The sequence below is a fragment of the Natronoarchaeum sp. GCM10025703 genome (assembly GCF_042661985.1).
Classification (GTDB): domain Archaea; phylum Halobacteriota; class Halobacteria; order Halobacteriales; family Natronoarchaeaceae; genus Natranaeroarchaeum.
In genome coordinates, this window is the sequence record NZ_JBHSZF010000001.1 from 1977046 (window position 1) to 2034332 (window position 57287).

Here is a 57287-nt window from a genome sequence, read left to right on the forward strand (position 1 = left end):
TGGTTCGTGACTTTCACCCGCTGGTGTTTCTCTACGGCATCGGCGCAGTGGCGTCTTTCGTCGGGGTTCTCAGAGCCGTCCGGAACAGGGTCAGCGCAGTAGTGGGAAAGAGCGACGACCACAAGAGTTCGCTTTCGGTCCTCCTCATTGGCACGCTGATGCTGATCCTGGCGATGATCTTCGATATGGAGGAAAACGAAGAGCTCGAAGTTCGCGAGTTCGACTGATCCGTCTCGGCCAGTAGAGTAACCTTACCTACGGTAAAATGGGAATAACAATAGCTACCTACGCCGTTCATTCGGGCGGGGGTTGGTTGGTCCCCTCCGATCCGGCATTATTTTTTGAACGGTCTCCGGGTAAAACGTCCGATGGAGAGCCCAGATCAGGTACGTGATTCCGCGATGAGGGCAGCAATCCCCTCGTCGAGCGGAACCGTCGGTTCGTAGTCGAGGTCCTCACGAGCACGTGCGAGCGCCGCCTCGCTACGCCGGACGTCCCCGGGTCGGGCGTCCGTGTGGACGACCTCCGACTCCGATCCGACAGTGCGACGGATCAGTTCGGCGAGTTCACGGATCGACGTGCTCGTCCCCGTACCGATGTTGTACGCACGGCCGGTGTGATCGGTCGTCGCCGCCGCGAGGTTGGCGTCGACGACGTCCGAGACGTGAACGAAATCTCGGGTCTGTTCGCCGTCGCCATGGACCGTGATCGGTTCGCCGGCCCCGGCCTGTTCGATGAAGGCGCTGATGACCCCGCTGTACTCGCCGGCAGTCTGGCCCGGTCCGTAGACGTTGAAGTATCGGAGCGGGACGGCATCGAGGTCGTACAGATCCGCGAACGCTCGGGTGTACTGGTCGAGTGCAGCTTGTCGATGGCGTACGGTGATTTCGGCCTCTTCGCCGCGTCTTCCGGTACCGGGGTCCGCTCCGGGTCGCCGTAGATCGCACAGCCAGAGGCGACGACGATTCTGCGTCCTCCCTGCGTGCCCGTTCGAGCAACTCGACCGTCGCGGTCGCGTTCGTTCGGTGGCTTCGTACCGGATCGTCGACCGAACGATCGACGCTCACGAGCCCTGCCTGATGGAAGATCACGTCGACGTCCGCGGTCGCCCAATCCAGTGCCGACTCGTCGCGCAGGTCGCCCTGGACGAGTTCGGCATCCTCCGGGACCTGTTCGCGTCGTCCCGACGAGAGATCATCTAGCACGCGAAGGTCGTTGTCCGCCACCAGCGCCTCTGCGATGTGGCTGCCGATGAACCCCGCCCCGCCGGTAACGAGGACCGTTTTGTCGGTGATCGGTGGACTATCGGTGTTGCTCCCTGTCATCAGGCGGGCACCCCTCCCGGTGTCGTCGCACTATTCATACGACACAGCACACAGTAGTTGCGGTTTGTTATGGTGCCGCTACGCGCCCTGCCGGATACGAGCGATGGGTCGACGCGCCGCTGACGGCGCTATCATCTACAGGAAAAACGGCAGAATCGATGGCGCTCGGCGACGCTCGATCCTCACTCGTCGGGATCGATCAGGTACAACCGGAACTCACCATTGGACTGGACACGATCGATCTCGGTGCTCTGTTCTAGCTGCTGGAACCCCTGCTCCGTGTACCGTAGTTCGTCGAAGAGTCTGACCTCTCGGTCGTAGTCCGCAGTCGTAGCAGGCACGTAGATGCGTCTGTCGTAAGCCGCAGCCAGATCGCCATTAAAGTCCTCTTCGCTGATCTCCGCACGACTGCCGGGGAACTCGTTGGAAGCTTCCGATCCGGTGCCGTAGTAGGCATTGACGTACCGCCGCGGGCCGGAGCGGATCCCGGCAAACACGATCTCCTCGTCGCGGTCCTCGAACGCCGTCTCGTATCCGCTCATCTGTTGTTCGGTGATCTGATTGCTCGGCTGATACATATACGGAGACGGGTGAAAGGCGAGCAACTGCATGACGAGGAAGATCACGAACAACAACCCGATAGCTGACGATACCACCGGTTTCGCGCCGAGATCGTCGATGCGGTCGATTCCGACTGTGACCGCGGCAGCCCCCAGGATCGTGACGATCACCATCGCAAATCCGAAGTACCGGAAGTACTGATCGGAGGCCGCAGCGACGAAAAATACGGCGAAAAAGAATCCTGCAACGATCAACGTAGCGATCATGTACTGAACGAATCCCCGACCGTCCGGGCCGATCCGGTCTGTGGCCCCGAGAAGCAGAGCGAGGACGAGGATGCCCGCGAAGATCAGGTAGACGAGACTGATGCCGAACAGTTTCACGAACACTTCCTGGAGAGTGCCGCCGAGGACGGCCAGCGAGACGCTCCGGCCAGCGACTCCCGATCCCACTGACCCGCCAGAGAGCAGGCTGGTCACGATGTCGACGATTGCGATGCGGATCCGTTCGAGTCGTGGGACCCACAACAGGTACACCAGCGTGAAAAGTGCCGTCTGGTCGTACAGTCTACGATGCCCGTTGATCGGGTGGTCCGTGTCGCGAAACGTCATGTAGCCGTACTGAAGTAGCGTAATGAGCAGGAACGCCCCGAGCAAAACCAGTGCCTGTTGTGGGTGCAACAGTATGGTCGCTATTGTCGACATGCCAAGCAGGAGTCCAACCGCGGATACCGAGCCGATCGGATATCGGTCACCGCTATCACGGAGATATCCAAACAGCAAGTAGAGGACGACCGGGAGGAACAAGATCGTCTGCGTAGTCGGGTGCGCAGTGGTGTGCGTTCCGAGGTTGTTGATCGGCAACAACAGCAGTCCCGAAAGCAGACCGACGAGCATGGCTGGCCCGGAGTTGGTGATAGAACCCACACAGAGGGGGACGAACAGCAAGAACAGGCCGAAGAACACGACGACTGTCAGCATCACCGCGTGGGTATCCGCAAGCGCACCGCCTTCGGCGAGTATCGTCGCGACTGAGTGGACCCCGGGATACCGCATACTCGCAGGATGCAGATTGCCGGCCTCGAACATCCGGACCCAGCCCAGATGACTCAACGAGTCGCCCGGTCCGTAGAAGTGAAAGCTCCGGAGTATGGGAAGTCCGATCACCGAGAGCACCGCCGATGCGGTCAGCAGCATCGAGCCCTGGCGGATCCGTCGCTCCCCCGCCGAATTGAAGCCGACCCCGATTCCGAGCACGCCTGCGAGACCGAGGCCCACCCAGGTCAGTAGCGGTGTCCCCTGATAGAAGGAAACCTCGTAGCCGTTGGCAGGGTTGGTCCGCGCCACCAGCACGCCCGCTGTCAGGGCGAGAAAACCGACCAATAGCAGTAGCTTTCGAGCGCGTCTTCCCGCCTGGTCAGTCTGTGTCGATGTGGTAGACATTGGTGCTTACTCGTCGAGGACCTCTCGATACACGCGTAGCAGTCGTTCGGCCATTCGCTCGATACGTATCTCGGCGACGACCGCTCTGCCGTTGGATTCGCGGTCGGCGTCGAGGACGGAGACCAGACAGTCGACGAGTTCGGCGTCGTCCTGCGCGACGAAGGAGTGGTGGACTCCGCGCAGGCGCTCGCGAACGTCACCGACGTCCGTCGAGACCACCGGCAGATTGCAGGCCATCGCCTCCTTGACCGAGTTGGGCGACCCCTCGCGATCCGAGGTCAACAAAAGCGCGTCGGCGGCGTTCATGTACACCGACATCCGCCTGTGAGGGACACCGGTCACGAAGTGGAGTTCGACCGGCCCGTCGAGTCGGTCCCGGGCCGCCTCGACGACGCGCTCGGCCAGCGGAGCGTTCTTGACTGACTTCCTCTCGCGTACGGGAAGAGGACGTGGTTGCGACCGTTGTCCCAGCCAAGGTCCGCCTGGGCCTCGCGCTGATCAGTCGGCTGGAACCGATCGAGATCGATCCCATGCGGGATCACGTGGGCCTCGGTTCCCAGTTCCGCGGCCATCCCGTCGGACATGACGACGACATCGTCGGCAAGCCGGGCACAGAGTTTGCTCACCGGGCCGTACCTGCCGAACAGATCCGACCCCCAGAGCGAGACGACGACAGGAAGGTTCGGTTGCAGGACTGCCGCCGGCGCAGTGAGTCCGTAGTTGGCGTGGACCAGATCGTAGTCGCCGAACGACGCTCCGATGGCCCGGGGCAGGAACTCCAGATACTGCACGATCGACCGACCGCGGATGTCGCCGTCGACGACCCGGTCTTCGGGCACCGAGACTGTAGTACAGGAGATGCCGAACTCCTCGAGTATCGAAACCTGCTGTTTGAAAAACCGCGCTTCGTCGTTCGTCACTAGATTTAAAACCGATATGTCGACGTCGGTCTGCGGACTGGCGTCCGGTCCCGTCTCAGGAGCAGTGACCGTACCTCCCTCATCGACTGCCTGCCGACTCATCGTGCCACCATCTGATAGGCCCGTTTCGCGACTTCCATCCCCGGACCCGAGGACTCGGTGACGTAGTACGGTACCAACTCCGCGGCAAACTTGCTTTTGTACTGACAGAGTCGCTCGGTGTTCGCCCCCATCAGGTCGTAGCCCGTCACCGACTCTATCGGTGGATCCTCGATAATGTCCCGGATCACGTGCCAGTGGAGGAGGCTATTGATGCTGACGTTCTCGTGGGTCGCACGAGTCCCGCCCTGCCAGAAGTAGCCCGCGTCGTTCGAGTAGAGTACGGTGATCCCGCTGAGAAACCGCCCCTCGGGCGTTCGGGCGACGTACACGCGCGAGCGATCGTCGAGCCTCGTTACGAGGTCACGGACGTACGGCCAGGTAAGCGGAAACGTCCGATCCTGCTCCTCGTACCGGCGTTTCGTCGCGTCGTACACGGTACGTGCTCCCTGGACGCCCTCGCGTTCGATCCGGATATCTAGCTCTTCACCATCGCCGATCTCCCGGCGGAGACTCTTGCTGAACGACTTCAGTACGTCGTCGGGCGACCGGTCGTCGAGGTCGAGCAGGTAGGTGAACTTCGTCTCGACGTCCATGTCGGCCCACCGGTAGGGGCGCGGGTCGGTGTAGGCGGCGGTACAGATGGATCGGAACAGCGTCAGGGAGTCGTCGACTCCGATTTCGTCGAGCACGGCTTCGGTGAACTTCCGGTTGACGCGCTCGCGCTTGCGCTGTTTCGGGCTTGTCGGCATGACGATCGGTCCGAGACGGGGATCCCCATCCCTGGCGGTGGCGAGAAGACGGCGGTGCCGACCGACCGGTTCTGGACGATAACTGGAAACAGTCCGACCGGCTGTTCGCCCTTGAACCCGGCGTAGAGTCGTAGTTCGCCGGGGGCGTGATCGTCGAGCACGGACAGCGCACTCGGCGTGTGAAATACTTCGATCCCTCGATCAGGCAGGGCACGACTCCAGTCGTCGAGAGCAATATCCTCGATTCTCATGCTGGTCGTTCTGTGTATGATGGTCTTCTACCGCCCTTTGTTATCGCGTTCCTACCGGGCCATGCGGCCGCTTGCATGCTGGTCGGTACGCACCGCCTACGTCGACTCGTAGCTGTGACCGACGGCGTTGATCCCTTGCTCCGACCGAGTCCCTGATCCGTTCGCGTCCGGATGTTCCAGCCGTTCGTACAGGTCGCCAGGCGCGCCGACCCAGGCCCCTCGTTCGAGAGCCTCCTCGATGATCCGTCGGTAGAGCGCTGCGAACCCGGGGAAATCGCATCGACTGAAGTAGCGCGGATGCCAGAGTATCGTCATCACAGCACCGCGTTCTTCCGCCTCCGCGAGCACTGCCTTGCACTCCTCCCAGGCGTACTCGAACTGCTCTGCCGGATCCGGAAGCGCGACCTCCATAATCGTCAGCGGGAAGACGACGAACTCGTCATCGAACGGGCGCTGTACCGAATCGCCGTACTGGAACCCGTAGGTGCTGCTGGAACCGAGGCTGGTGTCGTACTGGAGGCCGATCGCTCGGTGATGTCGCCAGGTTTCAGGAAGTTCGAGGTTCAGGTAATGCTGTCGCCCGCCGACTATCTCCTGTCCGAGCACTGATTCGATGTGGGCTTTCTCCTCTCGGAGTCGTTCCCGGTCGTCGTAGGACTTGTAGGAGCCGTGAAGGCCGACCTCCCACCCCCTGCGTCGAGGTCGTGTATCACGTCTGCGATTTCGGGGTCGTCGAGCGAGTACCGACCCATATACCGATTCCAGTTTTCGGGATCGAACCAGTCACGGATAGGGCGATCACGTAGCAGGTGCTGCTCGTCGAGGAAATAAAAGGCCGACCGGACGCCCAGTGAGTCCTCGATAGCCATGATACGCTTGAACTGCCAGTAAGGGTTCTTCCCCGGGAGCGCGCTTTTCAGGTGGCTGATATCTCGCTCGGTAATAGCGTAGTACGCCGACTGATAGGTCTTGTACGGCCGGTCGACGTCGTGAGTCAGACAGAGTGCGAAGGGGTGGTCATCGATCATTGTGGCCGACCCGTACCGATGGCGTACCGCCGATGCTCAGTCTCTGCGAGGTCCAGCGATGCATGGCCGTCAATGACGACCAGCGGGCGGTCGAAGTCAGTCCAGTCGACTGCGTCGAACTCCTCGTGGGGAGTCGCGAGGACGACCGCGTCGAGGTCGTGGTCGTACAGTGTCTCCAGCGGGATCTGCCCGCCGCCGAACTCGCTCGTGTCGTCGAGCATCGGATCGATGGTCAGGACGTCCGCACCGAGGTCGTCGAGTCTGTGGGTGATCGGAATCGCCGGACTCGCACGGATCTCCTCGACGCCAGGTCGGTAGGTCAATCCGAGGACTGCGACGCGGGCGTCCGCGACGTTCTTCCCGACGCTCGCCAGCTCCTCGGCAAGCTTTCTGATGGTAAAAGCGGGCATCTCGTCGTTGATCTCTCGTGCCGTCTTCAGCAGGCGATTGTCGGTCTCCAGCCCCTCGATGAGGAAGTACGGGTAGTACGGTATGCAGTGACCGCCGACGCCGGGGCTCGGATCGTGGATGTCACAATAGGGCTGGGTGTTGGCGACGCTGATCGCCTCGCGGACGTCGATCCCCAGTTCGTCAGTCATCTGGGCGAGTTCGTTCGCCAGCGCGATGTTGACGTCCCGGTAGACGCCCTCGAACACTTTGACCGCCTCCGCCGTCGTCGTATCCGAGACGGGAATCGTCCCCTTCGCGTTGATCTCCTCGTAGATGAGTTGGGCAACGCGGGTGCTCTCGGCGTCGATACCGCCGACGACCTTGGGGTACGCTCCCTGGATATCTTCGAGCGCCCGCCCGCTTGCGGTGCGTTCCGGGCAAAAGGCGAGACCGAACTCGCCGACGTCTACCCCGCTTTCTCGCGTGAGACGCGGGTGAACGACCTCGGAGCAGGTCCGTGGCGGGACAGTCGATTCGACGATAACGAGGTCGCCGGCCGAGAGGCCGCTCGCCACGTCGTCGACCACACTCTGTAGGATCGACAGGTCGGGGACGTGCTCGTCGGTCAACAGCGTCGGGACGATAATGACGTGGACGGTCGCCGCTCGGGCCGCTTCGGCCGGGTCGTCGACTGCACGGAGGGCATCTTCCGCGACGAGTTCGGACACGAGTTCGGCGAGACCGGGTTCGCGTTTGATATGACTCTCGCCGCGGTTGATACTCTCGACGACGTCCTCGTCGATGTCCGCCCCGATAACGTTGCTGCAGGTTTCTCCGTACACGCCCGCGAGCGGGAGACCCATCTTTCCGAGACCGTAGACGGCGACCGGAATCTCGCCGGCGCGAAACGCCCGGCGCTGTTCCTCGGTGGCACTGTCGCCAACGGCGGGATCGTACAGGGTTGGAGTCGTCGTTCGGCTCATCCAATGAGGTTCCTCCCGTCGAGCGGTTCGGGAAGCGGTTCATGTGTGGCCGGCGCGCCCACCGCGAGCGTCTCCGGCGGAACGTCTTCGGTGACGACAGCACCAGCGGCGACGAACGAGCCCTCACCGACCGTGACGCCGGGAAGGATGACCGCGTTCGCGCCGACGGAGACGTGATCCGACAGCGTCGGGCCGACCAGGCCCTCGTCGCGTCGGACAGGATACGGATCGTTCGTACAGACCGCGTGCGGGCCGAGAAACACCTGGTCGCCGATATCGGTGTACGGCGGGACGTAGACCCCCGTCTGGAGGCTAACCGAGGATCCGATGGTCGTCGTCCCGTCGATGACGGTGTTCGTCCCCACGACGACGTCGTCGCCGATAGCCGTCTGTTCCCTGACGACGGCGTTATGACCGGTCTGGAACCGGTCTCCGATTTCCACGTCGGAGTAGATGATCGTCCCCGACCGGATGGTCGCGTCGGACCCGATCGATGGAGGGTCGCCGTCTTCGCCCGGTGTGCCGATAGTGACGTTCGGCTGGACGTTGACGTCGGGGCCGTACTGGGCCCCAGTCATCGAGACCCTCCGCCGTGTCCTGTCTTCGGGTGCTGCACTGTACATTGCCGATCGGTGCTCGTCATTAGAGTACTGAGTGAATCCATTCGCGGTCACACGCCCGCCGAGGCGTTATCGGTAGGTAACGTGTGATTCTCTTTGTTATACTCGTATTTCGAGAAGTAGGACAGTTATACCTGACTGCGGGCCGGGACACGGAACCGTTAGCGGTTCTGGATGACGTCGACGACGTCCGACTCGTCGGCGACGATGAACGCGTCCGACCGGAGGGCGTCCTCGTCAGCGGGGAGGAACAGGAGTTGCTCGCGACCTGCGGTGTCGGTGGATACGACGTCCCATTCCAGCGGATCGTAGCCCAGGTCGGCCTCCGGGTCCGGATCCATCGGGACGGTCTCCCACTCGTTCGATACCATTGCTAACTCGCCCCCGGAGGGCCTGATCGACGCTCTTTCGGAAACTGTATCGGCATTGTCCGACACGGAGTGGTTCTATAGCGCATGAATCTTACCGCCGATCGATATGAAGCGTTGCGTCGCCCCGGACCTCGACACTGACAACGTTGCCAGAGTAGCGATACCCATCTACACCTTGCCCGATGACGCCGATAGCTTTGTCCTCCGAGACGTTCGATGGAAGCGCATCCCACGCCATCCCCTTGTTAGCGATGGAGGTGTAATCCTCGCTCCGTTCGAGTTCGCCCGAGACGGTGAGCACGTACTGGCTCACGGTGTCGTTTTCGGAGCCATCGATGACGATGACGTTCGATATCTCCTCGTCGTCGGTGTCAGGGTCGTCCCCGTCCGAGGTGTACTGATCGTTGTCCGTGTCATTATCGGTCGTATCCTCGTCAGAGGTGCTATCGTCCTCTTCCTCGGCCTGCGTCCGCTCGACGAGTTCGTTGGCGTCGACCCGGTCCCCGTCCAGTTCGATTACCATGTCTTCCGAGAAGACCTCGGCTTCGGTTACCTGCCCGAACACCTCGAAGGCGTCACCGTAGCCGTTACCGGAGCTGCCCTCTGCGACGTACTGCTCTCCATCGCGATTGATCTCGAAGTTACTCGTCGCCCGGACGCCATTGCCGCTCGGACTCTGATAGGGCGATTCGCCCAGCGGTTCGATCGGGCCATCAGCGACTATCCGATACGCCGAGGAGGGCGCGTCCTCGGTCGTGATGAACGTTACTAGATGCGGATCTGTATCCGGGGTTTCCTCCGTCTGCTCGTCCCCGGATTCGGCCGCGTCACGGTCGCCGACCGGTGCTCGGGGGTCTTCGAGGCCATGTCACAACTCGATCCCTCGCAGTTGTTCGAGCCGGGCTCGATGCGCTGGTTCCCGGGTCCGGTCGCGTGGTTGTCGCTGCCCGACCAGGAGCCGCCACGATATCCGATTGCGGGGCTACCGCCTTCGTTGTAGATGCGAGTGTTCTCGACCACGCCGCTTCCGCCGTTATCCCGGGGGTGGATTTCGATCGGTGCATACGACAGTTCGTTGTAGACGTCACAATCTCGGATCGTGATGTTCTGACCGTTTCCTGACGTCCCCTCGCGGACCCAGATGCCACGCATATTGATACCGCTTGAGTCCCAGAGATCGTTTCGCTGATCGTCCAGAACGACGGTGGCGCCCTCGACCGTCGAGTTCGTGCCCCCGACCCGGACGTTCGCGATGTTGTTGTTCTTGTAGAGGCCGCCGAACACGTTGACCTCGCCGTCGTTCCCGAAGGAGCCACCGGGCGCGCTCCCATAGAGGCCGTTATCGGTGAACCCTTCCAGCCAGCAGTGTTCGAAGTTCGCAACGCCCGCGTGTTCGGGGCGTACGAACACTCCTTCGCCCTCCTCGTTGCTACCGTCGGGCCGAGCAACGCGTCTGATCGTCACCTCGTCACCGCTGTGGGCCCGCGCGGTGATGTTGCCGTTACCTCCAGCGACGCCTCGCCACATGATGTTGTCGACCAGCACATCGCCGCCGTTAGCGGCGATTACTTCCGAGAACGTGTAATCGTCGCCGTGGTCGAACACCACGTCGCCAAAGTCCCCTTCGCCACGAACCACGAGGTCGGCGTAGCCCGAACCGTGCCCACGGCTGAAAGCTCTCGTCGAGTAGTCGTATGTCCCCGCAGGGATGATTATCTCCATCCCGTCGTCGATGTAGTCTGACAGCCATTCGCCCGCGTCGTCGCCCTCTTCCATTCCCTCTTCACCGAGGTGGACAGTGCTCGCAGCGGCAGAGCCACTAAATAGACTCCCAACCCCCACCGCCGCAGTTGCGCCGCCAATAGTTTTCAGATACGACCGTCTCGGTAGCGATGATCCGCTTCTACCGTCGTCCGCACCTCGGTTATAATCTCCCATACTCCCGTAGGAACATCCTACTTTAATAACCCTTTTGACGGATTTGAGTACAATACTCTACGGTTGAGAAAAAATACATATATAAACATATTACTTACTAATATATACTTGCAGGTTACAATCGTAACTGGGTAATAAGGACTTACTCACGCCCGCCTCCATCCGACCCGCAAATGAAGCGGATTACTGTCTGTGTGATACAGCTTACTCGTGATATGATGTTCTTACTGCCGGTGAAGGGCCTCTAGCGCGGGAGTCAGAACGTCCCGAAGATTCGTACTGCCGTCGGAGTGGATTCACTCGCAAAGAACTGGCCTCGTAGGGCTGTAAAGACTACATTAAGAGGGGAAATAGCGGAGTAAGCGGGTTGTGATCGGTCTCGTAGTGAACGAACGCAATCATACGGCTACTCCCATCAGTTCCGTTCGGCGAGGAACGCTATCGCTTCGTGAACGTCGATCAGTCCGATGGCGACCGAGAGCACTGCCCAGATCAGGACCCCAGCAGCGATGACACCGGCGAGGGTGAGCAGTCCCGAGACGTGAGGAAGCGTGAGAAACACGACAAGACCCATGGCGAGGGAGATACCGGAGACGATGACAGCGTCGCGCACCATTTTTACGAGTTGGAGATCGAGTTCCCGGTGGATCACCAGTACGTTCGTGGCAGTGTACGCAGTAAACGTAATAACCGTCGCGGCCGCTGCCCCGGCGACGCCCAGCAACGGGAGCAACAGGAGATTCAAAAAGAAGTTCGCGATAGCTGTGAGGCCCTTCGCGATCGCACGAATTCTCGCCCGGCCGAGATAATCGAGGCTATCGGTCGTGATCAGGTTGACCGCGTTGACGAGGATGAATATACTGAGTATCTGTAAGACGGGGACAGCCCCGAGATACTCCGTCCCGAGGACGTGACGAATCAGCGGTTCGGCGACCAGTACAAGCCCGACCGCCCCGGGAATATACAGGAGTGAGACGTGTTTGAACGATTCCTCGTAGAGCCGTGCCGCTCTCTCCGTTTCGTTGGCGGACTTTTGCTCGCCCAGTGCGGGAGAGATGGTAAAGCCCAGCGAGCGTACCGGTACGGAGGCGAAATTGGCGACCTGCCTCGCTATCGTATAGAAACTCACTGCCGTAGAGCCCAGGATTACGCCGACGAGAACAGTGTCGACGCGCTTGTCGAGAACGTTCGCTCCGCGGGTCGCCGTCAGCGGAACGCTGTATTCCAGAATCCGACGTGAAAGCCCGTCTTCGAACTCCACTGCCGGATCGAAACTGCGGTAGAAGTAGACGTAGAGCCCGACGAGTCCGACCGTCACCGCGGCAATGTATCCCAGAACGTAACCGCCGAACGCGCCCAGTGCCTCGTACCCGAGCAGGACTAGCCCGACGGCGAACACGAGGCGAGTGACGTTCTCGATGATCCCCATCATAGCACTCCAGTCGACGCGGTTGAACCCCTGAAAAACGAGTATACAGTACTGGTAGATCGCTCGAAAGAAGAGGTATGCGACGCCGACGAGCAGGAACGGTGCCAATCTCGGTTCGTCCAGGAAGTTCGCGAGCCACTCTCTCGAAACGATCAGTCCGATCCCGACCAGAACCGCGAGCGTGACGATATACACGAGCGAGCGGCGGAGTATCAGCGGGATTTGCGAGGGGTCCTCCTCGAGATACTCGTTAACGTACCGGGCCGTCGATTTTGGGAGTCCGAGCGTAGCGAATATCGTAATGACGCCGATGACCGAGAGGGCGAAGTACAGGAGGCCATACTCGTCTCGACCGAGCAGGTACCGGGCGAGCACGATGATCATCGCCGCGTTGGCACCCGCCTTGATAATGCGCGAGAGCAGCGTAGCTTTCAGTCCGCGGGAAATACGTTGTGATAGTGACATAAGGAGGATGGAAGGCTACTGTCGGACCGAACCGGGAGCAACAGGCTGTCTCGTGATTGCACTCTATCAAACGGGTGCGGCATAGCGGCTTTGTTATACCTCCGTTACCACAGTTGATCGAACGGATGTGGAACTGCAGTTTCGCCCGCGCGTCGAGTCGGGTCCCGATACACAGGTATGCCGGTCAGGGTTGTACTCTCCCAGGTAGAATGATCACGGAGAGGCCAAAACAGTTTGCTGATAACTCCTGAACGAGGGGTCTCTCAACTGGCGTGTAGCGGGACCGCTTCACCTGGTAATACGCTCCTACTATCGTGTGTAGAACAGAACTGCGGCGGATCCGCACGGCACCCGGATCCGGCGCAGTCGCAGGAATCAGGGGACAGTGGGGCCCACAGAGTGGCGGGAAAGATCGACCTACCGAGCCGATACCCTGTCGCGCTGGGCATGGATCACCAAACCAAACAGGGTGCCGACAGGAACCGGTTCGTCGACGGCCGAACCGATCGGCAGAGCGGTCCATTCGTAGCCTCTGCAGAACAATAGTCGCATATCCGTATCGTTTCGGGAAAGAGATCCATAACAAAGAGTTGCACTATCTACTCATTGAGGTACATGCAGACACTGCTTGTTGGTATCGATGCAGCCTGTGCGCGGGTACTCGACCCGCTGTTCGAGGCAGGAGCGACTCCCACGCTCGAGGCTCTCTTCGAGGACGGTGTCTCGGGCGAGCTCGAATCGCAGATCCCCCGTGGACGCCGAGCGCATGGCCCTCAGTCTACACCGGCGTCAACCCCGGGAAGCACGGCGTCTTTAGCTTCCTGACGTTCGACGGCTACGACTGGGACGTCATCAACCGGACCGACGTAGACGAGTTCGCAATCTGGGAACTCCTCGACCGCAACGAGTTTTCGAGCGTCGTCGTCAACGTCCCCGTGACATCTCCGCCGGACGATATCGACGGGGCGATTGTTCCGGGCTACACCGCGCCGGAGGGGCCACCCTGCCAGCCGGAGGGAGTGCTTGACGACATTCGGGACGAACTCGGTGAGTACCGGATCTACGGAAGCCATCCTGCCGGTGATACCCCTGACGAGGAGAAGATCGAGGAGTACTGTGCGCTAACGCGAAGCCGCGGCGAGGCGTTTCGGTACCTCGCGGACCGGTTCGAGCCGGATTTCGGCTTCCTGCAGTTCCAGCAGACGGACACCGTGTTCCACGAGTATCCGGATCGCTGGGACGTGATCGAGCGGATCTACGAGACCGTCGACGAGCAAGTCGCCGCGATACTCGAAGAGTACGATCCGGACACCGTCGTCGTAGTCAGCGACCACGGCATCGGCGAGTACGAGGGCTACGAGTTCCGGGTCAACGAGTTCCTGAACGACGAGGGGTTCGTCGAACGTATCGCCGGTGAGAGCGGGATGCCCTCGTGGTCTTCAATCGCGCAGAACGAACTCCGAGAGGGCAATCCGGGGGCGAGCGAGGAGCAAACAGCCGTCGAGCGACTGCTGTCGGCGGCGGCCAAAGTCGGCATCACCAGCCAGCGGATGGCCACCGCGCTCGACCGGATCGGCCTGAAAGAGGCCGTCGCAGCGCGCGTTCCCGGGGACGTCGCCAGGGCCGCCTCCGAGAGTGTCGATTTCGAGGCCTCGACGGCGTATATGCGTGCCCGGATCGAACTCGGCGTCCGGATCAATCTACAGGGGCGCGAACCGTCGGGCGTCGTGGACCCCAGCGAGTACGATACCGTCCGGACGCGGCTCATCGAGTCGCTCCGAGGCGTCGAGACGCCGGACGGGGAACCGGTGTTCGAAACCGTCGCGCCGCGCGAAGAGTTGTTTCACGGCGACCACGTCGAGAACGCTCCGGACGTCATCACCATTCCGTCGTCGTTCGATCATTTCCTGACGGCCTCGCTCCGCGGCGAGCGGTTCGGATCGCCACAGGAACCCTGGAACCACAAGATAGACGGGACCTTCGCGGTATCCGGGGCGGCGATAGAAACGCCCGGGACGGCGACAGCGCATCTGTTCGACGTCGCGCCGACGGTGCTGGCGACGATGGGTGTGGCGGCGAGCGAGCGCATGGACGGCACCACGATGCCCTGTATCGAGCCAGCAGGGCGCGAATCGTATCCGGAGTACGAACGCGACGAGACGACCCGTACCGACGACGCACAGGTCGAACAGCAACTCGCTGACCTGGGGTACCTCGAATGAGTGTCGAAATCGAACTGTACGACGGGGACGACCGGGAGCGCTGGAACAGACACGTCGATCAGTCACCACAGTCCACGCCGTTTCACCGCTACGAGGCGCTCGAAGTGCTCGCCGACGCCTCGGGAACGGAACTGTACCCGATGGTCGGTTACAAGGGTCAGGAACCAGTCGGACTGTTGCCCGTTTTCGTTCTGTCCAAAGGGCCAGTCGCTGCGGCGTTCTCCCCACCCCCGACCTGAAGATCAGCTATCTCGGGCCGGCGCTCCTCAACTTCGAGAAACTCAAGCAACGCAAGGCCGAGCGGCGGCACGACAGGTTCGTGGAAGGGTGTATCGACCGCCTCGAAGCGGAGTGTAACCCGCGATTCGTACAGGTACGCTCCGGCCCGTGGTACGACGACCCCCGCCCGTTTGGCTGGAACGAGTTCAAGGTGACTCCGGCCTACACCTACGTCGTCGACCTCGATAGTGATCGGGACGAACTCATACAGTCGTTTAGTAGTGATGCCCGACGGAACGTGAGGGGCAGTACCGACGCTGACGTCGAGATCAAGGTGGGTGGCCGGCGGTCGATCAAGCGGATCATTACGCAGGTGACGGAGCGACACGAGAGACAGGGCGAAAGCTACAATCTGACGCCGGAGACGGTTACTGCACTCTACGGGCGCCTCGGCGAAGAGACCGTTCGCCCGTACGTCTGTACGGTCGACGGGGCGTTCGGCGGCGGCGTCGTGACGCTCGAGGACAGCGGCACGATATACCGGTGGCAGGGCGGCGCGAAACCGGAAACCGACGTTCCGATCAACGACCTGCTGGACTGGCACATCATGACCGACGCGATGGACCGCGGGACCGGGCAGTACGACCTCGTGGGAGCGAACAATCAGCGCCTCTGTGGCTACAAGGCGAAGTTCGCTCCCGAACTGAAACTCTACTACAGTATCCAGCACAGTTTGCCGGGGATGGGGTTGCTCTCGGGCCTGTACAAACAGATCCGGTAACAGCCTCAAGGCCCATACAGCGCAACCCCCGGATGTCCGTGCGGAACGATGAGACTGTTCGGAGTAGCACCGTCTTACTCCGAGGTGAGACCCGGAAGAGAGATCCTTGGGACCAGGTCAGAGCAGGACCGTCGACGGCGGTAGGGTCGACGAACTCCTCCCACAGCAGTACTCGACCAGTGGCGTTACCGGTCGTGCAGAGTAAGCACATGAGAACTCACTCTCCCTGCCGGACGTTCGATACCGCCTTTGAAATCCCGTAAGATAGCTATAACAAAGCCTCGAAAAGCGGCAGTTGCATATATCCGAATCATGCATCCTGACAGAGCGTTTATCCTCGGGTTCGACGGACTACCCTGGAATCTCGTCGAACGGTGGGCTGGCGAGGGGAAACTGGAGAACTTCGCGAGACTGTTCGAGGAGGGGGCTTCGGGGCCACTCAGGAGCACCACCCCGGCAGAGACGGCCCTGGCCTGGCCCTCGATTTCGACCGGTGTCCGAGCGGATACACACGGGATCTACGATTTCCAGAAACTGTATAGCAACTACACACACCGGATGAACACGAGCAGCGACCGGGAGGGCACGGCGCTCTGGGAGCACCTCTCACCGGCCGTCGTCGGCAACGTCCCGATGACGTACCCTGCCAGCGAGATAGATGGGAAGATGGTGACCGGGATGATGACGCCGTCACTGAACGAGGATTTCACCCATCCCCCCGAATTGAAAGCCGAGATCGAACGCTCGATTCCGGACTACGAGATCGGTCTCCGGTGGGTCGAGTACGCCGATGCCCCCGACCAACTGGGTGCGGATCTCCAGGCGAGCGTCGAGAACCGACGCGCGTTATTGCGGATGCTGATGGATACCGACGACTGGCGGTTGTTCTTTTTTGTGTTTACGGCACCGGATCGCCTGCAACATCTCAACTGGGACGAGACGGTATTGCTCGAGCACTACCGATATCTGGACGATATCCTCGGCGAGGTGATCGACTACACCGAAGAGCGCGGAGCGAACCTCTTCGTCGTCTCGGATCACGGGTTCGGCCCGATATCGAAAGCCGGGTACCCGAACCATGTTCTGGAGCAGAACGGATTGCTTGTCCGTGAGCAAGGGAACAGCAAGCGGGGCGTGCTGGAACGACTCGGGATCACGAAAGATGCCGTCGAGTCCCTGCTCACTAGACTGCCAGTCAGCGAGTCGCAGCTAGTCGACATCCTTCCCCAGCAACTTACGGATACGGTTGCCAGACAGATTCCGGGTGATCATCCGCTCTACGACGTCGATTTCGACAACACGACGGCCTTTTTCCACGGGACCAGCAATCTGTATGTGAACAGGACGGATCAGTTCGACTGTGGGACAGTCCCACCCGAGGACGTCGACGACGTCAAGCGCACTCTGCAGGGCATTTTCGAAGACACGACCGACCCGGAAACCGGAGACCGGATCTTCGAACTCATCGACGGCGACGAACTGTTCCCGAACGACGACCACTCTCCCGATTTCGTCGTCGAGGGGCGCGAGGGGTACCTGGTGCGGTCTGCGCTGAGCGAGGACGTCGTTACCGATACTGGGTCGATGGAAGCGACGCACGACCCCGAGGGAATATTCTTCGCGCTTGGACCATCCGTCGAAGCCACGGAGGTAACCGATGCGACGGTGTACGATGTCGCCCCGACGGTACTGCACAGCATGGGTGAGACGATACCGAAGCAGATGGATGGGGAAGTGCTGAAACTGCACTGACGCTCGACACTGCTCCTCGACGCCAGAATATCCAACACCGACAGGGCGAAAGGGCGACCAGCGAAGATGACGATTTCGGGGAGGTCGAAGACAGACTACGCGGGCTGGGATATATCGAATAGCGACGACGGGGCCGCCTACATGTCGATTGGCGGAGGATCCTGGAAAACGGCCTGGCCCACCTGACCGTCCTCAATGAGTGTCGTCAGAAACGTCGTCGTGTCGATTTTGTCGGAGAGCAACTGCTGGCGGCGTTCCTCCCAGTCGGCGTCGTCGTCCTCCAGAATCTCGACCGCGCGCTCTATAGCCGCGGCGTGTCGGTCATCATCCGAGTAACTGAAGACGAGTTCGTACTCCTCCTGAAGTTCGCGGATGTTACCCATCCCGCTGATCGTCGTGACGAGTATCGCCGGGGTGCCGAGAACGGCGCTTTCGGTCGCCATCGTCGCGCTCTCGCCGACGAAGAGGTCGGCATGGTAGATCAAGTCATGGATCCGTTCGGGCGGTGCGGCGAACTCGTGGGAGCGTAACTCGGGCGGCAACTCCCCTTCGGCGCTGATAACGACAGTCGCACCCGTGGCTTCTAGACGGTCGACCACGTCGGTGGCGTCATCGAGACCGGAGTTGCCGATGTCGTGGGTGGCTTCCCAGGAAACCAGCCGTAACAGGACGATTTGGTCGTCAGGGGAGAGTCCCATACCGTCGAGGACACCGGGATCAGGAGTGAAGCGGTCCGGATGCAGATACGCCAGTTCGTGATAGCCGGGATACTTGATATGGTTGTCACCGACGTGATCCCGGTAATACTCCGGGCTACAGACCTGATCAGCCATCGGATAGACGAATCGCTTTTGATAGGTCACGTGCTCCGTATCGGTGAACACGACGCTTCGACTACCCAGCATCGCGGCGACGTGGACGACTCCCGGTTCGCCGATTGCGACCATGACGTCCGGATCGATCCTGCGGGAGCGCCTGAATAGACGCCACTCGTAGGTCAGTTGAACCATCGCCTTCCCGACCAGTCCACCGGCCGCGCCAGCGAGCACTTCGTGCTCGATTCCGTACGCGTCGAGCAGTTCGAGCGCGACGTCTTTCTCGCGGGCGAAGACGTGCACGTCGTGGCCGCGGGCTTCCAGTTCCCTGATGGCGTTCCGGAAGAAATGGACGTGAGCGGGATGCTGGATGGTCACGACGACATCGAGCGTCCCGCCGTCCGACTGCGTCTTCAGAGCGTCGCTATCGAGCGTCTCCAGATCGGAAAGTTGGTCGTCGGAAGATTGTCCGAACATCGTCATGCGACCGCATCGAGCCCCCGTTTGGCGACGTTGGCCGCGTAGTCTTTTGCCGATTCGACGACGAGTTCCCGTCGGCTTCTCGCCCACCGGTTCGGATGCGAGAGCAGGTAGAGCCGTGGGAGGCGGCGGGAGCGCAAGCGAGCGATCAGTTCCTCGGTCGCGTCGACCTGTATCTGTTTGTCTCTCCCATCCATCGTGTGGTCTTTGATCTTCAATGCGCCGTCTCGCCAGGTGCGTCCGGTATCCCAAAAGTAAGTGACGGCCTCGGAGTCTATCGAGCGGTATGCCTCTCCGAGCAGGTCGTCCGTGGCGAACTTGTTGTCCATGGACCAATCCTCCCACATGTCCCGATTATCGGTATCTGTCAGCGGATTCCCGTGCATACAGACGGTGTCGACCGTGGCGTGCTTGCGAAGGCGCGCCAGTTCCGTAACAAACGGGTCGTGTGCCGCCTCGACAGCGCCCTCGGTCCGATCCATGTCCTCGTAGCGGTAGCCGACCTCGTGACCAAGCCGCTCTATCGTCCGGATGATCTCAGGTCTGAACGTCTTCTCGATCGTTCTGAAGTAGTAGGTGCTCGCGACGCCGTGTTCGTCCTCTAGCCGAGCCATCGCCAGTGCGTTCTCTGGCTTGCGGTCGACGTCATGACGAAGGATCACGAACCGCTCTGGGAGCGTCTCGCTCGCGAGATACTCCCTGACAGTGAGAAACTCATAGCCCGCCTCCAGACCCGCATCAATGAGGTCGGCGTAGATCTCGAAGGTGAAATCGCTGGCCATAACGTGGATGGAACGTCACCCTACCCGAGTATAGTAACGACTCGCCTATGCCCGCTGTCGAAAACGGTAAGTGTCTGTTATGGACCGATATACGTCGCCTCACCCGACTCTTCGAGGGGAGTCGTTTATGACTTGGCCGGTGAGCGACACCTGGCCAGCGCCTCGAAGTAGTGTTTCAGCTCCCGATCACGGGCGTCGATCACTTCACGAAGTTCGCGCTGTGAGACGTCCGGGGGAACGCGACCGCAAGCCTGACGTCGTCCCCATCGAGACCGATCAGTACCTGATCGTCCTCGCCGTTGCGGTGCCAACTGACATGAACGCCGTCGGGATCGATGCTCGACATGGCTACTCCACCGTGACGCTTTTGGCGAGGTTGCGGGGTTTATCAATCGCTCTATCCAGGGAGTTCGCGACGTGGTAGGCAACGAGTTGCAACTGAACGTTCGCGAGCAGTCCGGCGATATCCGGATGGTTCTCCGGAATGGTGATGGCCTCGTCGACGGTGTTGATCACCCGCTGGTGCTCCTCGCTAACGATACCGATTACCGGTGCGCCGCGTGCCTGCACCTCTTCGACGTTGCTGAGCATCTTGTCGGTGTAGCGCCCCGTGAAGACGGCAAAGACCGGCGTTTGCGGCGTCACGAGTGCCAGGGGGCCGTGTTTGAGCTGTCCGGCGGCAAAGCCCTCGGCGTGTTCGTAGGTGATCTCTTTGAACTTGAGTGCGCCCTCCATCGCGACGGGATGAGCGATGCCGCGGCCGATGAAAAAGTACGAGTCCATCCCCCGGTACGCGTTGATAACGTCTTTCGCGTTCGTCTCGTCGAGGACACGGTTGACCATCTCCGGCAGGTCGGCCAGTGCAGTCAACAGACTATCGGCCTGGTCCGACCGCTGGCCGGTAACGTCATCGCAGATCCGCTCAGCAGGAGACCCAGCGAGACGACCTGCGAGGAGAACGTCTTGGTTGCCGCGACGCCGATTTCGGGGCCCGCACGGATGAACAGTGCTTCGTCGCACTCGCGGGCCGCCGTCGAACCGACGACGTTCGTCAGCGCGAGGGTGCGAGCACCCCTCCATCGCCCGGCGGAGCGATTCGAGCGTATCGGCAGTCTCGCCGCTCTGTGTGACGCCGATGACGAGCGTATCCTCGTCGACCGGTGCCGGGAGCATCGCGTACTCACCAGCCCGGAACGTCTGTGAGCTAATGCCGCGGCGGGCCAGCATCGCCTGCCCGTACAGTGCTGCATGGTAACTTGTGCCACAAGCGACGAACTGTATAGAAGAGATGTCGGCGAACGCTCCCGGTGGGAACTCCTCTAACTTGATAGCCGGCGTCGACGACTCGTTATTCTCGGAGTCCGACAGGTTGATCCGCCCTTCGATCGTCTGAGCGAGCGAGGTGGGTTGTTCACTGATCTCCTTGCGCATGAAGTGGTCGTACCGCCCCTTTTCGGCGTCCTCTGGCGTCCAGTCGATCGTCCGCACGTCGCGGGAGATGGGATGGTTCTCGGTGTCGGTGATCTCGTAGCCGTCCTGGGTGAGCGTCACGATATCACCGTCCTCGAGGTAGACCACCTGATCGGTGAACTCCAGAAACGCAGGGACGTCGCTGGCGAGATAGTGACAGCCGTCGTCGAGACCGAGCACGAGCGGCGACCCGCGACGGGTCGCGTAGACGGCGTCGGAGTCGGCCGCCATCGCGGCGATTGCATAGCTACCATCGAGTTGCGTTGCGACACGACGGAAGGCTGCTTCTATCGAATGCCCCTCGTCGAGGTGTTCTTCGAGCAGATGCGGGATCACTTCGGTATCGGTTTCGCTTTCGAAGTGGTGCCCCCGGTCTTCGAGCCCCGATTTGAGTTCGTCGTAGTTCTCGATGATCCCATTGTGGACAACCGCAATGGAATCGGTACAGTCCGTGTGGGGATGGGCGTTCGTGTCAGTCGGCGGCCCATGTGTGCTCCATCGCGTATGACCGATGCCGATCTCTCCGGCCGGGCTAACCTCGCGAGCGCGGGATTCGAGCTGGTCGATCTTTCCCTCTCGTTTGTGAACGCAGAGACCGTCGCCGTTTTTCAGTGCGATCCCTGCCGAGTCGTAGCCGCGGTACTCGAGGTTCGAGAGTCCGGTTAGTAGTTCGTCGAGAGCGTCGCCCTGTCCGACGCGTGCAGTGATTCCGCACATGCTATCACCGCCCTCTTCCCGTGAGCGGGGAATCCCTCGACGCTGACCCAGGCCCTGTACGGACCTGAGAGTGATTGGCATGGCGATACGACGGGTCTGTAACGGTTCGTAGCACGATCATGGATGTCCTCGGTACGCCCCGGCGAGTCCGGGAGACGGTTACTGAATCGTAACTGTCCCTACTCTTTGTTATAGATCAGATGCAGTTTCGACAGTAAATGCCTAGAGCGGATAGGAACCGTATACGCGCCGGTAACCGACCGATGGTTCTGATTGAAAAACTGCCCGCATAGCGTCCTCACTCCTGACGAGCACGCGTGTGAACTGCCGCACAGGCGGCGAGCGCGCCGATCATCAGCAGGACGACTGCAGTACCGAGCCAGTCGACCGGGTAGAATCCCGCCTGTCCGATTAGAAAGAGACCAGCCCCGACGAGGGTGATTCCCAGATAGTAGCGGGGCCATGGCGTCTCGTCTTCGCCGTCCACGTCGAGATACTCGTCGAGTTGGTCGGCGTTCTCCCCGAGTTCGATCGTGCCACGATTACGATCGAAGTCCACTACCCCTGCGTCGTTCATCTTCGGCAGGTGGCACTGATACAGTCCGACGTACACGCGCTTTCGCTCGCCCGACGTGAGCGCCGCAACTGATTTGTCGTTTTCCAGCGCGGCGACGTGCTCCGCGAGGCTCCCGAGATCGATCGATCCATCTTCTTGTTCTTTCAGATGGTGTAGAACGCGTCTACGCCGTCGATTTTTCAGTATCTCGAAGATGATGTCCAGCGGCAACTGCGATGTCTCTGGTTCGCTCTGCTCCACCTCAGCCGACTCTTCTTCCGCCTCGTCAGGCGACTGTGTCGCCTTCTCGGACGCCGTTTGACCGACATTAGTGCTGGTCATACTCTTTCCCCCAGTCGTTAGCTCTCCGTATTCCCATTTATGCTCGTTCATGATTTCCCCCATTGTCTGTTGCGGACTTGCTTTGTTCTACTACGCGGTACGGGTTGTCTTCGCGTATCGATTCGTTCTGTCTATCTGAGTAGTCAACGTCATGCTTTGTAAACTTAATCAAACCAAAGTGATGGTTTCACTTCTGTCGGCACATCACATCTTACCTTTTCTTATACTGGGGTTGCTAGTTCGCAACGAACAGTAAGTCACGAATTATCGACGGGTTTTGTAACGACGGCCGGGCCTGAGGCGATCGGAACGAAACTCGATGTAGAGAACTGTCCACCCCTGAAAAATGGCGTTTAACGCCCTAAAACACAATATATGTTGTTTTCGCAAGTGTCTTATCGGAGCCTGCCATGCAGTTTCTCCTGACAGGAAACTGGCGTTCGTGGTGGACGAGTTCGGTATTGATCGGCTAGTCCTCGGGGAAACCCGTGGACTGAACTGGCCGTACATATGCGAATATCTCCCGTACATAACAGATCGATACAGATCCTCTAATATTGAAAGATCGTGTGATTTCACCCAGCTGATTATATTATCTAGGAGAAATACGATCTTATATACTGATCCCGGTCGCTCGGCGAAGTGTTCCCAACGCTCCCAGCCCGAGCCACGCGCCAGCTCCACGCACTCGATTCACGACCCGGCGAAGCGGAGTACGAGGGTCATGCAGGGAACCGTCTCGGTATCACCAACAATACGCGATCGGCAGCAGCAAAAGGAGACCTGTGCGCCCTATAGCTCGCCTTCAATCGCCTCGACCTGTTCCTGATATCGGTTCCTGATCGTGACCACCGTGACCTGCGCGACGTCGGCGACGTCACGCTGGGTGATCTCCCGATCACACCGCTGGGCCGCCAGATAGATGGCGGCCGCCGCACAGCCTGTCGGCGATTTGCCCGAATGGACGCCGCTCTCGACGGTCGTTTCGAGAATCTCCTTCGCAAGCTGTCTGATCTCGCCGTCGACATCTAGCTGTGAGCAGAAGCGCGGCAGATACTGGGTGGGATCGACCGGCTCCATTATCAGTTCGAGTTCCTGGGAGATGTGTCGGTACGTGCGACCGATCTCCTTTCGGTCGACGCGGGAGACCTCAGCCACCTCGTCGAGGCTTCTGGGGATGTTTTCCTGCCGACAGGCGGCATACAGAGACGCCGTCGACACGCCCTCGATCGATCGGCCCCGGATCAGGTCTTCGTCGAGCGCCTTCTGGTAGATGACGCTCGCAACCTCCCGGACCGAGTGGGGAACGCCGAGCGCGCTCGACATACGGGAGATCTCCGAGAGTGCCTGCTTGAGGTTCCGCTCGCCGGCGTCGCCGGTGCGGATCCGCTGTTGCCACTTTCGAAGGCGTTGCATCCGACTTCGCTGTTCGGGCTGAATCGTCCGGCCGTTCGCGTCCTTGTCGCGCCAGTCGATCTTCGTGGTCAGCCCCCGGTCGTGCATCAGCTCGGTCGTCGGTGCACCAACGCGGGATCGCTCCTGTCGCTCGGAATGGTTGAACGCCCGCCACTCTGGCCCGTAGTCGATCGACTCGTCTTCGACGACCAGCCCACACTCGTTACAGACGAGTTCGTGACGGTCGGAGTTGTGAACCAGCGTCCCGCTCTCACACTCCGTACACGTAGAGCCCTCGTGGGAGTCTTCGATGTTCTCCTCTGACTGGCGCTTCGTGCTGCTGTATGTGTTCATGTTAGTCATGGTTCTCTTTGGGGGTGCCGACTGTTAGGTTTAAGTCGGATGAGGCCGGCATCTGGTACTTAACCCTCACCATCGTTCGTCTCACAAACTGGGTGTAACGGACTTAGTTATAAAGTGTCTAGCGACGTTATAATTCGGTGCATAATCACCGCCAGCGTAGCGGTTACCTACAATACCTCTACTTACGATGCTCGGGCGCGAGTACTCTCACCTTTGTGCTAAATAATACCAATAATCGTGACTCGCCGGGCGGTTGGGGCCGCTTCGGCCAGTTATAACACTACTATGCCAGGATTAGACGTTCCTACTGTGCAAGCGTCGTTCCCGCCGGATGAGCAGCATCGTAAGTACACATTGTACACATTGTGAAATGTCTGACATAGCGAACTACTCAGGTGAGGCCCCCGGCCTATGTCCGTTCCAGTATCGGTCTGGTAGGCGGTAGATATATGTCCTTCTTCTGTGCAGTAGTTACTAGACCAGTACCAGTCTACTGACGGGGGATTGCACAATGTGCACGATGTATTGTCGCAATGCAGTCGGTGGCGTATGGGGCGACGAACTGGATGAGCGGGACCAGCGACCGGATCGTCGCCCTGACTCGCTCCGGGGCGGGATCAGTGACCAATGGTCGCTCCGGAGGGATGGCCGATGACCGAGAAGGACTCCGATGGTAGGACGAACGGCAGGGACACTCCGTCGGAAAGGGACACCGTGACGGATCGGCCAGAAGGGTCAGCCGCCGATACGGGGGCAGACGAGACGGTGGGACCGCCCGAAGTGATCAGCATCGAATCGCTCGCGGATATCGTCGACGACGTCATCGACGAGGACACGCGAGCGCCCGCCGAACTCCACACACAGCCAGCGTTCGAGTTCGACGCCACCACCCAGCAAACGATGTACGTCCGCCCGTCGAGCTGGCAGGCCATCGAGGACGTGGAGGCGCTCGTGGACGCACGGCTCAGAGCTGATCACGACGTCCGGAACCTGACGGGAAGCGAGTTTTACGATGCTGTCCTCCGAGTCGCCGCGAACCACGAGGAGGAACTGATCCACGCAGTCCTCGCAGCGCGAGCGGGCGAGGAGTGATCGATCAGTCAGTGCTCGGTCCGAGCGGAACCACCGGTCCGGTCGCCGCTCTCGAACGGATAATGCACAGTGGCAGTCTCGGCTGTACACCACAGACACTCCTTTTCGACCAGAACGACGTCGTCGTATCGGTGGGACGTAGATTCCCAGTCGTGTAGCCCCAGCCGACACTTCAACCGATGAATCTTCATCGTTGTGTATTATAGTTACGGCTACGGATAGATAAACCTCCACCTGCGCCGCCGCTTTCTCGCCCGGGACGTCGACGTAAAATCGCCCATATTCCGCCGCCTCCGGGGGAACTAAGCCCGCCGAACAGCCAACTGTACAGTATGGATTTCGACCGATTCGGCTTCGGCACCTATCAGATGACGGACCGTGACGAGTGCATCACCGCTGTCGAGACGGCGCTCGACATCGGCTACCGCCACATCGACACCGCACAGGGCTACGACAACGAAGCCTACGTGGGCGAGGCACTGGCCGACTCGGCCGTCGACCGCGAGGACGTGTTCGTCGCGTCGAAACTCGCCACAGCCAATCTTGGATACGACGACGTGGTCGCGACGACCCGGAAGAGCGCAGAACGGCTGGGCGTCGACACTATCGACCTGATGTACGTCCACTGGCCGCTCAACACGTACGATCCCGAAGAGACGCTGTCCGGACTCGCCGCCATCGCCGAAGAGGGAGTCGTCGATCACGTCGGCCTTTCCAATTTCACCCCGAGTTGCTGAGGAGGCCATCGACGGCCTGAACGATCGGGGCGTGTCGCTGTTCGCCCATCAGGTCGAGTGTCATCCACTGCTCCAGCAGGAGGAACTGCGCTCGTACGCCCGCGAGGACGATCACTGGCTCGTCGCGTACTCGCCCATCGCTCGCGGCGAAGTGTTCGACGTGCCCGAGATACAGGATGTCGCCGAGAAGCACGACGCGACGCCCGCACAGGTCAGCCTCGCGTGGCTACTGGCAAAGGAGAACGTTGCGGTGATCCCGAAAGCGGCGACACCGGCACACATCCGGGAGAACTACGGCGCGGTCGATCTCGAACTCGACGAGGAAGACGTCCGGAAGATCGACGGTATCGACCGGGAGCACCGGGTGGTCGACGGCGACTGGACGCCCTGGGAGTAAGTATCCGGGGGAACGGTTTTGTCGATTCCGCCGTAACGAATATCGAATGATAGCAGAGCGCATCCTCAGGAGGGACCGGCGGCGATGACCGTACTCGTGCTCGGCGATGGGCTGTTACGAAAGCGTGGGCCGGTCGCCCGGCGTCCGGACGAACCGATCCTGCTGATTGAAGCGGAGTCGTTTGCCCGCCGACTACCGTACCATCCGCACAAACTCACGGTCGTCTTCAGCGCGATGCGGCATTTCCGGGACGAACTCAGGGAGCGCGGGCGGACGGTTCGGTACTACCAGGCCGAGAGCTTCGACGAAGGGCTACGACGGTACTTCGCCGATCACCCTCGCGACGAACTGGTAGCGATGCGACCGGCGAGTGCGAACGGCGCAGAGCGGTTCGACGACCTGGTCACCGACCACGGCGGGACGATCGAGTTCGTCGAGAACGAACTGTTCCTCTGCTCGCCCGAAGAGTTCGACGAGTGGGCAGGTGACCGGGAGGGCTACCGCCACGAAGAGTTCTACCGGTTCATGCGCACGAAGACCGGCTACCTGATGGACGGGGACGAACCGGTCGGCGGCGAGTGGAACTACGACGAGGAGAACCGCGAGACGCCCGACGCGGAGTTCAGTGCGCCGGAGCCACCCGCGTTCCCCCGGACGAGACGACCGAGGCCGTCGCCGAGTGGGTCGAGAAGTCCTTTGACGGCGGCTACGACGACCCACCGTGCGGCGGCGACTGGGCCGACCCTGAGCCGTTCCGCTGGCCGGTGACCAGAGCGGCGGCGCTCGACGCCCTGGAGGCGTTCTGCACCGACCGACTCCCGGCCTTCGGCCCGTATCAGGACGCGATGGTCGAAGACGAGTGGGGCATGTATCACGCCCTGCTCTCCCCGGCGCTGAACATCGGCTTGCTCCATCCCACCGAAGTCGTCGAACGCGTGATCGAAGCGGGCGAGGACGACGCAGTGCCGCTCAACAGCGTCGAAGGGTTCGTCCGGCAGGTGATCGGCTGGCGCGAGTTCGTCCGCCACGTCTACCGACGGGAGATGCCCGACCTCGGCGAGGCGAACCAGTTGGATGCCGAGCAGGACCTGCCGCCCGCCTACTGGACCGGCGACACCCGGATGAACTGCCTGCATGAGAGCGTCGAGGGCGTCCGCGAGCGCGGATACGCCCACCACATCCAGCGGCTGATGGTGCTGTCGAACTTCGGACTGCTCTACGGCGTCGAACCCGCACAGCTGAACCGGTGGTTCCACGCTGGCTTCGTCGACGCCTACCACTGGGTGACGACGCCGAACGTCGTCGAGATGGGGCTGTTCGGTAGCGGCATCTTCGCGACGAAGCCGTACGCCGCCTCGGCGAACTACATCAACAAGATGAGCGACTACTGTAGCGGGTGTGAGTACTACCACACCAAGACCACCGGCGAGGGTGCCTGCCCGTTCAATGCGCTCTACTGGGACTTCCTCGACCGGAACGGGGACGAACTACGGGACAACCACCGGATGGGGCTGGTCTACAGCCATCTGGACAACAAAGACGACTCCGAGTTGAACGCCATCCGCGAGCGCGCGGAAACGCTCAGGGAGCGCGCACGACGCGGAGAGCTCTGAGCCGTCGTGCGCCCGATATGTGCTGTCGGGGTCGCTCTCGGGCCGTCGGAACCGTCGCGGGGTATTTTGTAGCGCTCGGTACAAGTTCAAACGGATCATGTACGACCGCATACTCCTGCCGACGGACGGAACTCGCGGGTCCGACAGAGCGACCCGCCACGCGATCGGACTCGCGGCGGCGCACGATGCGACGCTGTACGCACTGTACGTGATCGATCAGGACGTCTATCAGGCATACGGCGGCGACGAGTACGTCCACGACAGGGAGGGACTGGAGTCCGCGCTCGAACAGCGTGGGACGGACGTGCTCTCGGAGGTCGAAACGCAAGCCACCGGGGAGGGTATCGAGGTCGTTACGCTGCTGGAGCGTGGCGTCCCACACGAACAGATCCTCGACACGGGGAGCGAAGTCGACGCCGACGTGATCGTACTGGGGACGGAGGAACGTCCGGGCGAGTATCGACGATTACTGGGTAGCGTGACCGAGCGCGTCGCCCGACGGGCCAGCAGGCCGGTTTCAATAGTAAAGACGCCGCCGGACGCAGACGAGGAGTAACGACGGATTCAGTCTCGGTCGATCCGTTCGATTTCGTCGAACTCGGTCGCAAAGCCGGCACCGAACGCCGTCGCTGGCGTCTGAAACCCGCTCGATACGGAATCGTCGAGCAGTCGACTCACCGCCTCTACGGTGGTCAGTCTCGTCGTTTCGTACGGATCGGGCGTCCGAAGCCGTCCAGTGACGGAGTCGCCGTCCTCGTTCGAGACCCGCCCCCAGACGTGACATACGTTCTCCGCCCGCTGTTCGGCCGACGGCCCCGTAACTGTCGCCTCGACCAGTCGCTTGAGCAGTCGCTGAACCGGTTGCGCCCGCAGTACGGGCCCGAGCGGTCGCGTACGGCGCATAACGGTGATTGCTGGCCCCGGGACGGCGGTGTACACCTCGATATCGCCGATCCCCGTCGAGTGATACGCAGTCACGAGGTCCCCCAGGGAATCGTCATCGTCGGCTTCGGGCCATCACCGAAGTCTATCTGCCGGCGCTTGCTCGCGACGGGGACGTGTTCGATTCGTCCGTCCTGACGGATTGCGCCCGGCGATCCCAGCCCCTCGACGAGTGCTTTGGCGGTTCCCTGGGAAATCGTCGTGCCGCCGTCGATGGCGAGTTCGAGGGTCGTCGCCTCGGGCAGTTCTCCAGCAATACTCGCTGCCAGACAGTCGCTCGGGACGACGTCGAAGCCGACCCCAGGCAGGAGCGTCACTCCGGCCTGTTCGGCGTCCCGATCCAGGTCGGCGATCCGGTCGATGACTTCGTACTCGCCGGTGACGTCGATGTAATCTGTCCCGGTCGCCAGACACGCCGACACGAGGGGTTCAGCCGTTGACGAAAACGGGCCCGCACAGTTCAATAGGACATCGACGTCGTCTAGCTGATCCGCGATAACGGTCGGATGTTCGAGACTGAACACACGGTGTGGGCAGTCGAACTCGGTGGCCTGGCGTTCCACCGGTTCGGCGCGACGCCCCGCGAGCATCGGTGAGAGTCCCCGAGAGAGGGCCTGCTCGACGGCGAGGGACCCGGTGAAGCCGTACGAGCCATAGACGAGGAAATCGGCGCTCATGGCCGTCCTTCGTCACAAACGAACAAAAAGGCGCTGTCGGTGGGGTGCCGCCGCCGCATCGCCCCGGTGAAGACCGCTGGCTGATCAGAACGGGAGCAGGACCCAGCCACCGGTCTCGAAGACGCCCCAGAGGACGACGGCAACCGCAACAGAGACGTCAGGACTCGCCGTGACGCTGTGCTTGACGCCGGCAAACACTATCGGGGCGGTACTCGCCGGACCGGACGTGCAGAGTCAGGCCCTGGACACGTCGATACGACGCTTACCCGACAGGCTAACTATCCGAGATTCCAGCCCAGTCCAGGGACCGCTCGACCGCTTCCGACCACTGACTGTACAGTCTGTCGGCCCGCTCGGACTCCATCTCCGGTTCGAACTTCCGATCGATCTGCCAGTTGGCGGTGAGTTCGTCGAGGTCGGACCAGTAGCCGACGGCCAGACCGGCCGCGTAGGCCGAACCCAGCGCCGTCGTCTCGTCGACCTGAGGCCGAACGATACCGGTGTCGATGATGTCGGACTGGAGCTGACAGAGGAAGTTGTTTTTTACCGCGCCGCCGTCGACGCGCAGGCTCTGCATGTCGATGCCGCTGTCCGCTTCCATCGCTTCGGCGACATCGCGAGTGCGGTAGGCGATTGCCTCCAGGGTCGCTCGAGCGATATGTTCACGTCCCGTTCCACGCGTCATGCCGACGATCGTCCCGCGTGCCCGCTGATCCCAGTGTGGCGCACCGAGGCCAGTGAATGCGGGAACGAAATAGACGCCATCGCTCGAATCGACGCTGCGCGCGAGCTTTTCGGTCTCAGCAGCGCTATCGATAAGTGTGAGGTCTTCGAGCCACTCGATCGCTGCACCGGTGATGAAGATCGACCCTTCCAGTGCGTACTGGACGGGTTCGCCCGAGCGCTGGAACCCGACCGTCGTGAGGAGACCGTTTTCACTGGTAACGGCCTCGTTACCCGTGTTCATCAGGAAGAAGCTCCCAGTCCCATAGGTGTTCTTGGCGTCGCCGGCATCGAAACAGGTCTGGCCGAACAGTGCAGCCTGCTGATCACCGAGTGCTCCTGCGACCGGGATTTCAGCCGCAAGAAAGCCGTCGGGATCGGTATGACCGTAGTGCTCGTCGTCGCTGGAGGGGCGGACCTCCGGCAGCATCTCACGGGGCACGTTGAACTCCTCACAGAGTTCGTCGTCCCACTCCATCTCGTTGATGTCGAACAGCATCGTCCGGGACGCGTTTGTCACGTCCGTAATGTGGTTGCCCGTGAGGTTGTAGATGAGCCACGCATCGATCGTTCCGAACAGTATCTCCCCGTCCGTTGCCCGGTCGCGGACGTCGGCTGGGCGTGCGCGCTGGGTCTTGATCGGGTCGGCGTTGTCGAGGAGCCACTCGGCCTTCGTTGCCGAGAAGTACGCGTCAGGTTCGAGACCGGTCTTTTCCTTTACATCGTCGGCTTTACCCTCGTCCTGCAGCGTCTCGATGCGGTCGGTCGTTCGGCGGTCCTGCCAGACGAGCGCGTTGTGGAGCGGTCGGCCGGTGTCTGCGTCCCACAGCAGTGTCGTCTCGCGCTGGTTGGTCACACCGATTGCTTCGAGCTGGTCCGCACTGATGCCCGCATCCGCGAGCGCCAGCACCGTGACGTCTTTCGTGTTCTCCCAGATTTCGCGGGGGTCGTGCTCGACCCAACCGGGTTCCGGGTAGATCTGTTCGTGCGTTTCGTAAGCGTTCGCCACGACTTGCCCGCTGTGGTCGAACACCATGAATCGCGTTCCTGTCGTCCCCTGATCGACTGCGCCGACGTAGGTGTTATCTGTCATGGTTTGTGGTCCGAGTTCTCCCCAGCCGAGTGTCGGTAGCCCGGTGGGGAGTTCCAGTAGGTCCTTGATAATGAAGTTGACAATATATGATATAAAGTTTCCCCCGGCGATCACCAGACCGGATCAGTGCCGTTCCGTGACAGCCGATCGGTTGGTCTCGAATGCCGTGTCGCGTCTCGGAGCGTGACTGGGAGAGACCACCCCCGCTCGGGCCATCACCAGTAATCGGGCTTGTATACGTTGAGAACGACTGTCACGACTAGAAATGAAAATGCACTAATAATACCTGCAAAGAGACCGGTAACGGCACGGACGAACACCGTTTCGCCAGTCAGGGTGAGCGCAACCACGATGGCGACGATGCCGACGACCACGAGCAGTTTCCGAACATCGCGGCGTTCAAGGCCGAGTCGATCAAGCATAGGTTTCCGAACCCCGGAACCCATAAATTTCTTTATGTTCGTCACACGTCTTTTCGTCAGAACTAACAAGATTTATATATACTGAATGTGCCGATTGAATTGTGCAAGAAGAACAGTTCTCGGATCGCGTGCTGAAAGCGGACCAGTGGAGCAGGGCCGCCGCAGTCGGCGTTGCGGTCATCGCGTTTTTCGGCAGTTTACAGCTCACGGGAGGGATCCAGTTCAGTTCGATCACCGCGGCCGCAGCGGGAATCGGTGCCCGGTTTCTCATTCCGTACCAGGTCAGTATGTCGGTCCCGGCCGAGGACAGGGTTCCGCTCGAAGAGCATCCGGCGACCGGGAACTTCCATCACGGGGCCGTCGGCGCGGCGCTACTGCTCGGTGCGCCGGTTACGATTGCTGTCATGTATCTGCACCCCGTATTCCTGACGGCCATCGGTGTCGGCACGCTCGTTTCGGTTGTTGCTTTCTCCGTGCTATCACAGCTTCTACCGCGATAGTTCACCGGCACTAGCTGATATGTTTTTGTGATAGTCTCCCGAAAATTCTGAATGGGATCATGTACGACAAGATACTCTATCCGACGGACGGTAGCCATGGCGCCGAAGCGGCACTCCCACACGTGCGCGATCTCGCTTCGACGTACGATGCAACGGTCGACATACTCTACGCCATCGACACGACAGAGGTCGGCATCGGGATGGTTGGCCACCAGGACACCGAGAGCGAGCCCGGCATGGTCGGCGGCCACGGTCGGGATAACGGTCCGGGGATGGTCGGCCAACAGCCGATGCCGGAGGAGACCCGTGAAGCGCTCGAAGAACAGGGGGAAGCGGTGGTCGAACACACCGCCGAACAGCTTGAGGGGATCGATACCCGGACGGTCGTCGACTCGGGGGATCCCTATCAGGTAATCCTCGATCACGCGGCCGAGGAAGGGATCGATCTCGTCGTGATGGGGACGCATGGACGGACGGGTGCTGACCGATATCTGCTCGGGAGTATCACCGAGAAGGTCGTCCGGACGTCGGATATCCCCGTTGTAACGGTGCGGGCCGAGGCCGAAGAGTAGTGGCCGATCCAGTAGAAACGACAGTGCCATCGCCTGACGGCACGTAACCGAGATTCGATATTTTCCGTGGCTATCGCTATCGATCAGCGAGACACAATAAAAAAGACGGCTGAGTTACCGACTTAGACCGTACCGGGGACCCAGACTCCCCAGGCGAAGATGCCTGCGAGGAACAGGATACCGATCGTCGCGGTCGTCACGACGATGGATGCCGCCGGCGGGTCGAAGTGGGTGTCGGAGTGAGCGTAGAAGATACGCTGGAGGAACTCGCCTGCCAGCGCACCGTAGAGTCCGAAGATTGCACCGACGATGATCGCTCCTGCCGCACCGAACGCGATCCCTGCCGACGGATCCACACCGAGGGCAGTCATCGTCGACTCGTTCGTCGCCGCGTACGCCGTCGCGGCGGGCAGAGTCATGTGGTGGGTGACCGGGATCCGGCCGATTCCGAGGTTCAGGAACAGCAGTGATGCTGCGCTGATACCGAAGCCGGCGAACACTGCCACGCCACCGTGGCCAGCGCCGACGATCATTCTGTGCGTGATGACCGCGGCTGCGAGACCGGCGACCACGCCGATCGTCGCCACATGGGACCACTTGTACATCTCCGGCAGCCACGGCTCGACTGCGAGACGGTCGGCTCCGTCTTTCTCACCGTCACCGACGACTTCGCCGGCGTCACGCGTCTCTTCGCGCTCGAACGGCGACATATCGAGGATACCGTCGGCTTTGTCGCTGACGATACCGATGACGCTGTAGCCGAAGACGAGTCGGTGGACGAGCGCGCTGATCACGATACTGAGCGGGATCGGATCGAGCGGTAGCGCGAGTTGGCGTGAGAGTTGTTCCAGAAGCAGTCCGAACGCACCGAATGCGGCCCCGACGGCCAGTATATCCGGTCTACTACCTAACGCAAACGTAATGTCTTTCCCGTTATGGTAGTCGAAGCCGGATTCCATCTTTCCGCGACTGGCCGCGTACGCCGCTGCTGCGGCACCGCCAGCGAAACTGATGTGGGGGCCGAAGACGGGGCCGAACCCGACGCCGACGCCGAAGCCGCCACCACCCAGCGACCCCGCGATGACGAGGAAGCCGGTGAAGACGAAAGCTGGAAGCGCACCGAGTGCGGCACCAAACGCGCCGCCTGCCAGTGCACCGAGCCAGAGTTCCGGTTGTGTCAGCGAGTCCACAACATCTTCGATTCCGCCCGGACTGTACTCCGGTGCCGAGACCTCCAGAATGAGGTCCGAGACGTCGAGTGCCGAAAGTGCGAGGTCAGGTGCAATCTCGACTACCACGTTTAGTCACCACCATCGCGAGCCCAGTCGCGGGAGCGATCAACGGCGTCCGACCAGCGGTTGTACATCTTGTCCGCTTCGTCGTTCTCCATCTCCGGTTCGAACTCGCGGTCGATCTGCCAGTTGGCGGTGAGTTCGTCGAGGTCGGACCAGTAGCCGACGGCCAGGCCAGCCGCGTAGGCCGAACCCAGCGCCGTCGTCTCGTCGACTTCCGGACGCGCGATGTCCGTGTCGATAATGTCGGACTGGAGCTGACAGAGGTAGTTGTTCTTGACCGCGCCACCGTCGACGCGCAGGCTCTGCATGTCGATGCCGCTGTCGGCTTCCATCGCTTCGGCGACGTCGCGGGTCTGGTAGGCGATTGCCTCCAGGGTCGCGCGAACGATGTGTTCGCGTCGCGTTCCGCGCGTCATGCCGACGATTGTCCCGCGTGCACGCTGGTCCCAGTGGGGAGCACCGAGGCCAGTGAATGCGGGGACAAAGTAGACGCCATCCGTCGAATCGACACTGCGCGCGAGCTCTTCGGTCTCGGCGGCGTCCTCGATCAACGTCAGGTCTTCGAGCCACTCGATCGCTGCACCGGTGATGAAGATCGACCCTTCCAGTGCGTACTGGACGGGTTCGCCCGAGCGCTGGAACCCGACCGTCGTGAGGAGACCGTTTTCACTGGTAACGGCTTCGTTGCCCGTGTTCATCAGGAAGAAGCTCCCGGTGCCGTACGTGTTCTTGGCGTCGCCAGCATCGAAACAGGTCTGGCCGAACAGTGCAGCCTGCTGGTCACCGAGCGCGCCGGCGACCGGTACTTCCGCGTTCAGGAAGCCGTCGGGGTCAGTGCTACCGTAGGTCTCCTCGTCGCTGGAGGGGCGGACCTCCGGCAGCATCTCGCGGGGCACGTTGAACTCCTCACAGAGTTCGTCGTCCCACTCCATCTCGTTGATGTCGAACAGCATCGTCCGTGAGGCGTTGCTCACGTCCGTGATGTGATTGCCAGTCAGGTTGTAGATAACCCAGGTGTCGATAGTGCCAAAGAGCACGTCGCCCTCAGCGGCGCGCTCCCGGACGTCGGCGGGCCGTGCGCGCTGGGTCTTGATCGGGTCGGCGTTGTCGAGGAGCCACTCGGCTTTCGTCGCCGAGAAGTACGCGTCGGGTTCGAGACCCGTCTTTGCCTGCACCTCGTCGGCCTTGCCTTCGTCCTGCAGCGTCTCGATGCGGTCGGTCGTTCGGCGGTCCTGCCAGACGAGCGCGTTGTGGAGCGGTCGGCCGGTGTCTGCGTCCCACAGCAGTGTCGTCTCGCGCTGGTTGGTGACGCCGATGGCTTCGAGCTGGTCGGGCGTCAGGCCAGCGTCGTTGAGCGCGTCCTGCATGACCTCTTTCGTGTTCTCCCAGATTTCGCGGGGGTCGTGCTCGACCCAACCGGGTTCCGGGTAGATCTGTTCGTGTGTTTCGTAAGCGTTCGCCACGACCTGCCCGCTGTGGTCGAACACCATGAACCGTGTTCCTGTCGTTCCCTGGTCGACTGCGCCGACGTAGGTGTTGTCTGTCATGATTTCGTTTGGTTGGTTTGCGTCCAGAGTTGGTCGTATACGATGTCCTTACACGGCTGTTTACTCGTAGCGCCGTGATATCGGTAAACAACAAGTACATTCATTATAAATGTTTCCACTCAACGGCACAAACACCCCCTAAAGCGGGGCAATTATATATATTAAGTTACATGAAATTGGAAATCCCCGGTCGTTCGGAGGTTCTTTATCATCTTCTCGTAAACAGCGGTAAAGTAAAGTAAGCACAGTACGAGCATTCAGAAGACAGATGGAATCCAGTACCGGGGTCCTCGTCATCGGCGGCGGGTCGACCGGCACCGGCATCGCGCGTGACCTCGCGATGCGGGGTGCCGACGTCACCCTCGTCGAGCAGGGGAACCTCACCCACGGGACGACAGGACGGATGCACGGTCTGCTCCATAGCGGCGGGCGATACGCCGTCTCCGATCAGGAGAGCGCCAAAGAGTGCATTCAGGAGAACAGGGTCCTTCGAGACATCGCAAGCCACTGCGTGGAGATGACTGGTGGGTTGTTCGTTCAGCGACCCGAGGACACGGACGAATACTTCCAGAAGAAGCAGGGGTGTCGCGAGTGTGACATCCCCGCGGAAGTGCTCTCGCCCGAGGAGGCCAGAGAGATCGAACCGTATCTGGCCAAAGACATCAAGCGCGCGATCAAGGTGCCTGACGGAGCCATCGACCCGTTCCGCCTCTGTGTTGCGAACGCTGTCAGCACGGAAAACCACGGTGGACGCGTCGAAACGCACGCCCCCGTCACCGACGTCCTCATCGAGGATGGTGAGGTCGTCGGCGTCGAGGTCGAGCACGAGACCGGCCAGGGCAAGCGCGAGCACGGGAAGGCCGGGCAAACGGAGAAAATCTACGCCGACCACGTGGTCAACGCCACCGGTGCGTGGGCCGGACGGATCGGCGAGATGGCGGGCGTCGAGGTCGAAGTACGACCCTCGAAAGGCGTGATGGTCGTGATGAACTGTCGGCAGGTCGACACCGTTGTCAATCGGTGTCAGCCCAAAGGCGACGCCGACATCGTCGTCCCCCACGAGACGACCGCTATCCTCGGCACGACCGACGAGGAGGTCGACGACCCCGAGGACTATCCCGAGGAGCAGTGGGAGGTCGACCGGATGATCGACGAACTCAAACAACTGGTACCGATCCTCGACGAGGCGCGGACGATACGCTCGTTCTGGGGCGTCCGTCCGCTGTACGAGCCACCGGATACTGGAACCTCCGACCCGACCGACATCACGCGCCAGTTCTTCCTGCTGGACCACGACGACCGCGACGATCTGCCGGGAATGACCTCGATCGTCGGCGGCAAGTTCACGACCTACCGGATGATGGCCGAGACGATTTCCGATCACGTCTCCGAGCGTCTCGGCATCGACGCCGAGTGCCGGACCGCCGACGTCCCGCTCCCCGGTAGCAAGGACGAAACCGTCCTCAACGACGCGATGGATCGCTTCGGGCTACGCTCGCCAATCGCCCGACGAAGTAAACAACGTCTCGGCAACCGCGCCGACGAGGTTCTCGATGTGGACGAAGCGAATCCGGTTATCTGCCAGTGTGAGGGCGTCACCCGCGCCGAAATCAAAGACGCAGTCAGTCAGGCCGGCACCGACCTCAACGCGGTTCGCATCCGCACGCGTGCGTCGATGGGTAACTGCCAGGGTGGCTTTTGCTCCCGTGCGATGGCGGACGTTCTCCACCCCGAGTACGAGGAGGAGATCGCCAGAGAGGCGTACGACGAACTGTTCCAGGAGCGCTGGAAAGGCGAAGTACACGCCCTGTGGGGCGAACAGCTCTCACAGGCCATGTTGAACTACGCGCTCCACGCGACGACGCTCAACGCCGACTCGGATCCCGCACGACTCGATCAGGAGGTCGACTTCGGCGCGTTCGACGCCGGACGTCCGACCGACGCAGTCGAGGGAGCCGAAGGTGGCGATAGCGCCGTCGCGACCGATGGAGGCCACGATGGCGATTGAAGACGACGTGCTGGTAGTCGGCGGCGGTCTCGCCGGCATTGCGGCCGCAGTCGGCGCACACGAACAGGGCGCACGAGTCCGACTCGTCTCACACAAACAGAGCACGATGCGACAGGCCAGCGGCCTCATCGACATCCTCGGCTATACGCCCGACGGCGATGGGCCGGTCGTCGATCCGTTCGACGCAATCGAGGAACTCCCGGAGGGCCACCCCTACGAGCGGGTCGGCGTCGATGCCGTCCGCGCCGGACTGGACATGTTCGACGACGCCGCGGGCGACGCGTACACGGGCGGCCACACCGACAAGAACGCGCTCGTCCCGACCCACGGCGGGGCGATCAAGCCGACCGCACGCTACCCCGAGAGCGCGGCGTCTGGGGTGGCGAGCGCCGGCGGAGACACGCTTTTCGTCGGGTTCGACTCCATGATCGAGTTCGACGCCCCGGTCGCCGCCGAGCATCTGGCCGCGACCGGCGTCCCCTACGAGACAGAGGGCGTAACGATCGAGTTCCCTGGCGGACTGCGCGACGACGCCAAAGTTACACGCTTTGCCCATCTGCTGGACCGGAACGACGACCTCACGGTCGACGGAACGGACGTACCGGCCTGAACGGCACTCGCCGAGCGAGTGAAAGATCATATCGGGGATCACGAACGCGTCGGGTTCCCCGCAGTGCTGGGGGACGACCACCCCGCCGATATCCGCGAGGAGTTGGCGAACCGACTGGGCGCGGCCGTCTTCGAGGTACCGATGGGCCCGCCGAGTCTGCCCGGCCTCCGACTGGAGGATCGGTTGTATGAGTATCTTCACGAGGTCGGCGTCCGTGTATCGACTGGCAATCCGATCGTCGACGTCGAACCGGACGGCGGCCACGTCGACCGCGTCGTCAGCGATCACTCGGGCCGCAAAGTCCCCTACAAAGCCGATGAGTACATCCTGGCGACAGGCGGACTGGTCGGCAAAGGTATCGATTCTGACCGGGAAGGCGTCTACGAACCGGTGTTCGACTGTCACGTTCCACACCCAGCGGACCGGTACGACTGGTTCGAGGACGGCGCGTTCGACGACCACGAGTTCGCTCGCTTCGGCGTTCCCGTCGATACGGAACTACGACCGCTGGACGCGAACGACGAACCCGAGTTCGAGAACCTGCGGGCGGCGGGCAGTATTCTCGGCGGCTACGACTTCCCCTCGGAAAAATCCGGCTCCGGCGTCTCGCTGGCGACCGGCTATGCCGCCGGCGAAACGGCAGGTGAACGAGTATGAACGAGACGTACGAATGCGGCGACGAGGTGAGTTCCCATGAGTGATTCCCAGCAACCAGACGATTCTGAACCGGTAAACGTGTTTGCGGAAACGGACGGAATGGATCTCCGACCGGGCTCCGACGACTGTTACAAGTGCTCGATCTGCGATACGAACTGCCCGGTCGCAGAGGTCGACGATGACTTCCCCGGCCCGAAGTTCCAGGGTCCGGAGCAGTGGCGTCTCAAACGCAAGGAGGACGCCGACATCGACGACTCCATCATGGAGTGTTCGAACTGTCTCCGGTGTGACAACGCCTGTCCGTCCGAAGTGCCGCTGAGTCAGATGCACAACACGGCACGAGGCGAGTACGTGGACAACCAGATGGAGAAGCTTTCGGTAGAGTACATCCGAAACCGGGTTCTGGCGAACTACCGGACCTCGGCCTATTTGGCGAGCCTCTTCCCCAGAACGGCGTCGTTCGTCATGAACTTCGGCCCCGTCCGCTGGGGGATGGAGAAGGTGATGGGTATCCCCAGCGAGCGGGAGTTCCCCGAGTTCGCGACGACGACGTTCCGGGAGTGGTGGAACGACCGCGGCGGCGCACAGGTACAGAACCCGGACAAGCGGGTCGCGTACTTCCACGGCTGTTACTCGAACTACAACACCCCGGAAGTCGGGAAGGCGCTCGTGCACGTCTACGAGGAACTGGGCTACGAGATCATGATCCCCGACCAGGGATGCTCCGGGACGCCCATGTTCGCCAACGGGATGCTCTCCGACGCGCGACGACACGCCGAAACCAACGTCGAGAATCTGGCTGCGGCCATCGAGGACGGCGCGGACATCATCGCCTCCTGTACGTCCTGCTCCCTGGCACTGCGCCAGGAGTACCCGGAACTGTTCGACATCGACGGCATCGAGGACGTCTCGAACCACACCTACGACGCACTGGAGTATCTTCGGATCTACGAGGATCTCGAGGGAGAGCTCCAGGGTTCGGAGGTCGATTTCCCGGATCTGGCCTACCACGCGCCATGTCACTCGCGGAATCAGGGGCTTGACGGACAGGCCCTGGAACTCATCGAGAACGTCGACGGCGTCACTGCGGAGGACGTCGGCGACTCCTGTTCGGGCATCTCCGGCACCTACGGCTGGAAGACCGAGCACTACGAGACGTCGATGGAGATCGGCGAGGAGATGTTCGAGCACATGGAACACGCCGAGGGCGACGTCGGCATGACGGAGTGCCCGACCTGCGCGATGCAGATGGAACACGGCACTGGCTACGAGATCAAACACCCCCTGGAAGTACTCGAAGCCGCGCTCGTCTCGGAAGAATAATGACGAGCAGACACATACGATCCGCCCGATGGATCTGAGCGAACGGATCGCTCGTCGTCAGCAGACGACTGCGAGCCAGTCCCTCATCACGCACGAGAACGCCCTGAATCCGGCCGCCCACCTCCCGGAACCGATCGGACGGGGGGCAATACTTGAGCAGCTATTGGACGCAATAGGACCGGTATTCGAGGGGGAGATCCCCGAGGACATCGCGGTCTGTGGGCCAAGCGGGGCGGGGAAATCCGCTATCGTTACTGCCATGTTTACGCATCTAAACGATAGCTTCACCGAGACGGACGGATCGATCGGAACGACCACCCGATCCGGTTCGGCCGCTCCGATGGCACAGTTCGCCTACGTCAACACCCGCCAGATCGATAGCACGTTCCAGTTCTATCACGCCATCCTGGATACGGTCTCGCCGGACCCCGTCCCCCGCCGTGGTATCGGAACGGACGAACTCAAAGACCGACTGGAGTCGGCAATCAGTGGGAGTAGGCCGGTATGTATCGCGGTCGACCACATCGAGGACGGAGCGTTCTCCGTCGACGAAGCGATCGAACTCGTCGAACCCATCGAGTCCTCGGTGGGGTTGCTCGTCATCGCCAATGAGGAGATAGACGACTGGACGGGACAGCACGTCGAGGTCCCGGGATATCGGCCACACTCGCTCGTCGATCTGTTGACTGAGCGCGCCTCCTACGGGCTAGCCAGCGGTTCTATCTCTCATGGCCTGGCGCGACAGGTGGCGAACTGGGCTGACGGCGACGCACACGATGCTCTCGCCGCACTGTTCGGTGCCGCGATCCACGCCCAGAAGAACGCCAACGATCGAATCACTACGGCGGATATCACGGCGGGGATCGATGCCGTGCCCGAGGAGAGCGTACAGACCGGGCGCGTACTTGCGCTCCCCGAAAACCGGCGTGAGGTGCTCGTCGAACTGCTTTCAGTCGGTCCTGAAGCCGTTACGATCAGCGAGGTCGCGGAGGCCGTCGGCCGTCGAACCGATCTCTCGCCGAACACCGTCCAGCGGTTCCTCTACGAACTGGCCGAGGAAGGGATCCTCAAACGAACCGTCGTCAACCGAAGCGGATCGGACGGCCGGCGGCCCACGACGGTCATCCCCTGCTTCCCGACGCTCGTTTTCCAGCGCCTCGAAGCGGAGAAGTAGCACTGACTCACGCCGAACGCTTGGCCGAACACGTATCCGATGCTTTCTTCGAGGAGTCCGTCAGCGAGGCTCAGGCGCTGTCGACGTACTCCAAGTCGTCAGTGTACCGGTCGAGCGCGAACACCGCCGCCGCACCGAGGACGGCCGCGATCAGGATCGGCCCCAGCGGTTCGAGGATGCTGGTCAGGAACACCGTCGGCGAGCGGGTTGCCGGTACGACAGAGACGTTTGCCACGACCTGCTGCGCCGGGAGCAGTAGCCCGCCGATCATGAGCGCAACGAGAAACGCGAGTGTCTCGGCCCGGTGGCGTTCGAGCGCACGTTTGACGAGATGTGCGACAGAGAGGAGGCCGACGGCTGCGCCGGTCAGGAAGGTGACGACGACGAGTCCAGTCGAGAGTAGTTCGGGCGTAGTACCGCTAGAAAGAGAGAGCAGGCCATCGATGAAGCCGTTCAGTGTATCCAACATGAAGTAGTACTGACCGAGGACGAGCAGGAAGAAGGCACCCGAGACGCCGGGGAGCACCATCGCGCTGACAGCGATCACTCCGGCAACGAAGACGACAGGAAGCGCGTGCGAGATAGAGCCCGCAGTGACGAGTGTGACGCCTCCCGCAATCGCAATGCCGACCGTCATGATCGGGACGAGCCGTCGGGGAGGAAGCCGAATCTGATCCGCGAGAACGACCGCCGACGCGCCGATCAGCCCGAAGAAAAACGCCGCAGTCGTCCCGGGATAGGACTCCGCGAGAGTGCCGACGATGCGCGAGACCGCAAGGATAGCCGTTCCCACACCCGCCCCGAGCGCTAACAGGAAGCCGATATCCATCCGTCCGACGCCTTCCGAGAAGGCGGTCCGTGCTTCGGGGTCGTGGGGACGGAGCGCGTAGCCGATCAACCGTGGATCGAGCGTCGTGATCGCCGTGACGAGGCGTTCGTAGATTCCCGTAATCAGGGCGATCGTTCCGCCAGAGACGCCGGGAACCATGTCCGCGATACCCATACAGAAGCCTTTGAGATAGATCGAGAGCCAGTCGTTCATCTACACGTACCAACAGGGGAGGAGATTAAAACGGTTAATGTATCGGACAGCCAGTGTTTCTCACGGCCGACCGATCAGTTCTCGTCGAGGTCGACAGTCCGCTCGTCGCCGTCGTAGATAGCGGGTTCGGGCACGTCGGTCGTGCCGGTGGTACGGACATCGGCGTCGAGTTCCGACAGATCGATCTCGCCGTTTTCGATCGGTGCTGACGAGACGGCCGCCGCATCGAGTTCGTCGCCGACGAGGACGGTGTAGTCGTCGGTCGCCGTCACGGCGCTGTCAGTGTAGCCGTCCTCGGGCCCGAGCTGGTCGTCGGTCGCGTACGGAACGGTGATCTCGAAGGTACCGTTCTCACCGGCTTCCGCGGACTGGACGTAGGTAAACGGTCGGCCGGTATCGCTCTCCAGCGGGAGGGCAACGACGACGTCCTCACCCGCCGCAGCATCGCCGGTGATCGTCGCTCCATCGACCCGTTCGTAGGTCTTAACCGAGGAGACGAGGGCTCGGTTCTCCTGCGTTTCTAACTGCTCGGTGTACTGCGACGCCTGTTGCCAGCCCTCTGCCGAGCGGAGTTCTCCGCCCAGATCGACTGGCCGGTCCGTGGGCTCTCGAAGACGCCAACGACCGAGAACGACTCGCTCTCGTGAACGAGGCGATAGCCTTCCATCCCCTGGGCGTCGTCGTAGTACAGCGACCCGAGCATCGAGTCGTAGTACTCCTCGCTCGCGACCTGAACGCTCCCGCCGCTTACGTCGGGGGCCGACGCCCACTGAGTGATCGCTCCGAACTTGCTACCAGCCATCTGATCGTCGATGGTGACGTACCGCACCGACTCACCGGCTTCCTGCTCGGTCCGGTCGTCGCGGATCGATCGGAGTTCGTCGTTTTCCATCTCGGCGAGGGAGCCGTCGTGGCGCCCGGACGCGGGCAGTGCGTCGAGCAGCAGGTCAGCCCGTTCCTCGGACTGGGCCTGGAAGAAGCCGCTGGCGGTGCCAGTGCCCTGCTGGAACGGGTTCGCCGTCGGGATTCGCTCGCCCTCGACCGTTATCCAGTGGCCGTAGTCCCACCAGGACATGACGCCGTAGGCTCCCTCGGTGTACTCGTGGTCGTCCGTTCGGTCGTACGCTCCGTAGTACGCCATCTCGTCGTCAGCATCGCCGAAGGTGCCCGGTTCGGGAGTCGACTCCTCCATCCAGTCGAAGCTATCGTCCCAGTACTCGACCGCGCCAGGCTGCTGTGCATCCGCCTGTGCCACCGCAGAGAACCCGAACACGCCCGACGCGAGCGGGAAGACGACGACCAGTAAGATGGTGGCCACGGCGATCACCTGGTACGTTTCGACCTCCTCAAGCCGGTCTATCGACGGGATCTGGAGGATGTCGAACGCCTGACTCAGTAGCCAACCGTTCAGCACGGCGACTGCAACAGCAAGGTAGTAGTGATACCGGACCTGGGTCAGCGCCAGCAGGGTGAGAAAGACCGTCCAGACGACGATCAGTAGCTGCTCGGACCGGAACTGGTCCGCGTCGCGTAGCCGCCAGACCATCCAGACGACCGCGACCAGCGCAAAGACGTAGGTGAAGGCGTAGTTGTCGACCAGATACCCACTGAGACCCCCGCTCTGTTCGGCAGTCGGTTGGGCCTCGGCAATCGTCAGCGCGGTATCTGACTGGCCGAGCAGGAGTTGGTTCTGTACCTGGCTCCAGATGGTATTGAAGAGGCTGGGGAGCGCGAGGGCGACGAGCACAATCGCAACGAGACCCAGTCCACCGATAGCGATGGGATAGCCACGCGAGTCGATATCGCGAGCGTCCCACTGTCGTGCGAGCCACGCCATAAAGACACAGCCAGCGGCGACGGCGAACGCCGCCAGTGGCTGAAGCAAGGACAGCGTCGATGGACTGGTGATGCCGACCTCGTCGATAGCGACGAGCGCGAGGACGCCGGCGACGCTCATACTCACCGCGCCGACGATTGCGACGTGTTCCGGGCTACGCCCCTGCAGATACTCGACACAGAGCGCGATCCCGAAGAAAGCCCCGAGGATCCCGACGAGGACGACCGCCGGCGGCCAGGTCCAGAAGTACAGCGCCAGTCCGAATCCAGCAAGACCGCTCCAGGTGAGGGTCTCGCGAAGTCCCGCCCAGTCACGCTCGAGGAACTGTTCGTAGACCGGCTTCTGGCGCTCGGCGACCGTCAGCGCAACCATGAGTAACAGGATCGTCGTCGCCTGAAACAGCACCTCTGCGACGTGATGGTCGGTGAAGCCGACGACGCTCCGGGAGAGAAACATACCGGGGAGGAGCGCGAGGATCAGGGCGGCGAACAGTCCGCCGCGACGCCCGGAGAGACGCTTTGCGATGAAGTAGGTCGGGATTGCACAGAGCACGCCGACGATTGCGGGTGCGAGAACCAGCACGATAGCGGCCTGTCGCTCGGTCGGACTTCCGAGACCGACAACCAGGATGACGGTGGCTATCAGTTGGTCGAACAGGTTACCGAACTGATCCGCACTCGTCCCGAAGGGGAACTGCGTCCACGGGTCGAACGGCATCGTCGTAGGGTAGTTCGAGACCGTGTACATCGTCTCGCGGAAGTGGTAGTACGCGTCGTTGCCGCTGAAGTACACCCGATCCGACTGGACGAACTTGCCGTACGGTTGCAGGCGGACCAGTAGCATGAACAGCATCGTCAGTGCCAGCGCGGGGACGTGATACCAGCGCTGCAGGAGGGACGATATCGACCCCGTGCCCTCGAGGTCGAATCGATCGATATCGAGACTCATTGTCAACGACCAATCCCAACCGAAGAATAAACCTTGCTATCTCCAAGCAGTGTCAGAAATGCAGCACGGCTTCCGTCTCTGCAGGAGAGAGCCGCGGTGCTCGAAGTCGTTCGGCTCCGGCGCTCACACGCCGAGCGAGGAAGTTAACATCGACGCACCCTAACCGAGGCTATGAGCGATTTTCGGGCCGCAATCGTCGATGTCGACGGAACAGTCGTGCTGGGTGACGAACCGATTCCTGGAGCAGCGGGTGGAGTCGAACGACTTCGGGACGCCGGACTCGACCTCCTCTTTCTCTCGAACAACCCGACGAAGCGACGCGAGCAGTACGTCGACAGACTCACGCCACACGGGATCGATGTCGATCCGGAGCGAACGCTCACGGCGGCCTCGGTTACGGGCGAGTATCTCGCCGCCGAACACGCCGACGACGACCTGTTCGTCATCGGGTCCCCGGGGCTACTCGCTGGGTTGCGCGACCGCGGGCTGAACGTCGACGCGACGCCGCCCGAGGCGGACGTCGTCGTCGGGTCGATGGATCGGTCGTTCGATTACGAGACGATGACGGAGGCGATGTGGGCGCTGGAAGACGAGGGGACGACGTTTCTGGGGACCGATCCGGATATGACGATCCCGACCGCGGCGCGCGCCGAACCCGGGACGGGAGCGATCCTGAACGCGATCGGAGGCGTGACCGACCGGGAGCCAGAGCGAATCCTTGGCAAGCCCTCGCATACTGCAGCCGAGGCGGCGCTCGAAAGGCTCGGCGTCCCGGCAGACGACGTACTGGTGGTTGGTGACCGTCTCGATACCGATATCGCACTCGGCGAACGGGCCGGAATGACGACTGCGGTCGTCCTCTCGGGGATCACCGATCGGGCCGACGTCGACGCCGCGAGCAGTCCGCCGGATCACGTGCTCGAATCACTGGCGGACGTCGGGGAGTTGCTGTGAGCAATTATTGTATCCGGTTTCGGGCGGGGCTATCCTCGCGTCCAGGCCGCGCAGGCTGTCCGGAGCAGTGCACATTTATCCACCGCTCACGTATCCGATGCCGATGCAGGTCGTAGGGTACGAGACGGCGTCGGGCCCAGAGGAAAGCGGCGCGCTCCTCGTCGTGACCGACGGCCAGGTCGAGCGTCATGAGCTAGCACCGAGCGTCGAACTCGATTTCCGCCTCGGAAACAGGCGCTGTGCCGGGACGCTGGACGGCGACGAGCACGTCCAGTGTGATACTCCCGCGGGACCCTACTGTGAGGCCCACAATCGGACGTGGGTCTGTGCCCGCTGTACCGGCACCTGCCTGAAAGACGAGATGGACTGCTACGAGGAGCACGCCGTCTATCTCGCCGCGTTCGCCCCAGCAACGTTCAAAGTCGGCGTGACGCGCTTGTGGCGACTCGAAACGCGACTCTACGAGCAAGGAGCGGACCGCGCGGCGCACCTCCATACGGTCTCGAACGGGCGGATCGCCCGCGAGTTGGAGGCCGAAATCGCCGAGACGCTCACCGACCGGGTACGGATCCCGACGAAGGTCGACAGCCTCCACCAAGAGGTCGACGGGGAGGCCTGGCAAGCAGTGCTCGACCGACACGACCCCATCGAGACGAAGACCCTCGATCACGGCGTGCAGACGGGGACTCGACCGGTCCAGGAGACGGTCGCATCGGGCGAAGTGCGCGGCGTCAAGGGTCGGCTTCTCGTCGTCGAGAACGGCGGGAGCACCTACGCCGTCGACCTCCGCGACCTGGTGGGATACGAGCTACGACAGGGAGAGACTGAGCGGACGCTGCAGTCCAGTTTCGGTGCCTTCGAGTGATTGCCGGAGGTAGTGGACGAAAACCCTTTTCCAGTCAGCGACTGAACTGACGTGCATGGCAGACGACGACCAACAAGACGAGGGTGACGAGGAGAAATCGTTCCGCGAACGCGTCGAAGAGATCCGCGAAAAACGCGCCGAGAAAGGCGAGGGTGAGGAAGGAGAAGGCCCACCGGAAGGTGGCATGGAAGAGATGATGGGCGGTGGCCCCGGCGGGATGGGTGGCGGCGGCAACCCCTTCGCACAGATGATGGGCGGCATGATGGGCGGCGGCCCCGGCGGCGCGGGTCCCGGCGGTGCAGGCCCCGGCGGCCCTGGTGGCCAGTCCGAAGCGGGCAACGAAGAACTCACTCGGGAAGTTCGACAACTCCGTGACGAAGTTCGTGACGTGACGCGACAACTTCAGCGGATCGCCGACGCGCTCGAAGACGACTGACGACGGTACCGCTTCGACCGCCGCTGCGATAGTTCTTATTTATCAGTACTACGCGAGAGGAGTTCCTCGACTGCAGAGAAGTTCTCGCCCGTCGCGACGACGTCCTGCTCCTGATCGTAGACGATGACGTTCTCGTCGACGAGCTTTGGGATGTCGGAGTGGTACAGCATCATGTAGGTGTCTTTGACCTGTTCGGGCGAGATCTCGGTGATTTCCTTGCCGAGTTGGCGTACCGTCACCGCTTCCGCGATGTCCGGCAGTCCGACGTGGTCGTGCTCGCGGAGCAGGTCGATCGCCTCCCGACGACGCGACGTGGAGAGCAGCCCGAACGTGCGGTCCTGGGGTAGCTCCGAGCCGGATTCGTCGGACGCGGCTTCGGAGCCCGTTCGTGAGCTGTCCTCTGTCATTGGCCGTTTCTTTCGAGTTCTCAGGGATACGTATTGTGATTTGCTGTCTGCGTCAGCATCACGATTGATCGAAAGCGGGCGCGTCGGACGACCGATAGCTGCTCGATAAAACAAAAAATACTTGTCCTCTACTTTCCCATCACTCAATGGGGCAATACTGGACGTCCTCTCTCCTTGTCCGTACTGCCCCGGAATCCCCCACTCCCCCACTTTCCAATGACTATCGCCGACGAGCGTATCGAGCGTCTGCAGGAGCTGGCAGCCGAAGCCGTCGCGACCAACCATCCCGACAGAGCACGACGGTACGTCCGGCTTGCCCGTCGCATCGCCGAGCGAGAGCGACGATCACTGCCGGAAAGCTTCAAACGCTTCACCTGTGACGAGTGCGACGCGTATCTCCAGCCCGGAAACAACGCCCGTGTTCGGTTACAGGACGGCCACGTCGTCCTCACCTGCGACTGTGGGCACCAGTCGCGGTATCCCTACTGACGGCGTGACACTGCCGGACAGGCAACCATTCGACACACGTTGGATCGGACGGCTAAGCACCGGAGAGAGGCCAAAGAGTAAAACCCTCGGCGCTCGGTACAATACTGTATGACTAGTGATGCGTTACAGCGAGAGATTCACGAACTTGATGTGACTGTGTGGGTAGGCAAGAGCGGTCTCGAACCGGTGGTCGACGAACTGGCAGACCAACTGGACGATCGGAACCTTGTGAAAGTGAAGTTCCTCCGAGCAGCGCGTGGCAACGCCACCGCCGAGGAGTTGGCCGATGACCTGGCCGAGCAAGTCAACGCTGAGGTGGTCCAGAGCCGTGGCCACACGGCGGTGATGCACTGATGGGAGCGATCCAGCAACTCCTGGTCGATGCTGGACTGGGAGCTGGTACCGCCGGTAGCATCGAGTCGCTCGTTCTGTTCGCAATCGCGTTCGTCGTCATCTACGTGATCGGACAGCGGACGGTGATTCCGATTGCGGATCGGACGTTGGAGCAACGTGATCTGGATGCTCACGCACGGGGACCGCTGTTAAAACTCGTCTCGTTCGGTATCGTGTTCGTCGCCGTGGCCGTCGCGTTCGGCTTCGCCGGCTTCGGGAGTTTCCTCTCGTCGCTCGCGACTATCGCCGCAGCCCTTGCACTGGCAGTCGGTCTGGCGACACAGGACACGATCAGTAACTTCGTCTCCGGCGTCTTCATCTACGCCGACAAGCCGTTCCGTATCGGCGACTGGATCGAGTGGGACGGCAACTCCGGCGTCGTCGAGGACATTAGCCTCCGCGTCACGCGCGTCCGGACGTTCGACAACGAGATGCTGACTGTCCCCAACTCCGAACTAACCGGGGGCGTCATCAAAAACCCCGTAGCAAACGAGAAGCTTCGACTGAAATTCGTCTTCGGAATCGGCTACGGCGACGACATCCAGCAGGCCACCGACATCATCGTCGAAGAGGCCGAGAAGCACCCGGGAATCATGGATGACCCCGCACCCTCGGTCCGATTGACCGAGCTAAACGACTCGGACGTCGGCCTGCAGTCGCGGATCTGGATCTCCGAACCTGCCGCGCCGACTACGTCAAGACCCGTGGCGAGTTCATCACCAACGTGAAAGCCCGCTTCGACGAGGTCGGGATCGACATCCCCTACCCGCAGCGGGAACTGGCAGGCGAGTTCGAACTTAGCAACTCCACCCCCGTCGAAGCCGAAGAGTAACCGCGCTCCGACGGATCGTCCACACCGTTTTCTGAATACTTGATGTTCGACGAGTAGCGTCGCTATTGCCTGAACGAGGCTCTGGTGAGCAATGGCCGTCGCTGGCGAAGTAAAATACGGTATGAATGGACGGACGCCCGGGGTTGCCCGACGTTCCCGTCCGGGGAATCCCGGTTGCCTCCTCCGCCCCGCGACCCCTCGAGCGACCATCGTCCAGCGGTTCGCTGCTCGCTTCCGCGCCTGACGAACTGCCGCCGGCAAATCGCGACGTGACGCCCCTGCGGGCGGACGCCGCGAACCGTGGCCCCCGAGGGACGAGGTTTCCACGTCGGCTTCCAGGGCCCGAACGGGTCTGTCCGGACGCGTCCGGGGTTCGGTCCCCGCTAAAGACCATAGTGCGGGTAGTGAGCAGGGCCTAACTGCCCGACCTAGTCCATCTTACACTACCCCTCGACCTCTTAAGGGCCTTTCGACTTTCGAGAACTAACCGCGTTCCGTCTGGCGATCATGCGACAGTGTGACAAACTGACGACTCGTCAGGAGCGCGATTAGATGTCTCAGAAACGACTCGTTACGAGCGTCGAGTCGGGCTCAAATCACTCTCAGAGCCTTTGCGTACCATGCACTTGCAACCGGCAGGAGGGCCGACGCCACGACCAGCGACCATCGATGGTACTCGAGCCAAGTATCGGTCCCGAGTTGCTGGACGAACGCCGACGGTACCGACAGCGCCCAGGCCGCCGCACTCCCGGCGATAAACAGTCCCAGTACGAGCGTGGCTCCAGCGATGGTCACTGGATCCGAGCGCTCCTGCCGGCCCGCGGCGAACGCGACGAGGGCGATGATCGTGAGCAGGGTAACGACCCACGGTCCGACCACGCCGTGATCGTAGTAGGCGCTGATTCCACCCGCTCCAACATCCGACAGTAGTAGATATGGGAGCGCCACGATCGCGATGACGAGCAGACAGGCGACGATTCCGAGCGTTGGCGGCGTCCGGTTATCTATCACAGACTGAACTCTTGCATCCGCCAGTATAAACACGGCGTTCCACGGGACCAGCGTATCGGAAAACCCACAAGCCATTGGTGCGAAACGGTTGACATGGGATTCGGAGACACCGCCAAGAGGATCCAGACACTCGCAGACCGGGCCGAACAGCTAATCGCACAACTCAAAGACGTTCGGGAGCGAGTCATCAACCTGGAAGAGGCCACCGAAGAGACAAACCACCGGGTCAGCCGACTCGAAAAGGATTCGGAAAAGCAACTGGTGTTGCTGAAAGAGCTCGCCCGTGAGCAGGGGATCGACGCCGACGAAGTGCTCGCTCAGGCGGCGATCGAGGAGGCTGAATCCGACGACGGAGCGGAGGATGCGGCCGAGTCTCCGGACGGTGAGGCGTCTGCGAGCGAGAGCGACAGCGCCGAGCAGGCCGACGACGCCATCGAAGGCTGAGGAACCACGACGAACCGCGCGTGTTTCTCAGCGGTGTCGTGCGTGCGCTACTTTGAGACAGCGATCCTGTACGACAGCGACGCCCTCGTCGCGGGCACGGGCCGCCGCGTCGTCGTCCCGAATACCAAGTTGTAACCAGAGCGCGTCGACATCGTCCCGTTCGAGCACACTGTCGACGATTCCCGAGACTTCCTCCGACGGACGAAAGACGTCGACGAGGTCGATCCCGTCCGGGACGTCGTCGAGCGAATCGTAGGCTCTGTGACCGAAGATTTCCTTGGCGAAGGGATTGACCGGTACGATGTCGTAGCCGTGTGCGTCGAGATACTTCGGTATCTCGTGGGCGTCCTTGCCGGGCGTCGACGAGCAGCCAACGACGGCGATCCGTTCGCTATCGAGCGCGGTTCTCACGAGTTCGTCCTCAGTTGTCATACACGAATGTAGACGACGTATCGGGAAAAGTGACGCGGGAGCCCTACTCTGCAGTCCGGAGACGCGGGGGTTCGGCACTGTCTTCCGAGAGTTCGATCAGGCCGTCGAACAACTGTGTGAGCGTGTTCATGGTTTGATCGTCGTGTGCCGTCGAGTCGATGACGTAGAGCCCCAGTCCGTTGGCGCTCTGGACGCGGCCAGTGAAAACGTGGAGGAACCTGAAAACAGTCTGCAGGTCAGAGTACATCAGCAGCGTCGAAACGGAGTGCATTAACACGCGGTTTTGTTTGAGACCGCGGCGTTCGTAGAAGTCCTGTAGAAACTCCGAGAGTTTGATCCCGATTCCGGTCATATCAACCGGCGAGGATGCATACTTCAGTTGGGGCCCATCCTCGGCACTGCCGACACCGCGCTGTTTGGTCACGCAGTCGACAATTCCGAGCGGTTCGTCTTCGACGTTGTCGATTCGCTTTTTGTACTCGCTGAGAATCTTGTCACCGCTGTCCTTGGTCGTGACTACGATGGCACCCTCTTCCTGACGGGTGCCGTTCGCGAGGATGTCGAGTGCAAGGCGGCGCTTACCCGAGAGCGGTGGCCCCGTGATCAGGAGGTTCGTGCCAGACTCGAGTTTAGCGTCCGGAAGGACGTCTGCCAGATCATACATGATGTGCCCTCATATACTGCACAGCCGATTGCTGTGTTGGTCGAGAGTGTTAGTGTAAGTATACCGATACCCACATATAGTACTTTTGATCGTCAGTGTGACGGACGAGAAATAACCAATCACCATAGCCGACTACAATACGCTCGGTAATACGACACCTATCCGACCGATTATAAACGCGACCGCAGCCAGAAACATACCGTACTTGAGATACTGCTGGCCGATTCTCGGCCGGCGATAACTCCGGACTACCGCGAACAGCATGACGAGCACCGCAGGACCGACGACAAGCAGGTAGAGAACCCCGAACGTTCCCCGAAGATACGGGATGGGACTCGCGGCGACGGCGACGAGTAACAGCACTGTTGCGACGTGCAGGGCAGGTCGCTCGCCGATTGCGATGGGTAGCGTATTCAGTCCCTCCTCCCGGTCGCCATCGATGTCCTCGACGTCCTTGATGATCTCACGTGTCAGCGTCGAGAGGGCAGCGAGGACGAACAGCACTGCCGACGCGCCCACGTCACCGACCGCCGCACCGCCGAACAGGAACGCGCTTCCTCCGAGATACGCCACCAGCGCGTTGCCGAGGCCCGGTAGCCCCTTAAACAACTCCGTGTACGCGATAAGCGCAAGGAGATTGAACGCCGCGATCCCGATAGCCAGTGGCGGTAGCGTCACCGCGAACGCCGTCGCGACGGCAAACAGGACCAGACTGAACCAGAGCGCCCCCGTTCGCTCACCGCGCCACGGGGGATCGGCCGCTGTGGCTGATTGATCCGGTCGATCTCCCGGTCAAAGTAGTCGTTGATCGCGTTCCCTGCGCCGGTCGCCATCGCTGTCGCGGCCATCGCTGCAGCCACCATCCAGACGTTTTCGGTCGAAGCCCCGGCGACGAACGCACCGATGAACGTCAACACTCCGGCAGCGACCGCGTTCATCGGTCGCGTCAACTCGACGTAGCCTCGCACCCGCGCCTGGACGTCCATACTCACTACTCTCCCAGCCACACGAAATAAAAGACGCGAAATAACGCATCCACGAATGACCCGTGTTCGCACGGGTAGTGCGGGTCCCGAAATCAGTGGGTTTAACTTTACCCTCCTCGGATTTGTGGGTGCGGGCGCTTAGCTCAGCTTGGACAGAGCACTTGGCTTCGGACCAAGATGCCGCGGGTTCAAATCCTGCAGCGCCCACTTTTCCTGCGAACGAATGTGAGTAGTGAAAAGTATACCGCGAAGGATTTGAATCACGCATACACGAGCGACAGCGAGTGTTTGCACCGGGTTCAAATCCTGCAGCGTCCGTGACCTTTCGGAACGATTTTAAACAGATCGGCGCGGGCAGGATAGGTGACGCCAGTCACGATGTCTGCGGCGACGATCCAGGCGGCGACTAGTGTGCCGACAGAACGATGGCGTCCGTCGAAAGACTGGGACGAACGCCGGATCTGGTTACCCGCCAGAACTCTCTCTCGACGTTCGCTCCTCGAAGTACGATACCACCTCCTCACAGAAGCGCTCGATAGTGTCGTCACCGCGTTCGAAACCGAGATACGGCTCGATCAGTTCTAGTTCCATGAGTAGAAGGTCATCATCACGGTGTACGTAATCGATTCTGGCGTACGGAAGGCGGTCCTTTTCGAGACCGATGATCTCACATGCCGACTGTAATACTGCCCCAGCCTGCCGCCGGATCTCGGATGGGGGTCGTACTCGGCATCGATTCCATCGAACTCCGTGACGTCGTCCTCCGCGGGCAGGCTGTTCCATGCGTGGCTATACTCGCCGCCGAAGAACACGATAGACCGTTCGCCAGCGCTGATCTCCGGGACGAACTCCTGGACCAGAACGTCGTGGTCGGTGACGTGGTCAGTAAATCGCTGTTCCGACTCAGCCACCTCAGTTGCCGATGTTCGCCACACGTCGGACGACATCGCGCCGATTGCAGGTTTGACGACGACATCGTCCCACCCGCTGGTTCGAATGACCTCTTCGAGTGACGTATCTGTGCCCTGTTTGATCACTGTCGTCGCCGGAATCTGGACTCCCTCCCGATCAAGAGCGGGGAGGTAGCTCTTGTGCAGGTTCCATCGAAGGACAGACAGGGGGTTACAGATGGGGACGCCTGCGTCCTCGATCTCGTCCAACATCGTCTGAAACCGACCTCTGTCCTCCGGATACTCCCAGCAGGATCGAACGAGCACCCCATCGAAGCGACGCCAGTCAACCGTCGGGTCGTTCCACATAACGGGGTCGCTATCGATGCCGCGCTCGGCAAGCGCTGTCGCGACCTGTTGACCACCGTCACTCAGTTGTGGTGCGAACCTCCCCGTTACGATTGCGAGGTGAAACGGGTCTTGAACCATATGTAACCTCACTATCACCTATACAAAAATATGGGGCGTCGTGAACTGTGCTCGGTAGACGCTGTGCACAGTGCTCGGATTGATACGCGGAGCAGGCGCAATACCACGGTGTTCACGCCGAGGATAGGAGTAACGACCACCTGGAATGGCCAGACAGCCACCGACTACGAGGACTGGGTTAGACGCAAATTCCCGTGAAGTGGCGGAGTCGTGGTTACAAACCTGAAACTCCCACCGCTCGGGATTCCTGCCTCTTCAGGCGCAGAGAAATATCAACCAGCTAATGCAATATCGAGGTACAGCATAATGATGACCCCAGCCATGAGTCCGAGCGTCGCCACGCGTTCATGACCACTCCTGTGTGTCTCGGGGATGATTTCGTCGGAAATCACGAACAACATTGCGCCTGCAGCAAACCCCATCGCATATGGCAATAGCGGCTCGACTGTCGCCACGGCAACGGCTCCCAGCACCGCGAGTGGGATTTCGACGACCCCTGCTCGGACCCCAGCGATTGCAGCATAGAGCCGCCTGTCGAGGCCAGCGTTTATCGCTGCCACAGACACAGCCAATCCTTCGGGGATGTTTTGAAGACCGATAGCGAGCATCAAAGACAACGCACTCCCGAGTTGTGCCGGATCTCCTGCTGCGGCACCGAACCCGACCCCAACGGCCAGACCTTCGGGCATATTGTGCAACGTGATGGCTAAAATGAACAGTACTACGCCAGCCAGTCGCTCGTCAGTGACCGGAAGCGTCTCGTCCGGTTCCGCTGCGTCCCTTCGTCGTTCGCCCGTCAGAAGATAGTGTGCGTGGGGAACTAGAGCGTCCGCGCGGTCAAGGAATAACGCGCCGATCCCGACGCCGATCAGTGTCGGGAGCGGGTTTCCTCCGGAGTACTCTTCGATGCCAGGAATTATAAGACTGGTAAAGGCCGCTGCGAGCATTACACCGGCGGCGAAGCCAAGCATACTATCTAGAGCCCGCTCGGACGGATTTCGCCAGACGAGAACGAGCGAGGCCCCAACAAGGTTCAGTAGGGCAATGATGATCCCTCCAGCAAGCGCCTGCATCACTGGAGAATTCCCGGCGAGTCGGACGAAGGTCTCTGTAAACTCAACGGTCATTGCGTAACTCCAAACGAGATGGAATTTTATAAGAATATACCCATATACGCCTGAAATCAGCTGTACGAACTGATTCCACAGAGAACACATCAGGTTCCATTCGACCTCCGGATTGTGATACCGCTTGAGGAGGTCTCACGACATCGCGAGCGAGACAGTAACGATAGTCGCTCTTTGTGCCTCCAGCGGACTTATTCCCTGTTGGACAGAGACATGTAGTATGGTCAGCGACGATCCGTCGAGCGCGCGACGTGCGGTCCTCCGCGGTGGGCTTCTCGCCACGCTCGGGCTCGCCGGTTGCATAGACAGACAGGACGCCGATTCGCCTGGCGAGGGCGACGAGCGACCGACCGGCGATGCTGTCCGCTGGACGCGCCAGACCGGTGGCTCCGTTCGGAACCAACCGACTGTCGAGGGCAATATCGTCTACGTCGGTGCCGGGACTAACGACAACGCGACCAGTGACCGTGATCACGTCCGCCCGGAGAGAAGCGAGAACATCTACGCCCTCGCAGCGGACGATGGGAGCCAACAGTGGCGGTACGAAGCTCCCGCAGGTGTCGCGTCATTTCCGGTCGTCGGAGACGGCGTCTACGTGATAGTCGGATGGGGCGCCGGCACACACGGTATCGAGCAGCGTCTCGTTCGCATCGACGACGGGTCGGAAACGTGGACGACGGAGTCACGCGACCGATTCCTTCATCTGCTGGACAGTACCGGGGACGCTGCATACCTCGGCACCTCCGACGACGAGTTCGGCCTAACGGGTGAGAAACTGTTCGCCATCCGGGCGAGCGACGGGGACCAGCGCTGGTCCATCGAAGCCGGCGACACGACAGATGCTACTGTCTACGACGACACTCTCTACGCCGTAGAGGGTACTCGCCGGACGACAGCCCTGGCAGTTAGCGACGGGAGTGAGCGCTGGCATCGGGATATGCGACCGGCCACGCACGAACCCCGCCTGCTCGGCGATACGATGTATCTCGAATCCGAACAGAAAAACGAGGCTGGGAACTATCCCGTCGTCGCAGTAAACGCGGCCGACGGGAGCGAACGCTGGCGGTTTTCGGCACCCGTCGACGAGCCGTTCGTCGCGACGGGCGCAGTCCAGTCGGGCGACATGGTATTCATCACCGAGTACGGTGGCTGGCTGTTCGGCGTCGATTCCTCGGACGGCACAGAGCACTG

General features: G+C 61.3%; 46 protein-coding genes, 1 tRNA gene, 1 other RNA gene and 12 pseudogenes (2 of these 60 only partly in view). 25 read left to right on the forward strand and 35 right to left on the reverse strand.

Annotation, left to right across the window (positions count from 1 at the left end):
• On the forward strand, positions 1–227 hold the 3' portion of the coding sequence (locus ACFQH2_RS10980; RefSeq protein WP_377053562.1) for a glycosyltransferase family 2 protein. Its footprint begins 769 nt before the window's first position; 227 of the gene's 996 nt are visible here — the last part of the coding sequence; its start codon lies beyond the left edge, outside the window; its stop codon occupies positions 225–227.
• A 155-nt stretch (positions 228–382) separates the two neighbouring features.
• Here the strand turns inward: ACFQH2_RS10980 and ACFQH2_RS10985 are convergent.
• From ACFQH2_RS10985 to ACFQH2_RS11035, 11 genes and pseudogenes are all read right to left on the reverse strand, one after another.
• A pseudogene (locus tag ACFQH2_RS10985) lies at positions 383–1325 on the reverse strand (NAD-dependent epimerase/dehydratase family protein).
• 182 nt (positions 1326–1507) lie between these two features.
• Entirely contained in the window at positions 1508–3328 is a 1821-nt protein-coding gene (locus ACFQH2_RS10990) for a hypothetical protein (RefSeq protein ID WP_377053566.1), read from the reverse strand.
• A 6-nt stretch (positions 3329–3334) separates the two neighbouring features.
• Positions 3335–4266, reverse strand: a pseudogene (locus ACFQH2_RS10995) (glycosyltransferase family 4 protein).
• A gap of 80 nt (positions 4267–4346) precedes the next feature.
• Positions 4347–5350 (reverse strand): annotated as a pseudogene (locus ACFQH2_RS11000) (GNAT family N-acetyltransferase).
• Positions 5351–5446: 96 nt separating this feature from the next.
• A pseudogene (locus ACFQH2_RS11005) lies at positions 5447–6378 on the reverse strand (polysaccharide deacetylase family protein).
• Positions 6375–7751: a nucleotide sugar dehydrogenase gene (locus ACFQH2_RS11010; protein ID WP_377053574.1), complete on the reverse strand. Its 1377-nt coding sequence runs from the start codon at positions 7749–7751 to the stop codon at positions 6375–6377. The pseudogene ACFQH2_RS11005 and the gene ACFQH2_RS11010 overlap by 4 nt, the downstream one beginning before the upstream one ends.
• On the reverse strand, positions 7748–8329 hold the full coding sequence (locus ACFQH2_RS11015; protein WP_377053576.1) for an acyltransferase: 582 nt from the start codon (positions 8327–8329) through the stop codon (positions 7748–7750). The genes ACFQH2_RS11010 and ACFQH2_RS11015 overlap by 4 nt, the downstream gene beginning before the upstream one ends.
• 203 nt (positions 8330–8532) lie before the next feature.
• Positions 8533–8742 (reverse strand): hypothetical protein, encoded by a 210-nt coding sequence (locus ACFQH2_RS11020; protein ID WP_377053578.1) that lies wholly within the window; start codon positions 8740–8742, stop codon positions 8533–8535.
• Positions 8743–8833: 91 nt separating this feature from the next.
• Positions 8834–9265, reverse strand: coding sequence for a hypothetical protein (locus ACFQH2_RS11025; protein ID WP_377076736.1), 432 nt, complete (start codon positions 9263–9265; stop codon positions 8834–8836).
• 245 nt (positions 9266–9510) lie between these two features.
• A complete protein-coding gene (locus tag ACFQH2_RS11030; RefSeq protein WP_377076737.1) occupies positions 9511–10680 on the reverse strand; it encodes a hypothetical protein in 1170 nt (389 codons plus the stop codon).
• A gap of 415 nt (positions 10681–11095) precedes the next feature.
• Positions 11096–12574: a flippase gene (locus ACFQH2_RS11035; protein WP_377053582.1), complete on the reverse strand. Its 1479-nt coding sequence runs from the start codon at positions 12572–12574 to the stop codon at positions 11096–11098.
• A gap of 615 nt (positions 12575–13189) precedes the next feature.
• Here ACFQH2_RS11035 and ACFQH2_RS11040 point away from each other — a divergent pair.
• The 4 genes and pseudogenes from ACFQH2_RS11040 to ACFQH2_RS11055 all read left to right on the forward strand — a co-directional run bounded on the left by ACFQH2_RS11040 (position 13190) and on the right by ACFQH2_RS11055 (position 17670).
• Positions 13190–14796: pseudogene (locus ACFQH2_RS11040) on the forward strand (alkaline phosphatase family protein).
• The gene (locus ACFQH2_RS11045; protein WP_377076738.1) at positions 14793–15035 is read left to right on the forward strand and encodes a hypothetical protein; all 243 of its coding nucleotides are present in this window, start codon (positions 14793–14795) and stop codon (positions 15033–15035) included. The pseudogene ACFQH2_RS11040 and the gene ACFQH2_RS11045 overlap by 4 nt, the downstream one beginning before the upstream one ends.
• An 80-nt stretch (positions 15036–15115) precedes the next feature.
• Positions 15116–15796 (forward strand): GNAT family N-acetyltransferase, encoded by a 681-nt coding sequence (locus tag ACFQH2_RS11050; protein WP_377076739.1) that lies wholly within the window; start codon positions 15116–15118, stop codon positions 15794–15796.
• Positions 15797–16108: 312 nt separating this feature from the next.
• Positions 16109–17670, forward strand: a pseudogene (locus ACFQH2_RS11055) (alkaline phosphatase family protein).
• A gap of 15 nt (positions 17671–17685) precedes the next feature.
• Here the strand turns inward: ACFQH2_RS11055 and ACFQH2_RS11060 are convergent.
• The 6 genes and pseudogenes from ACFQH2_RS11060 to ACFQH2_RS11085 form a co-directional block, all read right to left on the reverse strand.
• The gene (locus ACFQH2_RS11060; RefSeq protein ID WP_377053590.1) at positions 17686–18840 is read right to left on the reverse strand and encodes a DUF354 domain-containing protein; all 1155 of its coding nucleotides are present in this window, start codon (positions 18838–18840) and stop codon (positions 17686–17688) included.
• 2 nt (positions 18841–18842) lie between these two features.
• The gene (locus tag ACFQH2_RS11065; RefSeq protein ID WP_377053592.1) at positions 18843–19625 is read right to left on the reverse strand and encodes a hypothetical protein; all 783 of its coding nucleotides are present in this window, start codon (positions 19623–19625) and stop codon (positions 18843–18845) included.
• Between the two features lie 199 nt (positions 19626–19824).
• The gene (locus ACFQH2_RS11070) at positions 19825–19971 is read right to left on the reverse strand and encodes a hypothetical protein (RefSeq protein WP_377076740.1); all 147 of its coding nucleotides are present in this window, start codon (positions 19969–19971) and stop codon (positions 19825–19827) included.
• A gap of 2 nt (positions 19972–19973) precedes the next feature.
• Positions 19974–21812, reverse strand: a pseudogene (gene glmS, locus ACFQH2_RS11075) (glutamine--fructose-6-phosphate transaminase (isomerizing)).
• A 298-nt stretch (positions 21813–22110) separates the two neighbouring features.
• Positions 22111–22710 (reverse strand): DUF7344 domain-containing protein, encoded by a 600-nt coding sequence (locus ACFQH2_RS11080; RefSeq protein WP_377053598.1) that lies wholly within the window; start codon positions 22708–22710, stop codon positions 22111–22113.
• Positions 22711–23502: 792 nt separating this feature from the next.
• On the reverse strand, positions 23503–24459 hold the full coding sequence (locus ACFQH2_RS11085; protein WP_377053600.1) for a transcription initiation factor IIB: 957 nt from the start codon (positions 24457–24459) through the stop codon (positions 23503–23505).
• Between the two features lie 542 nt (positions 24460–25001).
• On the opposite strand from ACFQH2_RS11085, the gene ACFQH2_RS11090 reads away from it, so the two are divergent.
• From ACFQH2_RS11090 to ACFQH2_RS11110, 5 genes and pseudogenes are all read left to right on the forward strand, one after another.
• Positions 25002–25145, forward strand: coding sequence for a hypothetical protein (locus tag ACFQH2_RS11090; protein ID WP_377076741.1), 144 nt, complete (start codon positions 25002–25004; stop codon positions 25143–25145).
• A gap of 37 nt (positions 25146–25182) precedes the next feature.
• Complete coding sequence (locus ACFQH2_RS11095; protein ID WP_377076742.1) at positions 25183–25560, forward strand: hypothetical protein; 378 nt, start codon at positions 25183–25185, stop codon at positions 25558–25560.
• A 332-nt stretch (positions 25561–25892) separates the two neighbouring features.
• A pseudogene (locus ACFQH2_RS11100) lies at positions 25893–26694 on the forward strand (aldo/keto reductase).
• Between the two features lie 84 nt (positions 26695–26778).
• A pseudogene (locus ACFQH2_RS11105) lies at positions 26779–28307 on the forward strand (cryptochrome/photolyase family protein).
• Positions 28308–28404: 97 nt separating this feature from the next.
• Positions 28405–28863, forward strand: coding sequence for a universal stress protein (locus tag ACFQH2_RS11110; protein ID WP_377053608.1), 459 nt, complete (start codon positions 28405–28407; stop codon positions 28861–28863).
• 8 nt (positions 28864–28871) lie between these two features.
• Here ACFQH2_RS11110 and ACFQH2_RS11115 read toward each other — a convergent pair whose 3' ends face one another.
• The 4 genes from ACFQH2_RS11115 to ACFQH2_RS11130 form a co-directional block, all read right to left on the reverse strand.
• Positions 28872–29285, reverse strand: a complete 414-nt coding sequence (locus tag ACFQH2_RS11115) for a hypothetical protein (protein WP_377076743.1) — start codon at positions 29283–29285, stop codon at positions 28872–28874.
• Positions 29282–29926, reverse strand: coding sequence for a saccharopine dehydrogenase family protein (locus tag ACFQH2_RS11120; RefSeq protein ID WP_377076744.1), 645 nt, complete (start codon positions 29924–29926; stop codon positions 29282–29284). The genes ACFQH2_RS11115 and ACFQH2_RS11120 overlap by 4 nt, the downstream gene beginning before the upstream one ends.
• Positions 29927–30200: 274 nt before the next feature.
• Entirely contained in the window at positions 30201–31742 is a 1542-nt protein-coding gene (glpK, locus tag ACFQH2_RS11125) for a glycerol kinase GlpK (RefSeq protein WP_377053612.1), read from the reverse strand.
• Between the two features lie 215 nt (positions 31743–31957).
• Positions 31958–32164 carry a hypothetical protein gene (locus ACFQH2_RS11130; protein WP_377053614.1) on the reverse strand — a complete coding sequence of 69 codons (207 nt, stop codon included), beginning with the start codon at positions 32162–32164 and terminating at the stop codon, positions 31958–31960.
• A 101-nt stretch (positions 32165–32265) separates the two neighbouring features.
• Here ACFQH2_RS11130 and ACFQH2_RS11135 point away from each other — a divergent pair, with 101 nt between their 5' ends.
• Together ACFQH2_RS11135 and ACFQH2_RS11140 are read left to right on the forward strand one after the other, a co-directional pair.
• Positions 32266–32664 carry a hypothetical protein gene (locus ACFQH2_RS11135; protein ID WP_377053616.1) on the forward strand — a complete coding sequence of 133 codons (399 nt, stop codon included), beginning with the start codon at positions 32266–32268 and terminating at the stop codon, positions 32662–32664.
• Positions 32665–32723: 59 nt separating this feature from the next.
• Positions 32724–33236 carry a universal stress protein gene (locus ACFQH2_RS11140; protein ID WP_377053618.1) on the forward strand — a complete coding sequence of 171 codons (513 nt, stop codon included), beginning with the start codon at positions 32724–32726 and terminating at the stop codon, positions 33234–33236.
• 122 nt (positions 33237–33358) lie between these two features.
• Here the strand turns inward: ACFQH2_RS11140 and ACFQH2_RS11145 are convergent, their stop codons facing one another.
• Positions 33359–34534, reverse strand: coding sequence for a hypothetical protein (locus tag ACFQH2_RS11145; RefSeq protein ID WP_377053619.1), 1176 nt, complete (start codon positions 34532–34534; stop codon positions 33359–33361).
• Positions 34535–34536: 2 nt separating this feature from the next.
• Positions 34537–36078: a glycerol kinase GlpK gene (gene glpK, locus ACFQH2_RS11150; RefSeq protein ID WP_377053621.1), complete on the reverse strand. Its 1542-nt coding sequence runs from the start codon at positions 36076–36078 to the stop codon at positions 34537–34539.
• 268 nt (positions 36079–36346) lie between these two features.
• Between glpK (ACFQH2_RS11150) and glpA the strand changes: the two genes are divergently transcribed.
• The 4 genes and pseudogenes from glpA (at position 36347) to ACFQH2_RS11170 (ending at position 41850) form a co-directional block, all read left to right on the forward strand.
• Positions 36347–38086 carry an anaerobic glycerol-3-phosphate dehydrogenase subunit GlpA gene (glpA, locus tag ACFQH2_RS11155; protein ID WP_377076745.1) on the forward strand — a complete coding sequence of 580 codons (1740 nt, stop codon included), beginning with the start codon at positions 36347–36349 and terminating at the stop codon, positions 38084–38086.
• Positions 38076–39353, forward strand: a pseudogene (glpB, locus tag ACFQH2_RS11160) (glycerol-3-phosphate dehydrogenase subunit GlpB). The gene glpA and the pseudogene glpB overlap by 11 nt, the downstream one beginning before the upstream one ends.
• A gap of 36 nt (positions 39354–39389) precedes the next feature.
• Positions 39390–40676, forward strand: coding sequence for an anaerobic glycerol-3-phosphate dehydrogenase subunit C (locus ACFQH2_RS11165; protein ID WP_377076746.1), 1287 nt, complete (start codon positions 39390–39392; stop codon positions 40674–40676).
• 28 nt (positions 40677–40704) lie between these two features.
• A complete protein-coding gene (locus ACFQH2_RS11170; protein ID WP_377053629.1) occupies positions 40705–41850 on the forward strand; it encodes a Cdc6/Cdc18 family protein in 1146 nt (381 codons plus the stop codon).
• A 70-nt stretch (positions 41851–41920) separates the two neighbouring features.
• Here the strand turns inward: ACFQH2_RS11170 and ACFQH2_RS11175 are convergent, their stop codons facing one another.
• The 3 genes from ACFQH2_RS11175 to ACFQH2_RS11185 form a co-directional block, all read right to left on the reverse strand.
• Entirely contained in the window at positions 41921–42892 is a 972-nt protein-coding gene (locus tag ACFQH2_RS11175) for a DUF368 domain-containing protein (RefSeq protein WP_377076747.1), read from the reverse strand.
• Between the two features lie 74 nt (positions 42893–42966).
• Complete coding sequence (locus ACFQH2_RS11180) at positions 42967–43476, reverse strand: hypothetical protein (RefSeq protein WP_377076992.1); 510 nt, start codon at positions 43474–43476, stop codon at positions 42967–42969.
• On the reverse strand, positions 43413–45677 hold the full coding sequence (locus ACFQH2_RS11185) for an oligosaccharyl transferase, archaeosortase A system-associated (protein ID WP_377076748.1): 2265 nt from the start codon (positions 45675–45677) through the stop codon (positions 43413–43415). Before ACFQH2_RS11185 ends, ACFQH2_RS11180 begins: the two co-directional genes overlap by 64 nt.
• A gap of 171 nt (positions 45678–45848) precedes the next feature.
• Here ACFQH2_RS11185 and ACFQH2_RS11190 point away from each other — a divergent pair, with 171 nt between their 5' ends.
• From ACFQH2_RS11190 to ACFQH2_RS11200, 3 genes are all read left to right on the forward strand, one after another.
• Positions 45849–46631: an HAD-IIA family hydrolase gene (locus tag ACFQH2_RS11190; RefSeq protein WP_377053635.1), complete on the forward strand. Its 783-nt coding sequence runs from the start codon at positions 45849–45851 to the stop codon at positions 46629–46631.
• A 103-nt stretch (positions 46632–46734) separates the two neighbouring features.
• Positions 46735–47496, forward strand: a complete 762-nt coding sequence (locus tag ACFQH2_RS11195) for a DUF2797 domain-containing protein (protein ID WP_377053637.1) — start codon at positions 46735–46737, stop codon at positions 47494–47496.
• Positions 47497–47551: 55 nt separating this feature from the next.
• A complete protein-coding gene (locus tag ACFQH2_RS11200) occupies positions 47552–47932 on the forward strand; it encodes a hypothetical protein (RefSeq protein ID WP_377053639.1) in 381 nt (126 codons plus the stop codon).
• 35 nt (positions 47933–47967) lie between these two features.
• Here ACFQH2_RS11200 and ACFQH2_RS11205 read toward each other — a convergent pair whose 3' ends face one another.
• Positions 47968–48339, reverse strand: a complete 372-nt coding sequence (locus ACFQH2_RS11205; protein WP_377053641.1) for a DUF7344 domain-containing protein — start codon at positions 48337–48339, stop codon at positions 47968–47970.
• 216 nt (positions 48340–48555) lie between these two features.
• Between ACFQH2_RS11205 and ACFQH2_RS11210 the strand changes: the two genes are divergently transcribed.
• The 3 genes and pseudogenes from ACFQH2_RS11210 (at position 48556) to ACFQH2_RS11220 (ending at position 50053) form a co-directional block, all read left to right on the forward strand.
• Entirely contained in the window at positions 48556–48828 is a 273-nt protein-coding gene (locus ACFQH2_RS11210) for a ribonuclease P protein component 4 (protein ID WP_377053643.1), read from the forward strand.
• A 108-nt stretch (positions 48829–48936) separates the two neighbouring features.
• Complete coding sequence (locus tag ACFQH2_RS11215) at positions 48937–49182, forward strand: YhbY family RNA-binding protein (protein ID WP_377053645.1); 246 nt, start codon at positions 48937–48939, stop codon at positions 49180–49182.
• Positions 49182–50053: pseudogene (locus ACFQH2_RS11220) on the forward strand (mechanosensitive ion channel family protein). Before ACFQH2_RS11215 ends, ACFQH2_RS11220 begins: the two are co-directional and overlap by 1 nt.
• A gap of 127 nt (positions 50054–50180) precedes the next feature.
• Here ACFQH2_RS11220 and ffs read toward each other — a convergent pair.
• Positions 50181–50492: signal recognition particle sRNA (gene ffs / locus ACFQH2_RS11225), an RNA gene on the reverse strand.
• Between the two features lie 152 nt (positions 50493–50644).
• Positions 50645–51064: a DUF7548 family protein gene (locus tag ACFQH2_RS11230; protein WP_377053649.1), complete on the reverse strand. Its 420-nt coding sequence runs from the start codon at positions 51062–51064 to the stop codon at positions 50645–50647.
• Positions 51065–51157: 93 nt separating this feature from the next.
• Between ACFQH2_RS11230 and ACFQH2_RS11235 the strand changes: the two genes are divergently transcribed.
• A complete protein-coding gene (locus tag ACFQH2_RS11235) occupies positions 51158–51508 on the forward strand; it encodes a DUF5798 family protein (protein WP_377053650.1) in 351 nt (116 codons plus the stop codon).
• Between the two features lie 27 nt (positions 51509–51535).
• Here ACFQH2_RS11235 and ACFQH2_RS11240 read toward each other — a convergent pair whose 3' ends face one another.
• The 3 genes and pseudogenes from ACFQH2_RS11240 to ACFQH2_RS11250 all read right to left on the reverse strand — a co-directional run bounded on the left by ACFQH2_RS11240 (position 51536) and on the right by ACFQH2_RS11250 (position 53590).
• Positions 51536–51940 (reverse strand): CoA-binding protein, encoded by a 405-nt coding sequence (locus ACFQH2_RS11240; protein ID WP_377053652.1) that lies wholly within the window; start codon positions 51938–51940, stop codon positions 51536–51538.
• A 43-nt stretch (positions 51941–51983) separates the two neighbouring features.
• Positions 51984–52604: an RAD55 family ATPase gene (locus tag ACFQH2_RS11245; RefSeq protein WP_377053654.1), complete on the reverse strand. Its 621-nt coding sequence runs from the start codon at positions 52602–52604 to the stop codon at positions 51984–51986.
• Between the two features lie 132 nt (positions 52605–52736).
• Positions 52737–53590: pseudogene (locus ACFQH2_RS11250) on the reverse strand (geranylgeranylglycerol-phosphate geranylgeranyltransferase).
• Positions 53591–53722: 132 nt separating this feature from the next.
• Between ACFQH2_RS11250 and ACFQH2_RS11255 the strand changes: the two are divergent.
• Positions 53723–53797, forward strand: a tRNA-Arg gene (locus ACFQH2_RS11255).
• A gap of 258 nt (positions 53798–54055) precedes the next feature.
• Here ACFQH2_RS11255 and ACFQH2_RS11260 read toward each other — a convergent pair.
• From ACFQH2_RS11260 to ACFQH2_RS11270, 3 genes are all read right to left on the reverse strand, one after another.
• On the reverse strand, positions 54056–54181 hold the full coding sequence (locus tag ACFQH2_RS11260; protein WP_377076749.1) for a hypothetical protein: 126 nt from the start codon (positions 54179–54181) through the stop codon (positions 54056–54058).
• Positions 54172–54969 carry an ATP-grasp domain-containing protein gene (locus ACFQH2_RS11265; RefSeq protein WP_377076750.1) on the reverse strand — a complete coding sequence of 266 codons (798 nt, stop codon included), beginning with the start codon at positions 54967–54969 and terminating at the stop codon, positions 54172–54174. Before ACFQH2_RS11265 ends, ACFQH2_RS11260 begins: the two co-directional genes overlap by 10 nt.
• Positions 54970–55241: 272 nt before the next feature.
• Positions 55242–56096, reverse strand: coding sequence for a ZIP family metal transporter (locus ACFQH2_RS11270; RefSeq protein ID WP_377053660.1), 855 nt, complete (start codon positions 56094–56096; stop codon positions 55242–55244).
• Positions 56097–56316: 220 nt separating this feature from the next.
• Between ACFQH2_RS11270 and ACFQH2_RS11275 the strand changes: the two genes are divergently transcribed.
• Positions 56317–57287 carry the 5' portion of a PQQ-binding-like beta-propeller repeat protein gene (locus ACFQH2_RS11275; protein WP_377053662.1) on the forward strand. The gene runs 349 nt beyond the window's last position, so only the first 971 of its 1320 coding nucleotides appear in the window; the start codon lies at positions 56317–56319; its stop codon lies off the right edge, out of view.

What these genes read in the sequence shown, in the direction of transcription:
- ACFQH2_RS10990 (WP_377053566.1), bottom strand. Translation starts at nt 3,328, where the DNA reads ATGTCTACCACATCGACACAGACTGACCAGGCGGGAAGACGCGCTCGA.
- ACFQH2_RS11010 (WP_377053574.1), bottom strand. Translation starts at nt 7,751, where the DNA reads ATGAGCCGAACGACGACTCCAACCCTGTACGATCCCGCCGTTGGCGAC.
- ACFQH2_RS11015 (WP_377053576.1), bottom strand. Translation starts at nt 8,329, where the DNA reads ATGACTGGGGCCCAGTACGGCCCCGACGTCAACGTCCAGCCGAACGTC.
- ACFQH2_RS11020 (WP_377053578.1), bottom strand. Translation starts at nt 8,742, where the DNA reads ATGGTATCGAACGAGTGGGAGACCGTCCCGATGGATCCGGACCCGGAG.
- ACFQH2_RS11025 (WP_377076736.1), bottom strand. Translation starts at nt 9,265, where the DNA reads ATGGTAATCGAACTGGACGGGGACCGGGTCGACGCCAACGAACTCGTC.
- ACFQH2_RS11030 (WP_377076737.1), bottom strand. Translation starts at nt 10,680, where the DNA reads ATGGGAGATTATAACCGAGGTGCGGACGACGGTAGAAGCGGATCATCG.
- ACFQH2_RS11035 (WP_377053582.1), bottom strand. Translation starts at nt 12,574, where the DNA reads ATGTCACTATCACAACGTATTTCCCGCGGACTGAAAGCTACGCTGCTC.
- ACFQH2_RS11045 (WP_377076738.1), top strand. Translation starts at nt 14,793, where the DNA reads ATGAGTGTCGAAATCGAACTGTACGACGGGGACGACCGGGAGCGCTGG.
- ACFQH2_RS11060 (WP_377053590.1), bottom strand. Translation starts at nt 18,840, where the DNA reads ATGTTCGGACAATCTTCCGACGACCAACTTTCCGATCTGGAGACGCTC.
- ACFQH2_RS11065 (WP_377053592.1), bottom strand. Translation starts at nt 19,625, where the DNA reads ATGGCCAGCGATTTCACCTTCGAGATCTACGCCGACCTCATTGATGCG.
- ACFQH2_RS11070 (WP_377076740.1), bottom strand. Translation starts at nt 19,971, where the DNA reads ATGTCGAGCATCGATCCCGACGGCGTTCATGTCAGTTGGCACCGCAAC.
- ACFQH2_RS11080 (WP_377053598.1), bottom strand. Translation starts at nt 22,710, where the DNA reads ATGACCAGCACTAATGTCGGTCAAACGGCGTCCGAGAAGGCGACACAG.
- ACFQH2_RS11085 (WP_377053600.1), bottom strand. Translation starts at nt 24,459, where the DNA reads ATGAACACATACAGCAGCACGAAGCGCCAGTCAGAGGAGAACATCGAA.
- ACFQH2_RS11090 (WP_377076741.1), top strand. Translation starts at nt 25,002, where the DNA reads ATGCAGTCGGTGGCGTATGGGGCGACGAACTGGATGAGCGGGACCAGC.
- ACFQH2_RS11110 (WP_377053608.1), top strand. Translation starts at nt 28,405, where the DNA reads ATGTACGACCGCATACTCCTGCCGACGGACGGAACTCGCGGGTCCGAC.
- ACFQH2_RS11120 (WP_377076744.1), bottom strand. Translation starts at nt 29,926, where the DNA reads ATGAGCGCCGATTTCCTCGTCTATGGCTCGTACGGCTTCACCGGGTCC.
- glpK (WP_377053612.1), bottom strand. Translation starts at nt 31,742, where the DNA reads ATGACAGATAACACCTACGTCGGCGCAGTCGATCAGGGGACGACAGGA.
- ACFQH2_RS11130 (WP_377053614.1), bottom strand. Translation starts at nt 32,164, where the DNA reads ATGCTTGATCGACTCGGCCTTGAACGCCGCGATGTTCGGAAACTGCTC.
- ACFQH2_RS11140 (WP_377053618.1), top strand. Translation starts at nt 32,724, where the DNA reads ATGTACGACAAGATACTCTATCCGACGGACGGTAGCCATGGCGCCGAA.
- glpK (WP_377053621.1), bottom strand. Translation starts at nt 36,078, where the DNA reads ATGACAGACAACACCTACGTCGGCGCAGTCGACCAGGGAACGACAGGA.
- glpA (WP_377076745.1), top strand. Translation starts at nt 36,347, where the DNA reads ATGGAATCCAGTACCGGGGTCCTCGTCATCGGCGGCGGGTCGACCGGC.
- ACFQH2_RS11165 (WP_377076746.1), top strand. Translation starts at nt 39,390, where the DNA reads ATGAGTGATTCCCAGCAACCAGACGATTCTGAACCGGTAAACGTGTTT.
- ACFQH2_RS11170 (WP_377053629.1), top strand. Translation starts at nt 40,705, where the DNA reads ATGGATCTGAGCGAACGGATCGCTCGTCGTCAGCAGACGACTGCGAGC.
- ACFQH2_RS11175 (WP_377076747.1), bottom strand. Translation starts at nt 42,892, where the DNA reads ATGAACGACTGGCTCTCGATCTATCTCAAAGGCTTCTGTATGGGTATC.
- ACFQH2_RS11185 (WP_377076748.1), bottom strand. Translation starts at nt 45,677, where the DNA reads ATGAGTCTCGATATCGATCGATTCGACCTCGAGGGCACGGGGTCGATA.
- ACFQH2_RS11190 (WP_377053635.1), top strand. Translation starts at nt 45,849, where the DNA reads ATGAGCGATTTTCGGGCCGCAATCGTCGATGTCGACGGAACAGTCGTG.
- ACFQH2_RS11195 (WP_377053637.1), top strand. Translation starts at nt 46,735, where the DNA reads ATGCAGGTCGTAGGGTACGAGACGGCGTCGGGCCCAGAGGAAAGCGGC.
- ACFQH2_RS11200 (WP_377053639.1), top strand. Translation starts at nt 47,552, where the DNA reads ATGGCAGACGACGACCAACAAGACGAGGGTGACGAGGAGAAATCGTTC.
- ACFQH2_RS11205 (WP_377053641.1), bottom strand. Translation starts at nt 48,339, where the DNA reads ATGACAGAGGACAGCTCACGAACGGGCTCCGAAGCCGCGTCCGACGAA.
- ACFQH2_RS11210 (WP_377053643.1), top strand. Translation starts at nt 48,556, where the DNA reads ATGACTATCGCCGACGAGCGTATCGAGCGTCTGCAGGAGCTGGCAGCC.
- ACFQH2_RS11215 (WP_377053645.1), top strand. Translation starts at nt 48,937, where the DNA reads ATGACTAGTGATGCGTTACAGCGAGAGATTCACGAACTTGATGTGACT.
- ACFQH2_RS11235 (WP_377053650.1), top strand. Translation starts at nt 51,158, where the DNA reads ATGGGATTCGGAGACACCGCCAAGAGGATCCAGACACTCGCAGACCGG.
- ACFQH2_RS11240 (WP_377053652.1), bottom strand. Translation starts at nt 51,940, where the DNA reads ATGACAACTGAGGACGAACTCGTGAGAACCGCGCTCGATAGCGAACGG.
- ACFQH2_RS11245 (WP_377053654.1), bottom strand. Translation starts at nt 52,604, where the DNA reads ATGTATGATCTGGCAGACGTCCTTCCGGACGCTAAACTCGAGTCTGGC.
- ACFQH2_RS11260 (WP_377076749.1), bottom strand. Translation starts at nt 54,181, where the DNA reads ATGGAACTAGAACTGATCGAGCCGTATCTCGGTTTCGAACGCGGTGAC.
- ACFQH2_RS11265 (WP_377076750.1), bottom strand. Translation starts at nt 54,969, where the DNA reads ATGGTTCAAGACCCGTTTCACCTCGCAATCGTAACGGGGAGGTTCGCA.
- ACFQH2_RS11270 (WP_377053660.1), bottom strand. Translation starts at nt 56,096, where the DNA reads ATGACCGTTGAGTTTACAGAGACCTTCGTCCGACTCGCCGGGAATTCT.